The organism is Hyphomicrobium sp. CS1BSMeth3 (assembly GCF_900117415.1).
In the GTDB taxonomy this organism is placed as follows: Bacteria; Pseudomonadota; Alphaproteobacteria; order Rhizobiales; family Hyphomicrobiaceae.
Window position 1 is genome coordinate 1864915 of sequence record NZ_FPEI01000006.1, and the last position, 57671, is coordinate 1922585.

Here is a 57671-nt window from a genome sequence, read left to right on the forward strand (position 1 = left end):
CGACCCCGCCGCGGTCGACCACCGCCGCGGTGTTCGAGCGCAAGATCCGGTTGAGCCGCTGGGCCCAGCTGTTCGAGCGGCTTTGGCCGCGAACCTGGGCGCTGCTGGCCGTCGCCGCCCTCTTCGTCATCGTTTCGCTGGCGGGTCTCTGGCCGCGCCTTCCCGAGGCCGCCCACTACACCCTTCTCGGCGCCTTCGGCCTTGCGGCCCTCGCAGCCCTCCTCTGGATGGCCCGCACACCCTTTCCGACCCGCGAGGAAGCCCTTCGCCGCCTCGAGCAGCGCTCGGCCATGCCGCACCGGCCAGCCTCCTCCTATGAGGACACACTTTCCGCGCCCGGCGTAGGCGGCGCCACCCAGGCCCTCTGGGAAGCGCACCGCGCGCGCCTCGCCGCGACCCTCGCCAAGCTCCGCGTCGGCACGCCCTCGCCGCGCGCCGATCGCGCCGATCCCTGGGCGCTCCGCGCCGTGCTGCTCATCGGCGTCGGCGTGCTCGCGGCGGCAGCCGGCGACGGCTTCATGGACCGCCTTTCGCAGGCCTTCCGCTTTGGCACGCCCGCGACCACCGTCAGCACCGCCCGCCTCGATGCCTGGGTGACGCCGCCGGCCTATACGGCGCGGCCGCCGCTCATGCTCGTCGATGGCTCGCGTGCGAGCGCACCGTCCGTGCTCGGCGAGGCCAGCCCCTCGTTCGAGGTGCCGGTCAAAAGCGCGCTCGTCGTGCGCGCCAGCGGCGAGCGTGCCTCGGGCCTGACGCTCGAAGTCACGGACGACGCCGGCAAGGTCGAGATCCTCTCGCCGAAGAAACCGGACCTCCCGCCGGGCCTCACCATGACGAGCGAGGTCGCCGAGATCCGCATGGAGCTCATGCGCCCCGTCACGGTGCGCGCCCGCGGTGTCGCCGGCGAGCCTCATTGGGCCTTCCGCATCATCCCCGACCACCCGCCGAAGATCGCCCTCTCCAAGGATCCCGAGCGCATGCCGCGCGGCTCCTTGAAGCTGACGTACAAGGTCGAGGACGACTACGGCATCGCGAGCGCCGAGGCGCGCATCACCCGCATTAGGCCCAAGCCCGGCGATCCGGCAACGAGCTGGGCGCGGCCGAAGAAAAAGGGCGCGCGTCCCCCGCTCGAGAAGCCGCCTGTGCTGACGCTGCGTCTCCCCCGCGCAAATGCCAAGCAGGCCGAGGGCACGAGCTATCACGAGCTCTCCGGCCACCCGTGGGCCGGCATGCGCGTGCGCATGATCCTCTCGGCCAAGGATCAGGCTGGTCAGGTCGGCAAGAGCGAGCCCGTCGAGTTCATCCTCCCGCAGCGCCGCTTCGAAAATCCGATCGCGCGCGCCGTCGTCGAGCAGCGCCGCAACCTCATCGAGGATCCGCGCAACCGCGATCAGGTAGTCATCGCCCTCGATGCGATCGCCACCGAGCCCGAAGGCTTCTTCCCGGACTACAGCGCCTACATCAACCTGCGCGCCGCCTACTGGCGCCTCATGCGCGACAGGTCACGCGAGGGCATGAAGAACGTCGTCGACCAGCTCTGGCATGTCGCCATCCGGCTCGAGGACGGCAATCTCTCCGAGGCCGAGCGTCGCCTGCGCCAGGCCCAGGAGGACCTCGCCAAGGCGCTCCAGGAAGGCGCGAGCGACGAAGAGATCCAGCGCCTCATGAACGAGCTGCGCCAGGCGCTCAACCAGTTCATGGAGCAGCTTGCGCGCCAGGCCGAAGGCCAGCAGCCACAGCCCATGCCGCAAGGCCAGCAGAACCAGATGCTGAGCCAGCGCGATCTCGAGCGCATGATGCGCGACATCGAGAACATGGCGCGCCAGGGCTCACGCGAGAACGCGCAGCAAATGCTGAGCCAGCTCCGCGATCTGCTGGAGCGGCTTCAGTCTGGTCGCATGGCCCGTCAGCAAGGCCAGCAGAACCAGCAAATGATGCAGATGATGGACCAGTTCGGGGACATGATCCGCCAGCAGCAGCAGCTTCTCGACGATACCTTCAGCGAGCAGCGCCAGGCTGGTGAGGATGGCCAGGACGGTCAGCAGGGCCAACAGGGTCAGCAAGGTCAGCGCGGCCAGCAGGGACAAGGCCAACAGGGCCAACGCGGGCAGCGTGGCCAGAGAGGCCAACAGGGTCAGGGTCAACAAGGGCAGCAGGGACAGCAGGGCCGTGGCTATGGCGATCTGAGCCGCCGCCAGGGCGAGCTGCGCAACCGCCTCGGACAGCTCGGCCAGGGCCTCCAGCAGTTCGGCATGCAGCCTCCATCCCAGTTCGGCGGCGCCCAGCGCTCCATGGAGGAAGCCGAGCAGGCGCTGCGCGAGGGCAATCTCGATGGCGCCGCGCGCGCCGAGCAGCGCGCCCTCGAACAGCTCCGCCAGGGCGCCCAGCAGATGGCGCAGCAGATGCTGCGCCAGATGCCCGGCCAGTTCGGCCGCTCTGCGGATGTGCCGCTCGATCCCATGGGTCGCCCGCAGCGCACCGAAGGCCCGGATCTCGGCACTTCCGTCAAGGTGCCGGAAGAGATCGACATCCAGCGCGCCCGCGAGATCCTGGAAGAGCTGCGCCGCCGCCTCGGCGATCAGCAGCGCCCGCTCCTCGAGCTCGACTACATCGAGCGCCTGCTGCGGCGGTTCTGATCACGCTCCCCTCTCCCCGCTTGCGGGAGAGGGCCAGGGTGAGGGGCAGCGACAATCGCGACATCGGCGGCTTGCGTTCGCGCCTTCAGCGCGACGGGGCTTTAATGAGTCGCGCGCCGCTGGCGCGACCGCCCCTGGCCCCAATCGGGGAGACCCCGAACCCCCTCCTTTTTATGACTTGGCGTTCGCCGCGAGCGCACCATCATCCCCTCTCCCCGCCCTTGCGGGGAGAGGGGGAAGTGGGGCGCGTCATAGGCCGCGCTGTCGCTCTGGCCGCCGCGGGCATGGCACCACGATGGGAGGCGGCAGCACCCCTTCCCGGCAGCCCGCGGCACTAAAACAGACCACTGCCGCGAGCACAGCATGATCCACTCTCTCCGCTCGCGGGCGAAGAGACGCAATTGGCACAGGCGCGCGACCGTCATGAGCGCGCGACTGCGCGCCGGCCGGTAGGCCGTGCCAGGAAGCAGCCCGCGGCACTAAGAAAAATCTAAGAAGAACTCCCCGACCGCCCTGACGCGATCGCCTGATGCAGCGCCAGCACCGGCAGCAGTCCCACCAGCACGATCAGCAGCGAGCTGAGCCCCGCGCTCTCGAACAGCTCGAGCGAGGCGAGGCTGTAGACGTGCGTCGCCAGCGTCTCGAAATTGAAGGGCCGGAGCAGCAGCGCCGCCGGCAGCTCCTTCATGGCATCGACGAACACGAGCAGCCCCGCACTTCCGAGCGCCGGCAGCAGCAGCGGCAGATGCACGTGCACCATGGTCGCGAACGGCGTCGAGCCGAGCGTGCGCGCGGCCGCATCCAGGTTCGGCGACACGCGCTCCATGCCCGCTTCGATCGCGCCGAGCGACACCGCCAGGAAGCGGATCGCGAACGCCAGCACCAGCGCGAACAGCGTCCCCGTCATGAGCAGGCCGAGCGGCAGCCCGAACAACGCCCGCGAAAGCGCATCAATGCGATTGTCCAGGGACGCAAGCGGGATCAGCAGCCCGAGCGCCAGCACCGTACCGGGCAGCGCGTAGCCCACGCCCGCGAGCCGCACGGCAAACCGCATGAACGGCCCGCCCACAATGCGGCGCGCATAAGCGAGGATCACCGCAAGCACCACCGTCGCGGCCGCGGCCAGCACGGCGAGCAACATGCTGTTTCCGGCCGCGCGCCAGAGCGCCGTCCAACCCGCATCGTCCGTGAAATGGAGCGCGTTGTAGGCAAGCACCAGGCACGGCAGCACGAACCCGACGACGACCGGAATGAGGCACGCAATGATCGCGCCCACTGCCCACCAGCCGGACAGCTCGGAGAAGGGGATCGAGCGATAGCGCCCCGTCGTATGATGGAACTGCTTCCGCCCGCGCGCGTGCCGCTCGATGGCGAAAAGGATCAGCACGACCGCCAGCGCGGCAAGCGCAATCTGCGCCGCACCGCCGAGGCTCGATCGCTGCAGCCAGGTTGCATAGAGCGCCGCCGAAAGCGTCTCCACGCCGAGGTGCTGCACAGCCCCGAGATCATTGAGGCATTCCATGAGCACGAGCGCGACGCCTGCCGCCAGCGCAGGCCGGGCGAGCGGCAATGCGACGCTGATGAAGGTCCCCCAAGGCGTCCGCCCGAGCGTGCGCGCGACCTCGAGCACGCAGATGGACTGCTGCACGAAGCTCGCCCGCGCCGCCAGATACACATACGGGTAGAGCACGCTCGCCAGCAGAAAGATCGCGCCGGTCGTCGACCGGATGTCCGGGAACCAGTAGTCGCGCGGCGTGCGCCATTCGAAGAACGCCCTGAGCGCACCCTGTACGGGCCCAGCATAGCCCAGAAGATCGACGTAGCAGTACGCGGCAATATAGGTCGGCACCGCGAGCGGGATCACCAGCAGCCGGTCGAGCAGGCCCCGTCCCGGGAAGCGATACATGGTGATGATCCAGGCCGTGCCCGCGCCCACCACCAGCGTGATCGTGGCGACGCCCGCCATCACCATCAGCGTCGTCGCCAGCGCGCCCGGCAGGATCGTGCGCAAGAGATGCGGCCAGGTCTCGAAGCCGGCCGAGAGCGCCAGCACGGTGATCGCCGCGACCGGCAGGGCCACGAGCCCCGCAATGATCCCGACGGCGATCGCCCAGCCCGGCGAAACCCGGCGTCGCGCGCGCCAGGAACCTCGGCCATGGGCCGGAAAGCGCCCCGTTCGCCCGGATGTCGAGAGATCGCTGCTCTGCATGGGATGCCGGATGCTCCGCCGCCCAACGGAAGAAGAAGGTTTACGCGCGGCCGCCCAGACGGCTGCAGATGGCTCCTCATAGCCCTTCCCGACCGCCGTGGTCGAGTATCTTGACTGCCCCTTGAAGGAAAGGCCTCTTTTGGCAGCGCACAAAACCGGTTCGCGCACGCTGTCAATGCGTTGACCGAACATAGTCAACGGACTGGTCAGCTTGGCCCCTGTCGGCTAGTAGTCATGCGGAGCGCTTACATCACAATCAGCGCCGAGACGGATGATGAGCAGGGAGGTTGCATGGCCGCCACAAGCCACACAGGAAACGGCCAGTTCCCGGACGCCGGCACGCCGGTTCAATTCACGCGCGACGAGGAGCTGACCGCCTATCGCGAGATGCTGCTGATCCGCCGCTTCGAGGAGAAGGCGGGCCAGCTCTACGGCATGGGCTTCATCGGCGGCTTCTGCCATCTCTACATCGGGCAGGAGGCGGTCGTCGTCGGCATGCAGATGGCGATCAAGCCCGGTGACCAGGTGATCACGACCTACCGCGATCACGGCCACATGCTGGCGACCGGCATGGACGCGAAGGGCGTCATGGCCGAGCTGACCGGCCGCAGTGGGGGCTACTCCCGCGGCAAGGGCGGCTCCATGCATATGTTCTCCAAGGAGAAGAATTTCTACGGCGGCCACGGCATCGTCGGCGCCAACGTGCCGCTCGGCGCGGGCCTCGCCTTTGCCAACAAATATCGCGGCAACGACAATGTCTGCCTCACGTACTTCGGCGACGGCGCCGCGAACCAGGGGCAGGTCTACGAAGCCTTCAACATGGCGAAGCTCTGGCATCTGCCGGTGATCTTCATCATCGAGAACAACCGCTATGCCATGGGTACGGCCATCGAGCGCGCAGCCGCGACGACGGACTTCTCGCGCCGCGGTGCCTCCTTCGACATCCCCGGCGAGCAGGTCGACGGCATGGACGTGCGTGCTGTGCGCGCGGCCGGCGAGCGAGCCGTCAAGCGCGCCCGTGCCGGCGAGGGCCCGTGCATTCTCGAGATGCTCACGTACCGCTATCGCGGTCACTCGATGTCGGATCCCGCCAAGTACCGCACGCGTGAGGAAGTCGAGCGCGTGCGCGAGGAGCGCGATCCGATCGAGCGCGTGCGCCGGCGGATGCTCGAAGCCGGCATGATCAAGGAGGACGAGCTGAAGAAGATCGACGGCGAGATCCGTTCGATCGTCAACGCCGCCGCCGAGTTCGCCCAGAACGATCCCGAGCCCGATGCGTCCGAGCTTTGGACGGACGTGCTGCTGCCGGCGTGAGGGGGGCATGAAGAAAGAGGACCTGGAGCACATCGTCGTTGAAGCGCTCAATGAAGCCGGCGGATCAGCTTCTCTTGTCGAAGTCGCTAAGTACATCTGGCGTACTAGAGAGCAGGAGCTGCGAGAGAGCGGCGACCTCTTTTATACGTGGCAATACGACATGCGCTGGGCAGCTCAGAGACTGCGGGACAGAGGAGTGCTGCAATCTGCTTCCCCAGCCGAACGCAACTGGGCGCTTGCCTAAACCTAGCAGAGCAAAGAGCGTAGAAATGCCCACCCTGGTATTCACGCCCGCCCTGCACCCGACCATCGAGGAGGGCGGGCGATGAACGAAATAGTGCGACAGCCCAATCTCGATGCGGCTTTTGGGCAGCTTTCCGAATTCTGGTCGCCGCGTGTCGTCGCGGCGGCGAACGGGCAGTACGTGAAGGTGGCAAAGGTCAAAGGCGAGTTCGTCTGGCACGCGCACGCCGATGAGGATGAATTCTTCCTCGTCCATCGCGGCGAGTTGACGATCCGCTATCGCGACCGCCCGGACGTGGTGCTGCGCGAAGGCGATTTCCACGTCGTGCCGAAGGGCGTCGAGCATAATCCATGTGCCGCTGACGAGTGCTGGGTCGTGCTCGTCGAGCCGGCTCAGACCAAGCATACCGGAGAGACGATCTCCGACATGACGAAGCCGATCGAACAACAAGCAGCGCCACTCGGCTGATACTCGCGCCGACGGAAGCATCAGGGACGAACCGACCACCATGCCCACCCAGATTCTCATGCCGGCACTCTCTCCGACCATGGAGGAGGGCAAACTCGCCAAGTGGCTCGTGAAAAGCGGTACGCACATAAAACCCGGCGATATCATCGCCGAGATCGAGACCGACAAGGCGACCATGGAGGTCGAGGCCGTCGACGAGGGCACCGTCTCGGAGCTGCTGATCGCCGAAGGCACCGAGGGCGTGAAGGTCAATACGCCGATCGCCGTGGTCGTCGGTGATGGTGAGGGCAGCGGTACCGCCACCCCGAGCGCACCACCGCGGGCCCCGCCGCCTCAGGCAGCGCCCGCAACGCCGGTGAATGCCGTGCCCGCCGCCCCGCAGCCGCCGCCGGCACCGGCGATCATCGACACGAGCATCGCGCCCGGCACCGAGATGGTCACGCAGACCATGCGCGAAGCCCTCCGCGATGCCATGGCCGAGGAAATGCGCCGCGACCCGGACGTGTTCCTCATGGGCGAGGAAGTGGCGCAGTACCAGGGCGCCTACAAGGTCAGCCAGGGCCTTCTCGACGAGTTCGGCGCGCGCCGCGTGATCGACACCCCCATCACCGAGCAGGGGTTTGCCGGCATCGGCGTGGGCGCCGCCATGGCAGGCCTCAAACCCATCGTCGAGTTCATGACCTGGAACTTCGCCATGCAGGCGATCGACCAGATCATCAACTCCGCGGCCAAGACGCTTTACATGTCGGGCGGCCAGATGGGCTGCCCGATGGTGTTTAGAGGCCCGAACGGCGCCGCCGCCCGCGTCGCGGCCCAGCACTCGCAGTGCTACTCGTCGTGGTATGCGCACGTCCCCGGCCTCAAGGTGGTCGTGCCGTCCAATCCGGCCGACGCCAAGGGCCTCCTGAAGAGCGCCATCCGCGATCCCAACCCCGTGCTCGTGCTCGAGAACGAGATCCTCTACGGCATGCATGGACCGGTGCCGAAGGTCGAGGACTGGCTCGTGCCCATCGGCAAGGCGCGCATCGCCCGCGAGGGCACCGACGTCACGATCGTCTCGTTCGCGCGCGGGATGCAGTATGCGCTCGCTGCCGCCGAGAAGCTCGCGGAAGAGGGCATCAGCGCCGAGGTGATCGACCTGCGCTCGCTGCGCCCCATCGACTGGGACACGATCCTGACGTCGATCAGGAAGACGAGCCGCATCGTCACGGTCGAGGAAGCTTGGCCTGTCTGCTCGATCGGCTCGGAGATCTGCGCGCAGGCTGCGATCCAGGCCTTCGACTATCTCGACGCGCCGCCGGCCAAGGTATCGGGCGCCGACGTGCCCATGCCCTATGCCGCAAACCTCGAGAAGCTTGCGCTGCCGAGCGCCGACCAAGTCGTCGCGGCCGTGAAGTCGGTGATGGCGTAAACGAAAAGCGAGCCATGGCACGATCCGCCACACACTCCGTTACGATCAAGAAGCGCGCCGAGGCGGCTCCCATCGAGCTGCGCGCGGGCGAGACAACGCTCGGCGCGCTGCGCAACGTGGCGGGCGCGGCCGGTGACAGCGCCACCATGAGCGGGCTTTTCACGCACGCACCGGCCTATGCCGACTTCACCGATCGCTTTCTCGCCCTCGCCTCTGCACTCAAGGCCGACGATGCAGCAACGGCCGCCGCGATGCAGACCGAGATCGAGGCCGCGGGCGTGCACGTCTATCATCTTCAGCACGACATGCGTATCGACCGGCCCGCAAGCGTGCAGATCATCGGCGGCGAAGTGCGCTTCTCGCCGAACGACGCCTACCTGATGATGCGCACAGGGGGCCTCTAACGCGGAACCGGCCATGCCGAGACCGAGGTGGACGGCGCACCACCTTCTGGTCGAGAATGGCGCGAACGACGAAAATCGAGCGACAAGCAGGAAACGACCATGCCGACGGAAATCCTGATGCCCGCCCTCTCCCCGACGATGGAGGAAGGCAAGCTCGCCAAGTGGCTTGTGAAGGAAGGGCAGAAGGTGCGCTCCGGCGACATCATCGCCGAGATCGAGACCGACAAGGCAACCATGGAAGTCGAGGCCGTGGACGAGGGCACGGTCGGCTCGCTGCTGATCGCCGAAGGCACGGACAAGGTGAAGGTCAACACGCCGATCGCCGTCCTGCTCGGTGAGGGCGAGAGCGCCAGCTCTGCCAAGACCGCAGCGCCGGCTCCAAAGCCCGCAGCGGCACCTGCTCCTGCACCAGCCGCTGCCGCGCCGAAGCCGCAGGCAGCCCCGGCAGCCGCCGCGCCATCTCCTGCGCCCGCGCCTGCAGCGCCCGCAGCCGAGCCCGCCACCAACGGTCACGCTGCCGGCGAGCGGATCTTCGTTTCGCCGCTCGCGCGCCGTCTCGCCAAGGAAGCGGGCCTCGATCTCGCCCGCATCGCCGGCACAGGCCCGCACGGCCGCATTGTGCGCCGTGACATCGAGGCTGCTGCCAAGGGTGGCACCGCCAAAGCCGCTCCGGCGCCGAGCACGGCGCTCGCCCCAGCGGCCGCTACGTCCGCCATGGCTGCGCCCATGGCCGACTCCAAGATCCTCGCGCTCTACGAGCAGGGTAGCTACGAGGTCGTGCCGCATGACGGCATGCGCCGCGTCATCGCCGAGCGCTTGACGCAGTCCAAGCAGACCATCCCGCACTTCTATCTCTCGCTCGACTGTCGCCTCGATGCCCTCCTCGCCGCCCGCGAGCGCATCAACGCCGCCGCGCCCAAGGAAGGCCCGCGCGCGTTCAAGCTCTCGGTCAACGACTTCGTCATCAAGGCGCTCGCACTCGCGCTCCAGCATGTGCCTGCCGCCAATGCGACATGGACCGCCGAGGGCATGCTGCGCCACCGCCACTCCGATGTCGGCGTTGCCGTGGCCATCGAAGGCGGGCTCTTCACACCCATCATCCGTCACGCTGAGCTGAAGACGCTCGGCGAGATCTCGAACGAGATGAAGGACCTCGCGAGCCGCGCCCGTAAGCGCCGCCTCGCGCCGCACGAGTACCAGGGCGGCACGACCTCGATCTCGAACCTCGGCATGTACGGCATCAAGAGCTTCGACGCCGTGATCAACCCGCCGCACGCCACCATCCTGGCCGTCGGCGCGGGCGAGAAGCGCGCCGTCGTCGTCGGCGACCGCATCGAGGCCGCCACCATCATGAGCTGCACGCTCTCCTGCGACCACCGCGTCGTCGATGGTGCCATCGGGGCCGAATTGCTGAACGCCTTCCGGGCCTTGATCGAAGATCCCGTCAAGATGCTGGTCTGAGGCGAGTCCGAGGCCAATCTGAGGTTCTGGTGCCTCTCCTGCCAAACGGCTGTCGGCAGAACCGGCATTGCGACGGATTGTTGCGCTTGGGAGCGCCTTATTGGCGTGCTAAGCCACGCCGAACCAACGACAGCAAGGATCCCAGCCGATGACCGTGAGCAACGGCCGCCAGTTCCTGTCCATTCCCGGTCCCACGAACATCCCCGACGAGGTCCTGCAGGCCATGAACCGGCCGGCCATCGACCTCTATTCGGGCAGTATGCTGGGCATCACCTACAGCCTGATCGAAGACCTGCCGAAGCTCTTCAAGACCGCCGGGCGCGTCTACATGTACGCGGCCAACGGGCACGGCGGCTGGGAAGCTGCCTACACGAACGTGCTCTCGCGCGGTGATCACGTGCTCGTCCTCGAAAGCGGCCGCTTCGCCATTGGCTGGGGCGAGATGGCGCGCCTCATGGGCGCCGAGATCGAGGTATTGCCGCAGAGCGGCCGCAAGGCCGTCGATCCTGCTGCTGTCGAAGCCCGCCTCAAGGCCGACACCAAGCATTCGATCAAAGCGATCTTCGTCGTGCAGATCGACACGGCGACGAGCGTCGTCAACGACCTGCCCGCCATTCGCAAGGCGATCGACGCGGCCGGCCACCCGGCCCTGCTCATGGTCGACACCGTCGCCTCGCTCGGCTGCATGCCCTACGAGATGGACGCCTGGGGTATCGACGTGACCATGTGCGGCTCGCAGAAGGGCCTCATGACCCCACCGGGCCTCGCGCTCGTCGCCGCCGGGCCGCGCGCCATGGAGGCGCACAAGACCGCCAACATGCGCACGATGTATTGGGACTGGACCTTCCGCGACGGCCCCGAGCATTACCAGAAGTACTGCGGCACACCGCCCGAGCACACGATCTTTGCACTCAGGAAAGCCGTCGATCTCCTGTTCGCGGAAGGCCTCGAGAATGCGCACCGCCGCCACGCCCTGCTCGCGGAAGCGACACGGCGCGCCGTCGCGAAATGGGCCGAGGGGCAGGTGCTCTCGTTCAACATCACCGATCCGGCCCAGCGCGCGAACTCGGTGACGAACGTCCTCGTCAACGGCTTCAATCCGCAGATCATCCTCGACTACTGCCGCGAGAAGTGCGGCGTCGTGCTCGGCGTCGGCATCGGCGATCTGACCGGCAAGGCCTTCCGCATTGCCCACATGGGGCACACGAACGCGCCCATGGTGCTCGGCACGCTCGCTGCTGTCGAAATGGCGCTGAAAGCGCTGAAAATCCCGCACGGCTCAGGCGGCGTGCAGGCCGCCATCGAGTATCTCGGCAGCGAAGTAGCGCCCTGATCGGGCGCTACTCGATATCCTCGACATCGACCGCGCCGCCCTTGACGCGCTGCGCCAGGGCGGCCTCGATGAAGGGGTCGATATCGCCGTCCATCACGGCCGAGACATCGCTCGTCTGCACGCCCGTGCGCAGATCCTTCACCATCTGATAGGGCTGAAACACGTACGAGCGGATCTGGTGGCCCCAGCCGATGTCGGTCTTGGACGCCGCCTCGGCCTGCGCCTTCTGCTCGCGCTTCTGCAGCTCGAGCTCATAAAGGCGCGCCTTGAGGCGCTTCATGCCGGCATCGCGGTTCTGATGCTGCGAGCGCCCTTCCTGCGAGAAGATCACGATGCCCGACGGCTTGTGCACGATGCGCACGGCCGATTCAGTACGGTTCACGTGCTGGCCGCCCGCGCCGCTCGATCGCGTGAAGGACACATCGATATCGTCCGGCCTGATCTCGATCTCGATGTTGTCATCGACGATCGGATAGACCCACACACTCGAGAAGGACGTGTGCCGGCGCGCATTCGAGTCGAACGGCGAGATGCGCACGAGACGATGCACGCCCGACTCCGTCTTCAGCCAGCCATAGGCGTTCTCGCCTTTGATCTCGAGCGTCGCCGACTTGATGCCCGCTTCTTCGCCGGGACTCTCGTCGATGAGCGTTACCTTGTAGCCGCGTCCCTCGGCCCAGCGCATGTACATGCGCAGAAGCATCTGCGCCCAGTCCTGGCTTTCCGTGCCGCCGGCGCCGGCGTGGACTTCGAGATAGGTGTCCAGGGTGTCGGCCTCGCCCGAGAGCAGCGCCTCGACCTCGAGCCGCTTCACCTTTGCAAGAAGGTTCTTGAGGCCCGCTCCACCTTCCTCGACGGTCGCGCTATCATCCTCGGCCTCGCCGAGCTCGACGAGCGTCACGACGTCGTCGAGCTCCTGCTCGATCTTCTTGTAGCCGTTGACCGCGCTTTCCAGCGACTGGCGCTGGCGCATTACCTTCTGTGCGCGCGCCGGATCATTCCAGAGCGAGGGATCCTCCGCCTGGCGATTGAGATCGCCGAGGCGCATATCGGCTGTATCCCAGTCAAAGAGACCTCCGGAGCAGGGCCATGGACTCCTTGATCTCGGAAACGAGAGCTGTGTGCTCGGCGCGCATTTTTGGCCTCCTCAGGCGAATTCAGGTGCTCGGCGCGGCTTATAGGTGGCCGGCGCCGGGTTGTAAACGCGCGGGCGGCCTCCACGGGCCTACAGTACAAGCGCGCGGCCCCTTGGGGCGTGCGGCTACTCCCCGATTATGGTACGCGGAGCGCGTAGTTTCCTGGCCCAAAATGAGCGAAGGAGATGCCCCGTGGTCAAGGTCGTCACACTCAAGAACATCCCGATCATGCCGGCCGAGGGGGCCGCCGAGCAAACCGCAGGATGGACCGGACCGGTTCACCGGACCCGCCAGACCATCATCGAACCTGGCGACTCCAAGGAATTCACCTGCTCCGTGGTCAACTTCAGCCAAGGCTGCAACACGGGATGGCATGTCCACGATTGCGATCAAATCCTGATCGTGACTTCCGGCTCCGGGATCGTGGCGACGGAGAATGAGGAGCACGAGATCAACGTCGGCGATGTTGCGCACATCACGGCCGGTGAGCGCCACTGGCACGGCGCCAAGGCGGATTCGACCATGGGGCACATCACCATCATGCTCGTCGGCGCCAAGTCCACCTGGGGATAGTCCCACCTGGGATAGTCGGGCCGATGTTCGATGGCGGCGCGATCACGATTGCGCCGCCTCGAAACGTCGCCGAGCGGATTTTTCAATCTTACGCCGATTTCGCGGCAGCCATCAGCTTCTGGTCGATGGCCATGGCGCGCTGGCGCGCCGGCCGCTCGTTCAGGCGCGCCACATAGCGCTTGAAGGTCTCACGCTCAGGCAGAAGCTTGAACTGCAGGCCCCAGGCAATGGCCGATCCCACATAGACATCAGCCGCCGAATAGCGCTCGCCCAGGAACCACGGCCCCTTCTCGATGGCCTTCTCGAGCGTATCGACCGTCGTTTCGTACGTGCCGTACGGCATCATACCACGCCGCCCCGGCTCGCGCTTCAGCACGTGATCGATGATCGCGGGCTCCAGGCAGCTCCCCTGGAAGAACATCCAGCGGAAATAAGCGCCGCGTAGCGGATCGCCGGGCGGCGGCGCCAGATTTGCCGCAGGAAATGCATCGGCCAGGTAGGCGCAGATGGCGCCGGCCTCGGTAATGACCTGCCCTTCATGCTCGATGGCCGGCACCTTGCCCATGGGATTGATGGCCAGATACTCGGGCCGATACTGCTCCTCCTTCTGAAGGTCCAGCACATCGAGCTCGTAGGGCGCGCCGATCTCCTCGATCATGAAGAGCGCAGTCGATGAGCGGCTCGGCGCCGCGTGGTGAAGAATGATCTTGCCGCTCATGACAGCCTCCGTCCGGTGTGTTCAGTATCCGCGGACGCGATCCACCACATTCTGCAACGGCGCGCCGCGCTCATAGGCTTCGATCTGCGCAACCACGTAGTCGGACACCGCCTCGGGATCGCTATCGGCGGCATTGTGAGGCGTGATCGTGGCCTTGGGGTGGCTCCACAGCGGATGCTCGGCCGGCAGCGGCTCGGTATTGAACACGTCGAGCGTAACTGCTCCGAGCGTACCGTCGTTCAATGCCGCAACGATGTCATCCTCGACTTGCAATCCGCCACGCCCGGCGTTGATCAGCACCGGCGCGCCGAGCACGCCGTCGCGCGCGAGCATCCTGAACAAAGACGCATTGAGAATGCCTTTGGTTTCCGGTGTCAGCGGCACGAGCACGACAAGAATGTCGGTCCGCGCGAGGAATGCCGGAAGCTGATCCATGCCGGCATAGCATTCGATGCCCGGCACTTCCCGCTTCGAGCGGCTCCACCCCGCTACCTGGAATCCGAGCCGCGCGAGCACCTCCGCACTGTCACGCCCGAGCTCGCCGAGGCCCATGATGCCGACCCGGACGGCCGACGCCGCCCGCTGATCCGGCGTGTCCCACTGCTTCTCGCGCTGCGCGGCATCGAGGCGGCGCTGCTGGCGATGGTGCATGAGGACGTGCAGCACCACGTACTCCGTCATGCGCTTGGTGAGATCGCTCACCGCCACTCGGACCAGCGGCACGTTTGGGAGAGTTGCATCCGCGACGAGGGCATCGACGCCCGCACCCAGATTGAAGATCACTTCGAGGTTCGGGAACGTCTCGAGCAGACCGGGCGGCGGCTTCCACACGGCGACGAAGCGCACGCTCTCGGGCGCCGGCGTATCCTTCGGCCAGAGCGCGACCGGCATGGACTTGAGGCGCGCTGCGAAGCGCTGCCGCCACGGCTCGGCAGACCAGTTCTCGCCCGCCCCCTGCACGACAATGAGGAGTGTCATCTATTTTTTCCGGCACTCGGTTGATGCTGCTAGCCAGAAGGCCGCTCGGGAGCGCGACGTCAAGTGCAAAGGCCCCGGCCGTGCTATAGAGGAAGCCCTCGCCACGGGCCTGCTCTCATCGGATAGCCCCGACTTTCACCGCCATATGTCCTCTGACGTCATATCCAGGATCAAAGCCCCTTTCAGCCGGGTGGCCGCATTTCTTTGCCGGAAACTGCGCCCGGCCGCGGCACCGTCCGAGGACGGCTCGAGTGCCGATGCGCATAAGGAGATCCGCAGCACCATCGAGCTGCAGGCGACCGAAGGCGCCGTTACGCCGCACGATGCCGAGATGCTCGGCGGCGTCCTCGACCTGAGCGAGCTTCAGGTCCTCGACATCATGGTCCACCGCACGAAGATGGCGACCATCGACATCGGCGAGCCGGTGGACAGGATCATCGATGCCGTGCTCGCGAGCCAGTACTCGCGAATGCCCGTCTGGCGCGAGGCGCCGGACAATTTCGTCGGCGTCCTGCACAGCAAGGACCTGCTGAAAGCATTGCGCGATGCCGGCTGGTCACCCGATCGCGTCGATCTGGGAACCCTCCTCAGCCCGCCCTGGTTCGTGCCCGACACCACCGGCGTCAACGAACAGTTGAGCCAGTTCCTCAAGCGCAAATCACAGCTCGCCCTCGTCGTCGACGAGTACGGCGAGGTCCGCGGCCTCGTCACACTCGAGGATATCCTCGAAGAGATCGTTGGTCAGATCGCGGACGAGCACGACATCGGCGAGGTGCACGTCCGCACGCAAGTCGACGGATCGGTGCTGGTCGAGGGAACGCTGCCCATACGCGATCTCAACCGCGAAACCGGCTGGAGCCTCCCGGACGACGCCGCCACCACAGTTGCCGGCCTCGTCATGCACGAAGCCCAGACCATCCCCGAGGCCGGGCAGGTGTTCACCTTTCACGGCTTCCGCTTCGAGATCGCCCGCAAGGTCCGCAACCGCATCACGGCCGTCCGCATTCGTCCGACCCTGCCGCCGGTCCCGCCAGCCCCATGAGACCTGCCGCCTCCGCCATTTGCAGGCGGGATGGCTGCCTGCATGGAATGGCCAACAGCCGGCCCTGTTGGTATGCTTGTCTGGATTTTGGCCGCAAAACGGCCTGATGCCTGCACCCCCATTCCGGGCGCGCGGCCAATGGCCTGCGCGCCGCCCGAGAGGAGGCCCGCTTTGTCGACGAACCACATCATCGACCTCTATAGCGACACTCAGACCCGGCCCTCGGCCGGCATGCGCAAGGCGATGGCCGACGCCGAGGTCGGCGACGAGCAACGCGGCGAGGACCCCTCGACCAACCTGCTGCAGGAGCGCGTTGCAGATCTCCTCGGCAAGGAAGCCGCGCTGTTCCTTCCCTCCGGCACCATGTGCAATCAGATTGCCATGCTCGTGCACTGCCGCCAGGGTGACGAGATCATCGGCGCGGAGGTGACGCACCTCTTCACGTCGGAGGCTGGCGGCGCCTCGGCACTCGCGGGCGCCCAGACCTGGCCCATTCGCTGCGAGCGCGGCATTTTCACCGGCGCCGATGTTACCGCCGCCGTGCGCGCGCCGGGCCGCCACAACCCCATCTCGCGCGTCGTCGTCATCGAGCAGACGGTGAACCGTGGCGGCGGCGCCATCTGGTCGGTCGACGAGATCGCCGATGTCGCCAAGGCCACGCACCAGCACGGTCTCATCCTGCACATGGACGGTGCGCGCCTGATGAACGCCGCGGTCTCGTCCGGCATTCCGGCAAAGGATATGACGGCGCATGTCGACACCGCCTGGACAGACTTGTCGAAGGGTCTCGGCTGCCCGGTCGGCGGCGTGCTCGTCGGCTCGCGCGCCTTCATCGACGAGGCTTGGCGCTGGAAGCACCGGCTCGGCGGCGCCCTGCGCCAGTCGGGCATTCTCGCGGCAGCCGGCCTCTATGCGCTCGACCACAACATTCAGGAACTCGCCAAGGACCACGAGAACGCCGTCGCGCTCGGTGAGGCGGTGGCGGCCGTGGAAGGGCTCAAGCTCTTCTCGCCGCGCATCGAGAGCAACATGGTGTTCTTCGAGTCGACATTGCCCGAGATCAGCTCCCGCCAGATCTTCGAGACGCTGCTCGCACGCGGCGTGCGCATGGGCATGACCTACGGCAACATGATCCGCGCCGTAACCCACCTCGACGTCTCGCGCGACGACATCACGCGAGCCGGCGAGATCCTCGGCCAGGTCGTCGCGGATCTCAAGGCTGGCCTGCGCAAGGCTTCGTGACTACGGGGAGGTCTCGACCTCCCTCATCGCCCTTAACTTCTCAATAAAAACAGGAAACTGCCCATGCCCTTCGAGCCTGCGAGCGACGTGCTCTCGCAATACACCGTCCTTGACCTCACGCGCGTCCGCTCGGGCCCGACGTGCGTGCGCCAGCTCGCCGACTGGGGCGCGAATGTCATCAAGATCGAGGATCCGGAATCCGACAAGATCGGTCTCGGCGGCGCGCGCTCGGGCTCAGACTTCCAGAACCTGCATCGCAACAAGCGCTCGATGACGCTGAACCTCAAGACCAAGGAGGGCATCGCGATCTTCATGGCGCTCGCCAAGAAGGCCGATGTGATCGTCGAGAACTACCGCCCTGACGTGAAGCGCCGCCTCGGCATCGACTACGACGCGATCTCCAAGATCAACCCACGCATCGTCTATGCCTCGATCTCGGGCTTCGGGCAGGATGGCCCGCTCGCCAACCGGCCGGGCTTTGACCAGATCGCGCAGGGCATGGGTGGCCTCATGTCCATCACCGGCGAGCCGGGCAAAGGTCCCATGCGCGTCGGCATCCCGATTGCCGACCTGACTGCCGGCATTTTCTGCTCGCAGGGCATCCTGCTGGCGCTCATGGAGCGCGAGCGTTCGGGCAAGGGCCAGTGGGTGCAGACCTCGCTCCTGCAGGCCCAGGTCTTCATGCTCGACTTCCAGGCCTCGCGCTGGCTCATGGACCAGGAGATCCCGCCCCAGGCCGGCAACGATCACCCGACCTCGATCCCGACCGGCGTGTTCAAGACCTCCGATGGCTACATCAACATCGCCGTCGCCGGCCAGAAGATGTGGGAGAAGTTCAAGTCGCTGTTCAACGATCCGGCCTTCGACAGCCCCGACTATGCCGAGGCCAAAGGACGCTCCAAGAACCGCAAGGCCCTCAACGCGCTGATCGAGAACCACACGTCCAAGAAGACCGCCGCGGAATGGATCGCCATCTTCAATGAGGCCGGCGCACCGGCCGGCGAGATCAACGACATCAAGCAGGTCTTCGATCTCGAGCAGGTCCGCCACCTCGGCCTCGCGCAGCCCATGAACAGCCAGGAGCGCGGCGCCACCGAGGTCGTCGGCCAGCCGATCCTCATGAGCCGCTCGAAGGCTTCCGTTCGCCGGCCGCCGCCGACGCTCGGCCAGCATACGGGCGAAATCCTTGCCGACATCGGCTATGGCCCCGAGGACGTGAAGAAGCTCGCCAAAGACGGCGTGATCTGACACCCGACACGACACAACGAGGAAAAGAACATGAGCAAGCCCGCAGCGGCCGAGGTCCCGGACGAAGAGAAGATGCTCGGCCTGAAGAATGGACCCGTCGCCGAGATCGTGTTCAACAATCCAGCCCGCCACAATGCCGTCTCCCTCGATATGTGGGAGCGCATGACGAAGCTGCTCGCGGAGTTTGCGGCCGATCCGGCCATCCGTGCGCTCGTCGTCAGCGGTGCGGGCGGCAAGGCCTTCGTCTCGGGGGCTGACATCTCGAAGTTCGAGAGCCAGCGCTCCACCGCCGAGGGCGTCGCGCACTACAACGCCACGAGCGCGAAGGCCTACGAGACGCTCTATAAATTCCCGAAACCGACGATCGCCAAGATCCAGGGCTACTGCATCGGCGGCGGCATGAACGTCGCCGTCTGCTGCGATGTGCGCATTGCCACGGACAACTCGAAGTTCGGCATTCCGGCCGCCAAGCTCGGCCTCGGCTACGGCTATGGCGGCGTCAAGCGCCTCTCCGAGATCGTCGGGCTCTCCAAGGCCATGGAGCTCTTCTACACTGCACGTCAGTTCACGGCGGCAGAGGCCGAGGCCATGGGCTTCCTCAATCAAGTTGTATCCGCTGAGCATCTCGATGCAGCCGTGGACACCATGACCGACCAGATCGCCGAGAACGCGCCGCTGACGATCGCGACCATCAAGGCCGTCGCGCGCGAGATCGGCCGCCCCTCGTCCGAGCGCGATCTCGCCAAGCTCGACCGCATGGTCGCCGACTGCTTCGCCTCGGAAGACTACATCGAGGGCCGCCGCGCCTTCATGGAGAAGCGTAAACCACAGTTCAAAGGGCGCTGAAAGGCGCCCTCACTCGCCACCTTCTTGAGTTCGCCACACTATTGTTCAAGTACTGGATAACTCGGCTATTCCATCGTAAGACCAAGGCCTTGAGCTTCCAGGACCGTGCGGGGAGATGCGTAACACCATTGCCATCATGAACACCAAGGGCGGGGTCGGAAAATCGACCATCGTCCTTGCGGTAGCCGAGACCCTCTCGGTCTACCATGGCAAGAACGTGCTCGTGATCGATTCCGACGCACAGGCCAGCATCAGCACCATGCTGATGGCGACCGACAGTCTGCGGAAGCTGCAGAACGAAGGCCGCACCATCGTCGACTATCTGGTGTCTCAGGTTCTCAAAGGAACACCCGTCGAATGGACGGAGTTCGTCGTCGGGGGCGTCTCGGACGTCGACGACGCGCGCTCGGTTTATCTCATGCCGAGCGACATGCAGCTCACGCTGCTCGAGCGCGAGGTCTCCAAGGAGAGCCAGCACGCGCGCCTGCGCACGGCCATCGGCGGACTGCTCAGCCGCGCGCGCATCGTCTTCGATATCGTGTTGATCGATTGCCCGCCGGGCCTCTCGGTGCTGACCGAGAGCTGGCTTCGCGAAGCGGACTTCCACGTCTCGCCGACCAAGCCCGACTACGTGTCCGTATGCGGCCTCGATGTCTTCCGCCGTTTCCGCGATCTGAACCCCGAAATGGGCTTTGCCGAAAACCTCGGCGTCGTCGTGAACATGAAGGACCAGGGCGCCGCGCTCGAGGAGGAATATCACCGCTGGCTCGCGGCTGACGCGAACAACCGCTGTTTCAAGCACGCTCTGCCGCGCATCCACGCCATGCAGCAGGCCGGCCATTTCCAGCCGAGCGAGCGTTCCTACATCGCGAAGTATCCAGGCGACGTCGGCGTGGCCGTGCGCGGCCTCACGGACGAAATCCTCGCACGCGTCACGGCCAGCTCCGAGGCCCCACAGGCACAAGCTGCAGGAAGGCGCGCCTAAATCTCAATGCGCCCGTGCAATGCAGAAGGCGACGGCCTCCGCCAGCGCTGACCGCGGCGTGCTTTCCGGGAAGATGGCCAGCGCATCCGACGCAATCGCACCGTAATGGCGCGCACGCTCCAGCGTTGCCTCGATGGCCTTGTGGCGGCGCATCAGCCCGATGGCATGCTCGAGATCGCCATCGCGGATGTCACCACCCGAGAGCGTACGCTGCCAGAACTCGCGCTCGGCATCGTTGCCGCGCCGATAGCACAGGATGACCGGCAGCGTGATCTTCCCCTCGCGGAAGTCGTCACCCACGGACTTGCCGAGGCGCGCGCTGTCACCCGCATAGTCGAGCGCATCATCGACGAGCTGGAAGGCCACGCCGAGGTTGCGCCCGTACGAGCGCAACGCTGCCTGCTCGGCCGCCGGCCGGTTGGCAATCGCGGGACCGACTTCCGCCGCTGCCGCGAACAGCGCCGCAGTCTTGGCATTGATGATGGCGAGGTACTCGTCCTCGGTCGTGCCCATGTTCTTGGCGGCCGAGAGCTGCATGACCTCGCCTTCGGCGATCACCGCCGCGGCATTCGACAGAATGCGCAGCGCCGACAGCGAGCCGACATCGACCATCATGCGGAAGGCCTGCCCAAGCAGGAAATCGCCGACGAGCACACTCGCCTGATTGCCCCACAGGCGCCGCGCCGAGGCCTTGCCCCGCCGTACGTCGCTCTCATCGACGACGTCGTCATGGAGCAGGGTCGCCGTGTGCATGAACTCGACGGCGGCCGCGAGCCGCACGTGTCCCTCGCCCCCATAGCCGGACAGCTTGGCGGCCGCGATGGTCAGCATGGGGCGAAGCCTCTTGCCGCCCGAGTCGATCAGATGGTGGGCGAGCTCGGGAATGAGCTCGACGTCGGACACCGCCTTGTCGAGGATGATCCGGTTTACCCCCGCCATCTCGGCGCTCACGAGATCGAGCAGCGGCTTCAGGCTCGCAGCAGGATCGCGCGCGCCATCAATGGAGACCACAACACCCAATGTGCTCATTCCTCATTCTGTGTCCGCCACATCAAAGGTCATAGTCCGTTCATGTAGCAGCCCGGTCAAGCGGCTTTCGCTCCGTGCCTCCGCATACGTCCCATCGCCCGCGCGCCTTGACGGCCGGCGGTCGGGCAGGCACGAAAGGGATAACCGCCCCGCCCTCTGTCGAGGGTCAGAGGTCGCCTGTCAAGATGACGAGGGACGCTCCATGAACGACCGTTACTTGCGCACCGGGGTCTTCCTGGCCCCCTTCCACGCGCTCGGCGAGAACCCGACACTTGCGCTCGACCGCGACATGGACCTCGTGGTCCATCTCGACCGGTTGAACTATCACGAAGCCTGGATCGGCGAGCATCACTCGGGCGGCTTCGAGATCATCGCCTGCCCGGAGATGTTCATCGCCGCTGCCGCGCGCGAGACGCGCCATATCCGCCTCGGCACGGGCGTCGTGTCGCTGCCTTATCACCATCCCTTCACGCTCGCGAGCCGCATGATGCAGCTCGACCATATGACGCGCGGACGCGCCATGTTCGGCGTCGGCCCCGGCTCGCTCATCTATGACGCCGAGAAGATCGGCCTCAAGGCCGCCGACCAGCGCCGGCGCATGGACGAAGCGCTCGACTGCCTCATGCCGCTCATGCAGGGCGAGATGGTCACACGCAAGACCGACTGGTTCACGCTGCAGGAGGCCAAGCTCCAGCTCGTGCCGTACTCGCGCCCGCACATCGAGATGGCGGTCGCTTCCTCCCGCTCGCCGGTCGGCGCCGTCGCCTCCGGCAAGCACGGCATTGGCATGCTCTCGATCGGCGGCACCTCGGACGAAGCTCTCGCCGCCCATGCCAAGAACTGGGCCATCCACGAGGACGCGGCCCGCGAGGCCGGCAAGACCACGGACCGCTCGCGCTGGCGCATCGTCACCTTCGCCCACGTCGCCGAGACGCGCGAGAAGGCACGCGCCGACATGGCCTATGGCCTCGCGGACTTCAATCGCTACTTCAATGATGTCGCGACCTTCCCGATCGTGCCGACAGGCATCGAGGACCCACTGAACTATCTGACCGAGAGCGGCCTCGCCTGCATCGGCACGCCGGACGACTGCATCCGCCACTTCGAGCGGCTGTGGAAGGGCTCCAATGGCGGCTTCGGCGCCGTTCTTCTACTCGCGCACAACTGGGCCGACTGGGAGGCGACGAAGCGCAGCTACGAGCTCATGGCGCGCTATGTCCATCCGCATTTCCAGCGCGGCGCCAACAGCCTCCGCCAGTGGAGCTACGACGACGCCAAGACCAAGCGCGCGACTGCCGGCATCGAGAACCAGGCCGCCATTCAGGCCGAGATCGACAAATACAAGGCGCGCAAAGGCGGCTGAAGGCCGTCCGCAAGCGCGCTTATGAGCCAAGAAACCAGGAAACCAAATGACTGCTGATGTTGAAACGGTTGTCGTCGGCGCCGGCGTCGTCGGCCTCGCCATTGCACGCGCGCTCGCCATGGCGGGGCGCGAGGTGATGGTCCTCGAGCAGCACGACATCATCGGCTCCGAGACCAGCTCGCGCAACAGCGAGGTCATTCATGCGGGCATCTACTATCCGCCGGGCTCGCTGCGCGCCAAGCTGTGCGTCGATGGCAAGGCGCAGCTCTACAAGTTCTGCGACGAGAACGGCGTCGCCCACCAGCGCATCACCAAGCTCCTCGTTGCAACGAATGAAGCACAGGTTCCGAAGCTCAAGGCCATCCAGGAGACCGCGATCCGCAATGGCGTGACGGACCTTCAGCCGCTCATGGGGAACGAGGCGCGCGCCATCGAGCCCGAAGTCTCCTGCGTTGCAGCTCTGCTCTCACCCTCCACCGGCACGATCGATACGCACGCCTATATGCTCGCGCTCGAAGGCCATGTCGAAGCGCACGGCGGCAACGTCGTTCTGAATACACCCGTCGAGCGCGTCTCGCGCCGCGCCGATGGACTCTTCGAGGTCGTCACCGCGGGCGAGGCACCGGCGACCATAACGGCCAAGGAGCTGGTTCTCTCTCCGGGCCTGCACGCCACCAAGCTCGCCCGCACGATGAGCTTTCCATCGGGCTACACGCCGCCCGAGACCTACTACGCCATCGGCCAGTACTACGCCTACACGGGCCGCTCGCCGTTCAGTCGCCACATCTATCCCATGCCGGACGGCGCCTGGCTCGGCCTGCATGTGACGGTGGATCTCGGCGGGCGCTGCAAGTTCGGCCCCGACATCGAGTGGATCCCCGAGATCGACTACACCTTCAAGCCGGAGAAGCTCGAAAAGTTCCTGGGCTTCATCCGCACGTACTACCCGGCCCTCGATCCCGACCGCCTGCACCCGGACTACACCGGCATCCGCCCCAAGCTCTATCGCGAGGGCGAGCCCGTGCCGGACTTCGTCTTCCACGGGCCGAAGCAGCACGGCGTCGACGGCCTCGTCATGCTCTTCGGCATCGAAAGCCCGGGCCTCACCTCATCTCTCGCCATCGGCGATCTCGTGCGCGACCTGCTGTAGTCGCGCCTTCAGGTTGGCGCCAGCCGCGAGCACATCACAATCCCCTCTCCCCGCTCTTGCGGGGAGAGGGTTAGGGTGAGGGGCGGCGGCATACGCCGACGTCGCATGTGTCGCCGCCCCTCATCCCGGCCTTCTCCCCGTGAGAACGGGGAGAAGGAGCAGCAAACCTCCGCGCAAAGCGGCTTGATCCGCGGCCGCCCGCGCGGGCATGATGGCGCTCACGGCATACTGGCCCCAGACCATCCGAGGATGAACATGACGCAGAACACGTTCAAGCGGCTTGGCCTCGCTGCGGTCCTTCTGATGGCTGGCATCAGCTCGGCGGCGGCACATCACGCCATGGGCGGCACGACACCGACCACGTTCATGGATGGATTCCTGTCCGGCATCGGCCACCCGGTGATCGGCATCGACCATCTCGCCTTCATCGTTGCCATCGGCATCGCCGCGGCCTTCGTCAGCGGCGGCTTCGGCATCATCGCCGGCTTCATCGCGGCCTCCTCGATCGGCGTGCTCGCGCATGTCATCGAGCTGAACGTACCGCTCGTCGAGCTCCTCGTGGCCGCCAGCGTGATCGTGGCTGGTGCCGCCCTGGCCATCGGCCTCACGGGCGCGCGCGGTGGCTGGTTGATGCTCGCGATCATCGCCGGCCTCTTCCACGGCTATGCCTTCGGCGAGACGGTCGTCGGTGCCGAGCGTAATGTGATCGGCGGCTACCTGATCGGCCTCGCGATCATCCAGGCCGTCATTGCCACGCTCGCCATGCTGGCATCTCGTCGTTTCCTCGTATCGGCGGAGCAGAGCCCAATGGGTCTGCGCGCCGCCGGTGGCGCACTCACGGCGCTCGGGCTTTTCCTGCTCGTCATCAGTCTGGTGGAGACCTGAGCCGTGACGGCAGAGGCGAACACGGATCGCGTGATCGGGCTCTTCGAGCGTTTGCCGGCCCTCGTCGAGGCCAACGCGGATCTCGTCAAACGCGGCCGCTTTCTCACCACCGACTTCGCACTCGTCGTCGGCGCAACGCCGCTGCTCGTGCGCGTCGAGGCGGGCCGTGTGACTTCGGTCGCGCGCGGCCCCTTCCTGCTCAGGCCCTGGACGTTCTCGATCACGGCCGCGCCCGAGACCTGGCTCAAGCTGCTGAAGCCCGTGCCCGATCCTGGCACGCACGACCTCATGGCGCTCTCGAAAGTCGGCCTCGCGCGCATCGAGGGCAACCTGCAGCCCTTCATGGCCAACCTTCAGGTCATCAAAGACATCGTCACTGCGCCGCGCGCGCTGATGTGAGGAGGCGCGGTCCATGAAATCATCCCAGAAGGCCACCTTCGAGCCGATCAGCGGCCGCTACGCTCACCTCACGCTCTCCGGCCGCCCACATCGCCTCTACATCGAGGAGGCAGGCAGCGGCATCCCGCTCGTCTGCCTGCACACGGCCGGCGCCGATGGCCGCCAGTTCCGTCACATCCTCAATGACGCGACGATCACACGCGACTACCGCGTCATCGTCTTCGACATGCCCTGGCATGGAAAGTCGCTGCCGCCCACGGGCTTCGAGACCGAGGAGTACCAGCTCACGACCGCGAGCTACACGCAGATGGTGCTCGACGTGTGCGATGCGCTGGAGCTTGAGCGCCCCGTGGTCATGGGCTGCTCGATTGGCGGGCGTCTCGTGCTCAATCTCGCCGCCGATCATCCCGAGCGCTTCCGCGCGCTCATCGGCCTCGAGTCCGCCGCCCATCAGCAGCCCTGGTACGATACGGAATGGCTCCACCGGCCCGACGTGCACGGCGGCGAAGTCTGTGCCGCGCTCGTCTCGGGCATGATGGCACCGCAGAGCCCGGCCGAAAGCCGCCACGAGACGCTCTGGATGTACAAATGCGGCGGACCGGGCATCTTCAAGGGCGATCTCTACTTCTACCGCGTCGACGGCGATCTGCGCGAGAAGATCGCCCGCATCGATACGGCGCGCTGCCCGCTCTACATGCTCACGGGCGAGTATGATTTCTCCTGCACGCCCGAGGACACGCAGCGCACGGCCGCGCAGATCAAAGGTGCCGACGTCACGATCATGAAGGAGCTCGGCCACTTCCCCATGAGCGAGAACCCGGCCCAGTTCCGCCGCTACATCCTGCCTGTGCTCGAGAAGATCAAGGCGGCGACTTAGAGGCCCAACCGAGTCGGAGCAGCCATGGCGCGCCGCATTGTCGATCTCTCCGTTGCGCTCGAAGCCGACATCGCCTCCGATCCTCCCGGCAACGAGCCGAAGATCACCTACATCGCGCACAAGGATCCGGCCGCGCTCTCGCGCATGCTGCCGCACTTTCCCGGGCTCACGGCTGAAGAGCTGCCGGGCGGCGAGGCCTGGGCCGTCGAGCAGCTCGTCGTCTCGACGCACAACGGCACGCATCTCGACGCGCCCTATCACTTCCACTCGACCATGGACGGGGGAAAACGCGCCTGGACCATCGACGAAGTGCCGCTCGAGTGGTGCATGGGCCGCGGTGTGAAGCTCGACTTCCGCCATCTGCCGGACGGCTACGTCGCAACGCCCGGCGATGTCGAGGCCGAGCTCGAGCGCGCGGGCGTCACGCTCCAGCCCTTCGACATCGTGCTCGTGAACACCGCCGCCGGCGCCCGCTACGGCGAACCCGACTACGTCTCACGCGGATGCGGCATGGGCCGCGCCGCAACGCTTTGGCTCACCGAGCGCGGCGTGAAGATCACCGGCACGGATGCCTGGAGCTGGGACGCCCCTTTTGTTCATACTGCGAAAAAGTACGCCACCACGCGCGATGCTTCCCTCATCTGGGAAGGACACCGCGCCGGTATCGAGCGCGCCTACTGCCACATAGAAAAGCTCGCGAACCTCGAGCAGCTTCCCGCGACCGGCTACACGGTCTGCTGCTTCCCCTTCAAGATCAAGCGCGCCTCGGCCGGCTTCACGCGCGTCGTCGCGATCTTCGAAACGTAAGCCGGCGCATGAATCTGTGGCGCTCTGGCATCATTCTAAAAGAAACCCGCAGGCAACCGCCCTTCGGCCCCCTGGAATTTGAGCTGGCGCAAGCAGCCGCCGCAATCGGCGCCTGAGAGTTGGCTATACTGCACGTCGATTCGGGATGGGCACTTCCCGCATCGCATCGGTTGCAGATGTTTCACTTGCAGGGAGCAGAGTGACATGAACAGGACGACGATGGGTCTTGCGGCAGGCCTTTTCGGCATCGGTATTGCAGCGGGCTTCGCGAGCGCGCCCTCGACGACCGCGCACGCGCAGGCAGCAAGATCGCTCATCGGCACGCTGACCTGCAAGGGCGGCGCGCACGTCGGCATGATCGTCGGCTCGCAGCAGACACTGGATTGCTCCTATCAGCCAGTCGGCAACAGCCGCCCGCGCGGCTACACCGCGACCATCACCAAGGTCGGCGTCGACATCGGCTTCAAGAACGAGACCACGCTAATCTGGCAGGTGATCGGCTCGACCGACATGCGCAAGGGCCCGCTGCTGGTCGGTGACTACGGCGGCGTCTCGGCGGAAGCCTCGGTCGCGCTTGGCGTCGGCGCCAATGCGCTCGTCGGCGGCAGCAACAAGTCGGTTGTGCTTCAGCCGATCAGCGTGCAGGGCCAGACAGGCCTCAATGTTGCGCTCGCCGTGACCAGCATGACGCTCCGCCGCTAACACGAATTCGAGGGCGTTGGAAACAGAGCGGCCGGCACCCAAGGTGCCGGCCGTTTCTGCTCGTGGCGTCGATCAGGTCGAGTAGTTCGTGAAGGCCGTCGTCGTCGCGCGCGCGTTATGATCGGTGACGACGCAGACGAGCGCGGGCTTGCCGGACTTCACCGCCTTCATGGCGCGTTCGAGCGCGGGGCGAATGTCGTCCGGCTTGTCGACCCACTCACCGTGACCACCGAAGGCTTCGGCGAACTTGTCGAGGCGCGGATAGCCGAGATCGCGGCCCGGCTTCTCCTTGTTGGGATCGCCCGTCCAGCCACCGTTCTGGCTGATGATCGTCAGGATCGGCAGGCCATGACGCACGGCCGTGTCGAACTCCATGGCGTTCATGCCGAACGAGCCGTCACCGTGCAACACGATCACCTGCTTGTCGGGGCAGGCGACCTTGGCGCCGATGCCGAACGGCATGCCAACGCCCATGGTGCCGAAGGCGCCCGAGTTGATGCGATGGCGCGCCGTGTATTGCGGAATGGCCTGGCGGCCATAGTTCAGGATCTCCTGCCCGTCCACGCAGAGCACGCAGTCGCGATCCATGAAGTCGCGTACTTCCTTGCACAAGCGCAGCGGGTGGATCGGCGTTGCTGGATTGGAGAGCGTCTGCTCGGCCTCAGCCGTCTTCTGCACATTGCGCGCGCGCAGGCGCTCGCGCCACGTCTCGTAGGTCGCGGGCGTCACCTTGCCGGCAATCGCGGCCGTGAGCTGCTGGAAGGCGGCCCGCGCATCCGCGATCACGCCGACGGCCAGATTGCGCGGCGAGGATGCGATCTCGATCGGATCGATGTCCACGCGCACGATCTTCGCGTTGGCATTCCAGCGCGGTGGCGCGGCGTGGCCGATGATGTAGTTCATGCGCGTGCCGACGACGAGAATGAGATCGGCATCGCGGAAGGCGGCCGCGCGCGAGGTCAGGTAGCAGTATTTGTGGTCCTCCGGGATCACGCCACGGCCCTGCGGCGTCGTATAGAAGGGCACGCCCGCCGCCTCGACGAAGGCCAGCATCTCGCGCTCGGCCTCGGACCACTGCACGCCCGAACCGGTAATCAGCACGGGGTTCTTGGCCTTCGAGAGCAACTCGACGATAGCCGAGAGATCGTTCGCGCTGACTGCAGGCCGCGGCCGCTTCGCATGATCATAAGGATCCGGGTACTCGATCTTGGACTCGTCCACCTCGGCATAGAGGATGTCGCCGGGGCAATCGAGATAGACGGGGCCGGGCTTCCCGCTCATGGCGTGTTTGACCGCGAGATTGATCAGCTCGGGAATACGCTTCGTGTGGTGAATGCGGTCCGACCATTTCGTGCACGGCTTGAACATCGAGAGCTGGTCGATGTCCTGGAAAGCGCCGTGATGCCACGTCACGACCGGCGCGGCACCGCCGAGCGCGATGACCGGTGTGCAGTCGGCCCAAGCGTGCGCAATGCCCGTAATGAGGTTCGTCACCGCCGGGCCCGAAGCCGCCATGCAGAACGCGGGCTTATTCAGCAGGCGCGCATAGGCGAAGCCGGCCATGGCAGCAGCTTGCTCATGACGCACGTCGACGCCGCGCAGCCCGAGCTTCATCGCCGATTTCTCGACGGCCATCATGGGGGCGCCCATGATGTAGAAGAAATCGCTTACGCCTTCGTTCTTCATCGCCTTCGCGATGATATCCGAGCCAATTGCCATCGGGTGTTCCTCTCCAATCGAATTCAGTTTCAGCAGGCAGGTGCGGTGCTAAATGACCTGCTCTTTCTTGAGCGCGTCGAGATCGCCCTTCGACAAGCCGAGCCATTCGCCATAGACGTCGGCATTGTCGGCGCCGAGAATGGGCGAGGACTTCACCGGCACATAGCTGTCGGAAAGCTTCACCGGCCAGCCCGGAATGACCACCTTGCCACGCGCCGGGTGATCCACCTCGACGAAGATCTCGCGCTCGCGCATGCTCGGCTCGTTCATCAGCTCGTCCGTATCGAGCACGGCGCCGCACGGCACCCCCTGCTCGCCGAGGATCTGCATGGCCTCGTGCTTGGTGTAGTCCTTGGTCCAGGCCTGGATGTAGCCGTTGATCTCGTCGACGATCTTGACGCGAAGCTGAGGCGTCGCGAAGCGCTCGTCCGACTTCAGATCCTCACGACCAATCACCTTCAGCAGACGCTCCCACTGAATGTTATTGGCGCGGCTCGTATAGATATAGACGTAGTCATTGGGCCCGCCCGGCTTGCACTTGAAGACATCCGACGGCGCATTCGTGCCGAGCACGACCTGATTGCCCATGCGCGGGCAGGGCTTTTTGTGCAGGAGCTGCGAGGCGTAGGCGATGCGGCAGTAGTTGACCATCGCATCCTGCATCGCGACCTCGACCTTCTGGCCGCGGCCCGTGGCCGTGCGCTGGTAGAGCGCAGCGAGCACACCTATGCAAGCGTGCAGTCCCGTGCCGGTATCGCCGAGCGTGACGCCGGGCTTAATCGGCTTGCCGTCACCCTCGCCGGTGATGCTCATCACGCCGCCGGCCGCCTGCGCGATCATGTCGAAGGCCAGATGCTTCTCGTATGGGCTCCCCTTTCCGAAGCCCTTGACCGTCGCATAGATGATGCGCGGATTGATGCGCGAAACCTCTTCGTATGAAAAGCCGAGCTTCTCGATCACGCCGGGCGCGAAGTTCTCGGCGAAGATGTCCGCCTTCGCGATCAGCTTGCGCAGCATGTCCTTGCCGCGCGCGTCCTTGAGATTGAGTGTGACCGAGCGCTTGTTGGCGTTGAGCAGCATGAAGTAGTAGCTGTCGACGCCCTTGATATCGGTCGACGCGCCGCGGCCCTGCTCGCCGCCAACCGGATTTTCGATCTTGATGACGTCGGCGCCGAGCCACGCGAGCGTCTCGGTGATCGACGTACCGGCCTCGAACTGCGTGAGATCGACGACCTTGATACCAGCAAGCGCAGTGCGCCCGGCTTCTTCCCTGCCTGGGGACGACATGGCTCCTCCCGGAAGCTCGTTGTTTTGGCTATCCGGGAGTTTGCTTCGTGCGCGGAGCGTGCGCAAGACCGCAACGCCCCGTGCATGACAGGTAGACGATCGACCGCACGCCGTGGGGCATCAAGCGCGCCGCTGCGGTCCCCAATCGACGATCCATACCGAGAATGCAGTTGCGGCGCCGTAGACCGCCATGGCGACGCCAACGAGCGCAAACAATTGCCACGCCGGCGCATTCGCGCTGACCAGCCATATTCCGCCGATGAGCACGACGAGAAGGCGCGCCGTTCCCGCGAGCACGGGCCCGAGGATTTTGCCCGAGCCCTGCGAAGCAAAATACAGACAAAGGCCGAGGCCGAACAGGCCATAGAACGGGCCGGCCCAGCGCAGGTACGTGCTCGCAGATGCGAGAATGGCTGGATCGCTCGTGAACAGGCCGGCCCAGAGCAACGGATAGAGCGCGACGATGAGGCCGATGAGCGTGAGCCCCGCGGTCGCGACCGCGCCCGCCATCCAGGCAACGCGCCGCGCCCGTGCGACATCTCCGGCGCCGACCGCCATACCGACCATCGGCACGCTGGCCACCCCGATCGCGAAGGTGATCGGGATCAGCAGGAACTCGAGCCGCGCGCCAATGCCATAGCCGGCGAGCGCGTCCGTACCGAGTGCCGAGACGAGGCGCGTGATGATGAGGATCGACAGAATTGTCTGCACCGGCGAGATGCACGCGACCGCACCGACCTTGAGAATATCGCGCAGGATATCCCAGGAGACGGAGATACTGGACAACCGCAGCGTGATGCGCGCGCGCCCGGAAGCCAGGTGCCAATAGAGATAGAACGCCCCCGCGGAAAAGGCGATGACCTGACCGAGTGCGACACCGGCCATGCCGAGGCGCGGTACAGGCCCGAGGCCTAGTCCGAGCGTACCTCCGAGCACGATCTGTGCGCCCGCAACGGCAAGGAGCGCGACCGACGGCACCACCATGTTCCCCGTGCCCCGCAGGATGGATGCGAACGTATTCGCGAGCCAGATGGCCGGCGCGCCGAAGAACACGACATTCGAATAGGCAAGCGCCTCGGCAAGCACACCGTCGCGTCCCCCGAGAAGTGAATAGATCGGCGAACCAGCAAGCTGGAAGACGACGAAGAAGAAGATGCCGGCTGAGCTTCCGATCAGGAAGGCGTGCTGAGCGATCGCAGCCGCACGGTCCACATTGCCGGCCCCGAGCGCGCGGCTGACCGCCGAGGATATGCCGCCGCCCATGGCCCCGGCCGACATGGTCTGCTGGAGCATGACCATGGGAAAGACGAGCGCGAGGCCGGCGAGCGGCAACTTGCCGAGCAGGCCGACATAGGCGGTCTCGGCAATGGCGACGAGCGCGGTCGCCACCATCGCGATGCTCGTCGGCAGCGCGAGGCGCAGGAGCGTCGGCAGGATCGCTCCGGCAAGCAGCGGGTGGGGCGCTGCACCGCCTGCTGGCGGTGGCGCGATCGTCGTCGTGGTCATGTCAGCTCTCTCAGGCTCTGCTGGTGGCGCTCGCTGCTGCAGCGACACGCGGGACCGGACGTTCGGCAATCGGCCAGTGCAGCAGGGCCGAGATCACGCCGAGGGCAACCGAGAGCCACCACATGGCGTCATAGGATTTCGTGAGATCGAACAGACGTCCGCCGAGCCAGACACCGGCGAACGCGCCGACCTGATGCGAGAGGAAGACGAAGCCGAACAGCATCGACATCCACTGCGTGCCGAAGAACGTCGCAACGAGACCGCTCGTCGGCGGGATCGTCGACAGCCAGAAGATGCCGAGCAGCCCACACAGCGTGATGACCGTCACCGGGGTCATCGGCAGGAAGAGAAAGCCGAGGAACAGCACCGCGCGCGCGAAGTAGATGAGGCTCAGAAGTCGGCGCTTCTCGATGTACCGGCCCGATTGCCCGGCGAGGAAGGTGCCGACAATGTTGGCAATGCCGACGACCGAGAGCGCGACCGGCCCCACCCAGCCCGGCAAGCCTTGATCCACGGTGAAAGCCGGCAGGTGCACCATGATGAACGACACATGGAAACCGCAGACGAAGAAGCCTGCCGTCAGCAGCCAGTAGCTCGGATGCCTGAAGGCTTCGGCAAGTGCCTCCCGCACGGACTGGTCGCGCGCGGGGCCATCGACGCGGACGGGCTTGCCGCCGATCGGCCACGCAATCGGAATCAGCAGCGCCGTAATGACCATCAGCCAGACGAGGCTCTGCTGCCAGCCGACGAACTCGATGAGAAAGTGCATGACCGGCAGCGCGACGAAGCCGCCGATGCCGGCCGCCATGCCGATCGAGGCGATCGCAGAAAGGCGTTTGTCCGGCGGTGCGAGGCGGCCAATGGTGCCGACGAGCGACGTCACGCCCGTACCGCTGACGCCAATACCCATGAGCATACCGCTGATCACGAGATCAGACGGCGACGTGGCGGCGTACATGAAATAGAGCCCCGCAATCGTCGCGAGCACGCACGCGACAACGACGCGCCCGGCGCCGAAGCTGTCGATCAGGGCGCCGGAAAAGGGGGCGCCGAGGCCCATCATGAGCTGCGTGAGAGCCATGGCGAGTGCGAACGGCTCACGGCCGATGCCAAGGGCAGCTGTAACGGGCTGGAGGTAGAGGCCCATGGATTGCGAGCGGCCCATGGAAATGCCGACGATCGTGCCGACGATCAGAATGAGCAGCCAGAGCGGCATAAGGGATTGGGAGGAGGAAGAGCGCATATGCTGACCTCGAGCAAAGGAATGATGCAGCAGTTCGCTTGCGAGTGAGCGTCAGCCCGCGGGGATCGGCATGACGAGGCACGTCGTGGTGCCGTGGGCATAGAGCTTGCCTTCGGCATCGACGAGGCGCGCTTCCGCAGTTGCAATGCGCCCGCCGACGTGGATCACCTTCGCCTCGCACCTCAACTTGCCGCTGCTCTGGTGCACGGCGCGCACGAAGCTGACGGCAAGATCGACCGTCGTGAAGCCTTGGCCCGCCTTGAGCGTCGAATGCACGGCGCAGCCCAAGGCCGAGTCGAGAACGGTCGACATCCAGCCGCCGTGCACCGTGCCGAGCGGGTTGCGGAAGCGGTCGGAGGGCAGGCCCTCGAATATGACGCGGCCGTGCTCGGCTTCGACGAGAATGAAGTCGAGGACCTCGCAGATCGGCGGCGCAGGAAACGTGCCGCTGATCATTGCGTGCAGAAACTCGAGGCCGGACATCGAGGTCGCCGTCTTGAAATCGGACACGCCGAACGTCACCGGTCGTCCGGCGAGACGCTCGATTGGGCTCATTTCCTTGCTCATGATCGTCGCTCCATTTCCTGCATATGCAGATATAGGGGCCGGTTTTGCTCTCTATTCGGCGAAGCGCTCCAGCACATAGTCGAGCGTGTCGTGCAGTGCGGCTGTTTCATCATCGCCGATCAGCTTGCGGACATGGTTCTGCGCCTCGCGCCATGCGGGGCGCGCATTCTCGAAAGTCTGGCGCCCGGCATCGGACAGGCTGACCCAGCGCACGCGGCGATCGCGCCGATCCGGCTCGATCACCACGAGGCCCTTGCGGTGCAGCGGTTGCAGATTGCGCGTGAGCGTCGTCGGATCCATCAGGAGTTGCTCGGCGAGCCCGCCGATCGCGACGCGTCCGGCCACCAAGAGATTGGCGAGAACACCATATTGCGTGATCGTCAGGCCCGTCGCCTCGAGATGACGATCATAGATCTGGGTAACGCGCCGCGCCGCCTTCCTCAGGCGCATGGCCGTGCACCCTCGTGCGCGCCGCGGCTGTTCTGAAGTCTTTGCTTCCATGATGCCCATATATCTGCATATGCAGGCATTGGCAAGCTGCGCGCGCGTGATTGGGCACCCCGCCAGACGCAAAGCGGTGCACCCCGCTACGCGCCGGCAGCGGGGCCAGCCGCGGCTTCATCAGTGACAACAAGAAGATAGCCGCCCTCTGCGCCGACAACGCGGACCCAGGTGCCGACAGCACAATCCGGCCCCCGGGCGCGCCAGACCGAGTCGCCGACGCGGACTTTCCCCTCGCCGCCGGAAATGGGCTCCACGACGCGCACGACGCGGCCGATGGTCTGCGCCTCGCGCCGATTGAGGAGCGGCTCTTCGCTGCGCCCGCGCGCTCGCCGGGCCCAAAAAAGGTCGATCAGAAAATCGAGTGCCAGAAGTCCGGCTGCAGCAACGATCAGCCACCACCCGCTCGCACTTCCCTTGATTGCCGTGAACACGCCGTAGACGCCGAGCGGCACCGCGATCCACGGCAGCATCATGCCCAGCAGGCCCGTGAGCCAGGCAATCCCACCGGGTTCGTTCTCAGGCCGAGACACGCTCCACCATTAGCACGGCATCATGGACGTCTTTTACCCGAACGCGCGTACCTGCGGGCACATCCTCGCCTTCGGCCTGCCAGAGCGTGTCGCCGACCCGCACACGCCCGCGACCGCCCTTGATGGCTTCAGCGACGACGAACTCGCGCCCGACATACTGATGGCTGCGCACATTCAGATCGGGGACATCGGTGATGTTCACGTGAGAACGCGCATACTTCCGTACGGCAAATGCCGTGGCGACGGAGATCGCCGCGAAGATGACGAGCTGCCACGGCCAGGAAATATCCGTCGCGAAGACGATACCGCCGACGACGAGCGCCGCCGTCCCGAACCAGACCATATTGACGCCCGGCACGACGGCCTCGAGCGCGTAGAGAACCAATGCAAGAATGAGCCAGTTCCAGGGCCCGAGACCGGAGAGAAAGGACATCAATGACATGGCGCAAACCCAGCTTGCCTGCCTGAGCGCACGGACGTGCAGCGGCGGCGACCGCACGCGCAGAATACAGGGGAGACAGCCCGTCAGGTAAGAGCCCGGCAGTCACGCCGGGCTCAAATCGTCATCACGCGCCGGCGCGCGGCACGCTACCTGAATTGGGCCGCCCGCCCGTCGGCCGCGGCGGAGCCCCCTCCCGGTTGCCGAACGCCGCGCCGGCAATCTCGGCGATGCCCGCAATGGAGCCGATCACCGAGGCTGCCTCGAGCGGCATCATCAGCACCTTCTGATTGGGCGAGCGCGCGATCTGCTCCAGCGCCTTCATATAGTTGTTCGCAACGAAGTAGTTGATGGCCTGAACGTCACCGGCCGCAATGGCCTGCGAGACCATGCGGGTTGCCTCGGCTTCGGCCTGGGCCGCGCGCTCGCGCGCCTCGGCTTCGCGGAAGGCTGCTTCCTTCTTGCCTTCTGCTGCGAGAACCACCGCCTGCTTCTCGCCCTCGGCCTTGAGGATATCGGCCTGGCGTTCACCCTGCGCCTTGAGGATCGCGGCCTCGCGCAGGCCTTCGGACTCGAGGATCTGAGCGCGCTTCTCGCGCTCGGCCTTCATCTGGCGGGCCATGGAGTCGACGAGATCACGCGGCGGCGCGATGTCCTTGATCTCGATGCGCGTCACCTTCACGCCCCAGGCCTCGGTCGCGTGATCGACGACGTCGAGCAGCTTCGCGTTGATCGTATCGCGATTGGAGAGCAGCTCGTCGAGGTCCATCGAGCCCATGACCGTGCGGATGTTGGTCATGGTCAGATTGATGATCGCCGCTTCGAGGCCCTCGACCTCGTAGGCCGCCTTGGCGGCGTTGAGCACCTGGAAGTAGGTCACGCCGTCGACGCGGACCATGGCGTTGTCGCGCGTGATGACATCCTGGCTCGGGATCTCCATCACCTGCTCTTTCATGTTCATCTTGTAGCCGACGCGTTCCATGACCGGGATCAGGATGTGCAGGCCCGGCGTCAGCGTCCGCGTGTAGCGGCCGAAGTTCTCGATCGTCCAGTTATAGCCTTGCGGGACGATCTTCACGGTCGACCATAGCGCCACCGCCGCAAGGACGATCAGCAACAGGCCGAATATCTCGAAGCCACCAAAGGGTTGCATTGTTCCAGTCCTTCCTAGAGCGCCGCACTGTCGAAACACGCACGAATCTTCGTGCTTCTCCTGTCTGAAACAGTCAAAACAAGGTAAATGAACAGTAAACTAATTTTTTGAAGAAAGTCGGACATTGCGAAACGGCAGCAGCAAGATCCATAAAATGCACCTGCAAATCGCATTTTATCACGCGCTGAATTGACGGCCGAACGGCCGGCACATGTTCCTCAGATCCAGCCCTGCAGCTCGCGCCGCACGACGGTCTCGATCACAGAAATGCCCTCGGGATCGTCATTGAGGGCCGTGAGATAGGCGAATTTCTCGCCGCCATTTTCCATGAAGTAGTGGCGGTTTTCGACGTCGAGCTCCTCGAGCGTCTCAAGACAGTCGGCGGTGAAGCCGGGGGCTACCAGCGCGAGCCGGCGCACGCCTTCGCGGGCAAGACGCTTGACGGTCTCGTCCGTATACGGCTGCAGCCAGATGTCGTTGCCGAAACGCGATTGGAATGTCGTGAGCCAGCGCCCTTCGTCCCAACCGAACGCGGCGCGCAGAAGGCGCGATGTTTTCTGGCACTGACAATAATAGGGATCGCCCTGATGGAGATACTTTTCGGGCATTCCGTGAAAGGTCACGATAATCCGCTCGGGCTCGAAATCCAGTTTTGCCAATTGCCGGCGCATCGATGCCGCCAGCGCCTCGATATAAGCCGGATCATCGTGCCACGCCGGGGCAACGCGAATGGCCGGTTGCCAGCGCATGTCCATGAGCGCGCGGAAGGCCTGATCGCACGCCGTCGCGGTCGTCGCAGCCGCATACTGCGGATAGAGCGGCACGATCAGAATGCGCTCGCACCCCTGCGACATGAGCCATTCGAGCCGGCTCGCCGTGGCCGGGCTCGCATAGCGCATGGCCCAGTCGACGACGATACCCGGCTTGTCCTGCAGGGCTGCGGCGAGCTTCTCCGCCTGCGATCGCGTGATCGTTTTCAGCGGGCCTTCGTCGCGCTCCTTGTTCCAGATGGAGTCGTAATCGCGCCCTTTGGGACCCGGCCGCACCGTCAGGATGATGAAATTGAGGATCGGCCACCACTTCCAGCGCGGCTCCTCGATGACGCGCCTATCGGACAGGAACTCCTTGAGATAGCGGCGCATGGACCAGTAGTCGGTCGCATCGGGCGTGCCGAGGTTGAGGAGCAGCACGCCGACCTTGCCGTGCGCCACCTTTGGGTGCGCGGCCGGGAGCGTCGACGATGAAGTCTCGCGTTGCATAGGGCTCACTTTGATGCCGCTCGGTGCGCTCTGCGACTCCGCTAGTGTGATGATCGAGAAATTCGCCAGATCGTTCGGCACGGTAGGGAGCGAATTTCTCGATCTGAATCACACTTGCAAGTCTATGATTCTAGTGTCCCTTTTGATTCCGAAGTTCGCTCGGGACGCCAGCATCGAGGTCAAGCGAACTTCGGAATCGGGACACTAGGAAGCGCGCTGCTCCGACCCGACGCCCAGTGCGCGCAGCTTGCGGTGCAGCGCCGAGCGCTCCATGCCGACGAACTCCGCCGTGCGCGAGATATTGCCGCCAAAGCGGTTGATCTGCGCGAGCAGATACTCACGCTCGAAGATCTCGCGCGCCTCGCGGAGCGGCAGCGACATCAGGTGCTCGGCACCGCCGTTCACCGGCAGCGGCACGTTCGAGCCGATCTCCTCGGGCAGCATGTCGGCCGTGATCACCGTGCCGGGATCACCGCCCGCAAGGATCATCAGGCGCTCGATGTTGTTCCTGAGCTCGCGCACATTGCCCGGCCAGTCGTGCGCCTGGAGAACGGCGACGGCATCGTCGCCGATGCGGCGCGGCGAAAGACCCGAGGCGGTCGCCACCTGCTGGACAAAGTACTCGATGAGCGACGGAATATCATCGCGCCGCTCGGCTAGGCTCGGCACCCGCAGCGGCACCACATTGAGGCGGTGATAGAGGTCGTTGCGGAAACGCTCCTCCTGCATTTCCCGCTCGAGATCGCGGCTCGTCGAGGAAATGATCCTCACGTCCACGGCCACCTTGGGTCCGCCGCCAATGCGCTGGAACTTCTGCTCGACGAGAACGCGGAGCACCTTGCCCTGCGTCTCGAGCGGCATGTCCGCCACCTCGTCAATATAGAGCGTGCCGCCGTGCGCCTCCTCGAGCGCACCAACCTTGCGCGGACCCGAGCGGTCCTCCGTGCCGAAGAGCTCTTCCTCGACGCGATCCGGCGCCATGGCGGCGGCATTGAGCACGACGAAGGGGCCATCAGCGCGGCTCGACTTCGCGTGGATCACACGCGCGGCCAGCTCCTTGCCGGAGCCCGAAGCACCGCGGATGAGTATGCGGCTGTTGGTCGGCGCGACGCGCTCGATCTGATTGCGGAGCTGGTTGATCGCGGCCGACTTGCCGACCATCTCCGAGCTCTGCACGGAGCGCTCGCGCAGCGTCTTGACCTCGCGACGGAGCTGCGAGGCTTCGAGCGCGCGCAGCGTGACGAGAACGAGCCTGTCAGCCTTGAACGGCTTCTCGATATAGTCGTAGGCGCCGCGCCGGATGGCCGTCACCGCGGTTTCGATATTGCCGTGCCCCGAGATGATGACAACGGGCAGGTCGGGATGCTGCTTCTTGATGGCCGAGAGCATCTCGAGACCGTCGAGGCGGCTTCCCTGCAGCCAGATGTCCAGAATGATGAGATGGGGGCGGCGCTCCTCGATGGCCTTCAGTCCCTCGTCGGCATCGCGCGCCATGCGGGTACTGTGGCCCTCGTCCTCCAGGATGCCCGAGACGAGCTCACGGATATCCGCCTCGTCATCGACGATCAGAATGTCGGCTGCCATCGGTTCTTCCCTCGAACTCAGTTGGTCATGCGGTTTGGCGCTGGCGCAGCTCTTTGGGCTGCTCCGTCGCCGCGGTCTGATGGTCTGTACCGGCCGTCGGCCGGCCGAGTGGTAGCGTGATGGAGATGCGCGCGCCACCCTGCACGCCGTCGGGCGCGGCAGGTGCGTCATCGAGGACGAGCGCGCCCCCGTGCTGCTCCACGATCTTCTGCACGATCGCGAGACCGAGGCCCGTGCCCTTTCGGCCTTTGGTCGTCACGTAGGGCTCGAGCAGTCGCGAACGGTTCTGCTTCGGCAAGCCGGGGCCGTTGTCGATGACTTCAATGGTCACGCGCTCGTCATTTTTGCTCACGATGGCGCGCACGCGACCGCGGAAACCTTCCGGTGCATCAGGCGCCTCGGCGCGCGTCTGCACAGCCTCGGTTGCATTCTTGACGAGGTTGGTCAGCGCCTGCGCGAGCAGCCGCCCGTCGCACGGGATGACGACCGCCTCGGACGGCAGGTCCATCTCGTAGGCGATGCCGGGATGGGACTCGCGATACTGGATCATCGGCTCCTGCACGACCTCGCGAATGTCCTGGGGCGCGAACGTGGGCTGCGGCACGCGCGCGAACGCGGCGAACTCGTCGACCATCGTCTTGATGTCCCCGACCTGGCGGACAATCGTGTCCGTCAGCTTGTCGAAGGTCTCGCGATCCTCGTGAATGACGCGGCCATACTTGCGGCGAATGCGCTCGGCCGAAAGCTGGATCGGCGTCAGCGGATTCTTGATCTCGTGGGCAATGCGGCGAGCGACATCGCCCCAGGCGGACGTGCGCTGCGCGGCAATGAGCTCGGTGATGTCGTCGAACGTCACGACACTGCCCTGGTCGCTGCCCTCGGCCTGCGCCTTCTCCTTGGTCATCTGGACGGCGAAGACGCGCTCCTCATCGCCGACCATCATGGAGACTTGGCCGTGCGCACGCCCCTTGCTGTGCGCCTGCTCGGCCGCCTCCGTGCAGTGCGATCCAAGGGCCGGGATCGCCTCGGCGATCGGACGGCCAAGAAGGTCGTCGGCCTTGATGCCGAGAAGACGCTCGGCAGAAGGGTTGGCAATGCGGATTATTCCCGCCGCATCGAGACCGATCACGCCTGCACTGACGCCCGAGAGCATGGCCTCCATGAAGCGGCGGCGCTCGTCGAGAGCACTACGCTGACGATGAAGCTCACGCGTCATCAGGTTGAAGTCGTTCGAGAGGCGCCGCAGATCGCCTTCGCCGCGATAGAGCGGCAGCTCCACGCTCAGATCACCCGTCGCGACCTGCTGCGCGGCGCGGATCAGGCGGCGGATCGGCGCCACGAGTTGGCTCGCAAACCAGAGGCCCACCCAGATCGCCGCCAGGACGCCGGTCAGCGACAGCATGAAGTACATGAGGCCGTGCACGAGCTTGAGACCGCCGCGCGCCTGCAGCAGCCGCTCGTACTCGGCAACGCCGGCCTCCGTGCGCGTGAGATGCCCGACGACGCGCGGATTTACGCGGCGGGCAACATAGAGATAGTGGCCGGGATAACGTGTAAGCTTGGCAACGGCGGCAATGCGATAGCTGTCCCTCGGCAGCAGCAGCGGGACGTGACCAGCCTCGGCCTGCGTGATGACATCCGATCCTGGCGGCTCGTAGGCGATGCCACCGTTCATGGCCGTCGAGAAGACCACGTTCCCCTTGGCATCGATCACGGAGACGAGCGTCAGGTCGCGCAAGCCCGCCTGAGCCAGCACGAGATTGCGCCAGGCCTGATCATTACCGGGATCCGTCGTGCCGGGCGGGGTCGCATCGTCGAGGTCCTTCGCCATGTTGACGATGTCGGTCCGAATGACCTGGCCATGCTCGGCGACGTAGGCGTGGGCGACGTCCAGCGAGTTGGCGACGATCGTCCGCGTGCGCGAGGCAAACCAGTTGTCCAGCGAGCGCGAGAAGGTGGTCGTCGCAGCAAGCGCCAGCAGCAGCGCCGGCAGCGCCGAGATCAGCGTGAACAGCAAGACGATCCGGATGTGCACCCGCGCGCCCGGGAGCCGCGAGCGCCAGGCGCGCCACAGGCCATAAGCCTGAGCGCCGATCACGGCCAGCATGGCGATGATCAGCACCACGTTGACCATCAGCACCAGCAGCACGACGTCATTGCGCGGGGCGATGGGCGTCAGCCCGGTCAGGATGAGGTAGGTCGCGAAACCCGAGACGAGCGAGAGGACGACGATCGCGAGGCCAAACCAGAAGGCGCGCGGGCTCGATCCCGGCAAACCCGATTCGGGTACGCCGGAAAGCAACGAACGTCGGTTGGTTGTGTCCTGTGTGCCCATACTCACTTCACTTCCGGCCGGCGCCGCGGATCGTCATAAGGACGTGTGTCCGCCTCGAGCGGCGGCGCGGCAACGGCTTCCGGAGCGATCCTCCGCAGGCCCCGATTGCGTCTCGAAAGCCCTCAATTATCTTCCGACTTCAGGCAGTTGGATCGGGTTAGCAGCTGCAGCGTGATATCCGTTCCCGCGCAGATGATGCCGCCCGAGCACCTTCGCTCGATGTCGCGCCAGCCAATATGACACAAACTGTGTCTTTCTGGCGACAAGGCCGGTCACACCTTTATGTGACCGGCCGCACTGCCCGTTTCTGTGGATAGGAGGTGGACGGCGCCGCACGCCTGAAGCAGGGGCGTGCTGCAACGTCGGATCGACGATCAGGCCTGGGGTCCCTTGAAGACCTGGATGTCGAGGCTCTGGATCTTCTCGCGCAGCGTATTGCGATTGAGACCGAGGAGTTCCGCGGCCCTGATCTGGTTGCCGCGCGTCGCTGCAAGGGCGGCCGTGATCAGCGGCATCTCGACTTGGCGCAAAATGCGCCGATAGAGCCCCGGAGGCGGGAGGTCCTTCCCGAAGCCGGCGAAATGGCGGGCCAGATAGCCCTCGACCAACTCGGAAAGAGCGCGCGACGTATCCGACGCCGCATCGGGCTCGTGCGCCGCCGGCGACAGCTCGGCAAGCTCGCCATCGACGATCTCCGCGCTGATGGTGTCCTGCGAGTAGAGCGCAGCCAGGCGGCGGACGAGGTTCTCGAGCTCGCGCACGTTCCCCGGCCAGGAATGCTTGCGCAGTCGATCGAGGGCGCCGGGCGCCAGCGTTTTTTGGCCAAGACCTTCGCGTGCTGCAATGCGCAGGAAGTGGCGCGCAAGATCGCCGATGTCCTCGGCCCGCTCGCGCAAGGGCGGCAGACGAACAGGCACGACATTGAGGCGGTAGTAGAGATCCTCGCGGAAAGCGCCCTGCTGGATCTGCTGACGGAGGTCGCGGTGCGTCGCTGCAATGATCCGCACGTTGGTCTTGATCGGCGTGCGCCCGCCAACCGTCGTGTACTCACCCTCCTGGAGCACGCGCAGCAATCGCGTCTGCGCCTCGAGCGGCATGTCGCCGATCTCGTCGAGGAAGAGCGTGCCGCCTTCGGCCTGCTCGAAGCGGCCCTGCGTGCGCACCTGCGCGCCCGTGAAGGCTCCCTTCTCGTGACCGAAGAGCTCGCTCTCGATGAGCTCGCGCGGGATCGCCGCCATGTTGATCGCAACGAACGGCCCAGCGCGGCGCTTGGAAAAGTCGTGGAGCACGCGCGCGACGAGCTCCTTGCCCGTGCCGGACTCGCCGGTGATCATCACCGTGAGATCGGTCTGCGTGAGACGCGCAATGACCCGGTAGATCTCCTGCATGGCGGCCGAGCGACCGATGAGCGGGAGCTCCTCGTTGTCGCCGTCCGTGCTGCGCTCGCGCTTTCGGCCGGGCTCGGAGAGCGCACGCCCTACGACGCCGACGAGCTCGGAGAGATCGAATGGCTTCGGCAGATACTCGTAGGCGCCCTTCTCGGCCGCAGTGATCGCCGTCATCAGCGTGTTCTGCGCGCTCATGACGATGACCGGCAGCTCGGGCCGCGCCTTCTTGATCCGTGGGATGAGGTCGAAGGCGCTCTCATCGGGCATGATCACGTCGGTGATGACGACATCGCCCTCGCCCTGCGAGACCCAGCGCCACAGCGTCGCCGCGTTGCCGGTTGCGCGTGGCGAGTAGCCGGCCCGCGCCAGTGCCTGATTGAGCACCGTGCGAATGGCCGCATCGTCGTCAGCAATGAGGATGGTTCCGCGTGCCATCATAAGCCTCTCTTGGTCGGGTCGCCCGCGCGTTCCTGCATGGGCAGGAGTACGCGGAAGACAGTCTTGCGGGGCTCGCTGTCGCACTCGATGATGCCGCCGTGATCGCCGACGATCTTGGCGACCAGCGCGAGGCCGAGACCGGTGCCGGTCCGCTTGGTAGTGACGAAGGGATCGAAGAGATGCGAGCGGACGGCCTCGGCGATGCCAGGGCCGTTGTCCTCGATCTCGATCATGAGCGGCAGCGCGACGCGCGCCTGCGAGCCCGGGACCGAGAGGCGCACGCCAGGCCGGAAGGCCGTGGTGAGGATGATGCGCCCGCCGTCGCGAGTCTCGCCAAGCGCTTCGGCAGCGTTCTTGACGAGATTGAGGAAGGCCTGGACGAGCTTGTCGCGATTGCCGGGAATGGGCGGCAGCGAGGGATCGTACTGCTCCTGAATGCGGATGCCACGGGCAAAGCCGCTCTCGGCGATGCGCTTCACGTGATCCAGCACGTCGTGGATGTTGACCGGCTCGGTCGCGAGCGGCCGCTCGTCGCCGAACACCTCCATGCGATCGACGAGATTGCGGATGCGATCGGTCTCGGAGCAGATGAGGCGTGCGAGCGCGCGGTCCTCATCAGACAGCGAGGGCTCGAGGAGCTGGGCCGCGCCGCGAATGCCGGAAAGCGGGTTCTTGATCTCGTGCGCGAGCACCGCGGCGAGACCCGACACCGAGCGCGCCGCCGCGCGATGCGTGAGCTGACGCTCGATCATCTGCGCCATCGAGCGCTGCTGGAGCATCAGCAGGACGAGGTCGGGCGCGTCGGGAAGCGGGCCGCCATAGATGTCGACGAGACGGGGCGCCTGCACCTTCGGCGTCGAGATCAGAACGCCGTATTCGTTGACCGTCGAGCCGGTGCGCGCGACCTGGCGCGCGAGGGAGATGAGGGGGCAGTCGTCGCTGACGATCGAGCCGATCTGCTGGCGCTTCAGGACGGCCTGGCTCGACTGGAAGAACGTCTCGGCCGCGACATTGGCGTAGATGACGCGTTCGTCGGCTGCGAGCACGATGATCGGGTGGGGAAGGGCGCCAACGAGCACATCGTGCTCGATATGGCGTCGTGTCGTAATTGGCGGCAACGGCGGCACCCGATCGGCCGTGCTCTCCGTGCTCATGCTGCGGCCCCCTCGAGTTGCGGAACCGACGCATAGAAATGCGCCAGTCCCGCGAGCAGTCGTGCGGGATCGGTCTCCGTGCACAGGCGTTGGCGGTTCGCCTTGACGACGGCGGGCGGTGCACCGCTCGTCTCGAGGTACCAGCCAATATGCTTGCGAGCGTTCCTCAGCCCGAGGAACGCGCCGTAATGGCTGAGCATCGCCTCGACGTGACCGAGGGCGATCGCGCACTGCGCCGCGAGCGCCGGCGGCCCCGGGTCGTTGCCGGTTGTGAGGAAGGTGTTGACGCGCGCAGGCAGCCACGGTGCGCCATAAGCGCCGCGCCCGATCATCACGCCATCGGCCCCCGAAGCAGCAAGCGCAGCCTGGGCATCCTCCGGCGTGCAGATGTCGCCGTTCACGATAACTGGGATCCCCACCGCCTCCTTCACGCGGCGGACGAAGTGCCAGTCGGCGTTGTCCTTGAAGAACTGGCAGCGCGTGCGGCCATGCACCGTGACGAGCGCAATGCCCGCTGCTTCGGCGCGCCGCGCGAGCTCGGGGGCATTGAGGTTCGCATGATCCCAGCCCATGCGCATCTTCAAGGTCACGGGAACGCGGACAGCACCGATCGTTTCATCGATCAATCCAATGGCGTGATCAAGATCACGCATCAACGCGCTGCCGGAGAGCTTGCCGGTCACCTCACGTGCGGGGCAGCCCATGTTGAGGTCGATGATGTCGGCGCCCAGGCCCTCGGCAATGCGCGCGCCCTCAGCCATCCAGCGCGCCTCGCGTCCGGCAAGCTGCATGACGAATGGGCGCTCGCCGGCAAACGCTGTTCGCCGCAGAACGTCGGGGCGCTCGCGTACGAGCTCCTCGCTCGCGACCATCTCCGAGACGACATACTCCGCGCCACAATGTTGCGCGGCCTGCCGGAAGGGCAGATCGGACACCCCCGACATCGGCGCGAGGAGAACGCGTCCGGCAACAATGGTCGAGCCAATTGCCAATTCAGGCGTGCGTCCAGACGAAGGGGCGCTCCCCCCGCCTGCCTGCCCGCCCCGATTGCTGTCCGGCCTTCCGTTCATCACCTGCCCTATTTTTGAGCAACGTTACACCGTGCCCAATAATTATTCAAACTAGAGAAGGACGACGGCCTTCGCAAGTGCGAAATTGCAGTGCAGCGTGTGGCCCTTGCGCAGGACCTGGGCTGGTCCTATGAGCATTTGCACGAGAGCGTCGGACCTCGAATCCGACCTGCAGTTCGGGTTGGGCCCAAGTCGCATCCGAGGTCCAAAGACGCTTTAGATTTAATGGGTTCTAAAGCAGCGGGGACTTGAAATTCGCTCCCCGCCCGGCATCAAGGTGAGGCGAATTTCAAGTCCGTTGCTTTCGCATTGGATTTGGTTACTTTTTGCCGGCGCGCGCATTTTCATCGACGCTCGCCCGCTTCCCGGGGGCAGGGGCCGTGTCAACCATAGCCATTATCGTCGCCGCCGGACGCGGCAGCCGGGCCGGCTCGGCCACCATCCCGAAGCAGTACGCGGACCTCGGCGGCGTGCCGATGCTCACGCGGACGCTCGAGGCCTTTGCCGGCCATCCGAGCATCGATCACGTGATGGCGGTCATCCACCCCAATGACATGCTTCGTTATCAGGCCGCCGCACAGCGCGTCTCCGGCAAGCTGCTGCCCCCGGCAATCGGCGGCGCGAGCCGGCAGATTTCCGTCCACAATGGCCTCGAAGCGCTGCTCAGCCACAATCCGTCGCGCGTGCTGATCCACGATGCGGCACGGCCATTCGTTACGCCCGCGCTGATCGACCGCGTGATCGCGGCGCTCGCGACCTCACCGGGCGCGCTGCCGGCGCTTCCTGTTCCCGATACCCTCAAGCGCGCCGATGCAGCAGGAAATGTCGCCGGCACTGTCGACCGGAACGGCCTCTGGCGCGCCGAGACTCCCCAGGGCTTCCGCTATCCTGAAATCCTGGCCGCCCACAGGGCGGCGGAGGCGTCAGGACGCAATGAATTCACCGACGATTCGAGTCTCGCGGAATGGCACGGCGTGACTTGCGCCCTGGTCAATGGCGAGGCACGCAACATCAAGATCACGAGCGCGGAGGATCTCGCCTTGGCCCAGCAGTCGTTCGGCCGCGCCGCCCCGAGCATCACGGACGTGCGCCACGGCACCGGCTTCGATGTGCACCGCTTCGGTGCCGGCGATCATGTCTGGCTCTGCGGGGTATCGATCCCGCACACGCACGCGCTCGACGGCCACTCGGATGCCGACGTCGGCCTTCACGCACTCACCGATGCCCTCTTCGGCGCCATCGGCGACGGCGACATCGGCCAGCACTTCCCGCCGAGCGACATGCGCTGGAAGGGCGCGCGCTCGGAGATCTTTCTCGCAGAAGCCGTGCGTCGCGTGACGGCCGCCGGCTATACGATCGGCAACGTCGATGTGACGATCATCTGCGAAGCGCCACGCGTCGGGCCGCACCGTGATGCCATGCGCCGCGAGATTGCGCGCATTATCGGCATCGACGTTGGCCGCGTCGGCGTGAAAGCGACCACCACGGAAACGCTTGGCTTCACAGGGCGGCGCGAAGGCATTGCCGCAATGGCAAGCGCAACGCTCATCCGGCGCGGATGACACGAGTTCGCGCCCGCTGCGCGAGCAGAGCCGCAATCGACAGCGCTAAAGCGTCCTTGGACTTGAAATTCGCCTCACCTCGATGCGGGGCGGGAGCGAATTTCAAGTTCGTTGCTTCAGTTGAACCTGTAGCCGACGCGCACGCCGGCGCTGGTGATGCCGCTGTTGTGGTCGCAGAGGTTCGCGTTCGACATGTGGGCGATCATGCCATAGACCGTCCAGGCGTCATTGAGCGCATATCCGACCGAGAACGACTCGCGGAAGTTCACCGAGCAACCGTAAAGGTCCGGCGCGGCGCCGTGGGTCGGCCCGTCGTGCCAAGCGCCGCCAAAGGACGCTTCGAGCGAAATTCTTTGAGTGATCTTCAGATCCCAGGTCAGCCCAACGTAGATTTGGCTGGTGTCTCCGATCGTGTTGATCGCGGCGCCAGCATGCACGCGGGGCCTGAGGAAGAAATTCGCCAAGGCATCACGATAGGAGATGCTCGGCCGGCGGAAGAGCACTTCCACGTTGATGTCCGCGCCGCCTTCTGACTGACCACTTTCGATGCTATGGGCAAGAACGCCCAGCCGCACTTCATCGAGCAGTGATTGAGCTTTCGCGTCAGACGTAACCACAGAAATGCCGACCGCTGCTGCGGCAGCAATCGCAAGCTTCCTGGTCAAATGCCCGGCCCGCCTCATAGCGCGCATCCCGCATCATCTGTGTGTTTATCATTACACTGTTCGATTGCGAACGCACGACACTTGACGAATCGGACACGAAACTAGCACGGCGTGTTGCATCGCGATCACGCTCGTGGACGAGTTGTACGCAGCTTTGCTTCACTTCACGGATGCGTCTGCCGTTTTCTCGGCCGCCTGATGCATCGGCAGCTCGATAATGAACGTCGCTCCAATGCCCGGCTGGCCGTCGGCATCGATCGACCCGCCATGACGCTCGACGATCTTGCGAACCGTGGCGAGGCCCACGCCAGTGCCTTCGTATTCGAGGCGTCCGTGCAGGCGCTGGAAGATCGTGAAGATCTGCTCCTTGTATTTATTGTCGAAGCCGATGCCGTTGTCCCGGATTTCGATGCGCAAGTGCGGAGAGCGGTGGCCGGGACCTGAGCGGTCGGCGTCAGTCGAGCACGTGATATCGATCTCGGGCTTCACATCGGCTTTGCGGAACTTGAGCGCGTTCGCGAGCACGTTCTGAAGCAACTGGCGCATCTGCGTTGCATCCGCGTCGACCGCAGGCAGCACCTCCGACTTGATAACGGCGCCGGTCTCCTCGATGCGGATCTGGAGGTCGGAGAGCACGCCGCTCAACACCTCGCCGAGCTCCACTCGCGTGAACGGTTTTGCCTTCGTGGTCACGCGTGAGTAGTCGAGCAGGTCGTTGATGAGGCGCCGCATCCTGCCGGCAGCATTCTGCATCCGGTCGAGGAACATCCTTCCGTCATCGGGGAGATCCTTGCCGAAGCGCGTGACGAGGCGGTCGCCGAAAGCCTCGATCTTGCGCAGCGGCTCCTGCAGATCGTGCGACGCCACGTAGGCGAAATCCTGAAGCTCGCGGTTCGATCGCTCGAGCTTCTGCGTATAGTCGCGCATCTGCTCGGCGTGCCGCTCGCTGTCGGACACGTCCATGCAGGTGGCGATCGTCCCGCCGTCCGGCATCGGCTCGCTGACGACCGCGATCACGCGCCCATCGCGCAAATGCTGCTTGAAGGTGCGGCGCGTCTTCTGATGGCGGGTCTCGTGCCGCTCCTTCAGAACGCGGTGCGCCTCTTCCTCAGTGTAGTTGCCGACGCTGGCGCTGTGCATCATGACATCGCCCAGCGCGACGCCCGGCTTCACCACGTCCGGCGACAGGCAGTACATTTCGAGATAGCGGCGATTGCAGATGATCAAGCGCTGCTCCGCATCGTACATGGCGACACCCTGCACCATGTTGTGCATGACGGCGTCGAGCTGCATGTGCTGGGCGGCGAAGCGCGCATTCAGCTTCTCGCGTTGCGTGATGTCTTCATGCGTGCTGACGAGGCTGCCGTCCGGCATGGGGAGCCGCAGGACGGCAATGGAGCGCCCATCGGCCAATCTCAGGACCGTAGAAACTTTCTCCCTGAAGGTGGCGACGCCATCCTCCACGAATCGCTGACCATCGATGCTTCCGTAAACGCCGGTTGCGACGCGGGCCTCCAGAATAGCCTTCAAGCTGGTGCCGGGCTTGATGTGCTCCGGCGCCAGGCCATAGATCTCTGCGTAGCGGCGATTGGCGAAAACGACATTCTGGTCGGCATCGAACAGGCACAGACCCTGGGACATGTTGTCCAGGAGAATGTCGAACATCTTGTTCCGCGAATGCAGTTCGCGAGTGACACGGACGAGGTCGGCCTCGCGCTGCTTGAGATGCGTGATATCGGAGCGCGTCTGCACGTTCTCGCCACGAGAGGTGCGCATCTCGTTGACCAGGTGCCAGCGGCCGTCGGCAAGGCGGACCTCGGTGGGAATGCCAAGCCTACGATGGTGCTTGAGGGCAGCGGCGAGATAGGTCTCGGCCGTGTGGCCCCTCATGTCAAAGCCGCCGCGGCGAATCTCCTCCGCGAGCAGAGCCTCGTAGGACGCACCGCGCACGATGAGCTCGCCGATGAGCGACCGGCACTCCACGTACTTGCGATTGAAGACGACGAGCTTCTCGTCGGCATCGAAGAGCGCGAAGCCCTCCGCCATGACGTCGAGCGCGTGGGTCATGCGCTGGCGCGCGTTCGCGGCAATCTGGGCAAACTGCACGTTGAGGTCCGTCACGGTCGCCGACGGCTCCACTTCGCGGACGGTCTCGATGAGCGTGCCGCTTTCGAGGCACGAGCGGTGCACCTCGACGAGCTTGGCATTCGGGGCGACGTAGCGCAGCGCGTCGTGCGAACCCGGGGCAATGCCGTCCATGACGGCCTTCATGCGGTCCGCGATCTGCTCGTCCGAGAGTTCCTGCCGCTCGAGGACGCGGCGCACGAGATCGACGAATCGGGCACCGATCACGACCTCCTCCGGCGTATGGCCGCGGAGCACGCGATAGGTATCATTGCAGGCGATGAGGCGCAGTTCCTTGTCGAACATCGCAAGGCCAACGCTCGCGCCCGCGAGCAGCGCTCCAGTGCCCTCTACGGGCCCGGCGCCAGCGACACCGTGATCATGGCTCGGCACTTCCACCCCTGACAGTGCCAAAGCGCCAGACAGAACGGTCATCCCACGTTCCTCGATTTACCCCCGGAGATCCTGAGGCCGATCAATGGCACATGGCCATTTAAGAACTGCTAAGCGAACTTGCCGGGGGAGCCATCATCGGCTGGCCATCACGCAACACGCCCGTAACATCATGATTTTAAATAATAAATATCCGAGCGCCGCGACCGACAGATTGGCTTTGCGGCAGACCGACGATCAGACCGGTGATGTCGGAAAGGCCGGGCAGGCGACGCCGAACCTCTGGCCTCAGACAAGTCCGAGACTGCGTGCCGTCCTCCCGCGCCAGCCTTCGGCCTCGAAGCTCGCGACGAGCACCTGGGGGTCATAGACGGCGTCCAGCCACTCCCCGAACGGGATCGGCGTTCGGGCATGGTGCTCGAGGTACGTCTCGAAGAGGTGATCGAGGATGCCGGTCTTGGTGAGGCTCACATGGCCGTAACGCAGGGATAGTTGGTGCCGCGCCTCATCGACGGGCACGCCCTCGCGAAAAATGAGATAGAGCGCGCAGAAGAGGCCTGTGCGGTCGGATCCGGACTTGCAGTGAATGAGCGTCGGGCCGTCGATCTCCGCAATCAAGGTCCGCATGGTGGCAATGTCATTGCGCGTCGGGGCCGCACGCGACCTCAGGCGGAGGTTGATCAGATCGAGCCCCAGCCGCGCGCAGGTCTCCTGCTCGAGCCAAAACCCGCCGTGCTCTTCCTCGCCGCGCAGATTGATGACCTTGCGAACACCGCGCCCTGCCGCCGCCCGCAAATGGCGCGGCGCCGGCTGTGCCGAACGCCAAATACCCTCGGCGACCTGGTGAACGTTGCAATAGACTTCGCGGACCACGCCGTAGTCGATCAGCCAGAGATCGAGATGGTGCACCGCCGGACCGAACCGGTTCACCAGCCACCGTGGCAGGGTGGCAGCCGTCTGGGCCTGCCACGCACGCGCGGCTTTGCGAAGGCGCCGCCGTTGTTGTCCCGCCAGCTTTCCCATAGGGCGATCGTGACCAGTTCTATTGCCATGCACCGGGGGCAAAGGCGCGCCACTCGAAACCCAGGCACGCGCCAGCTTTTCCGCAACCCGGCTTCCCCCACCCCTTGGCGAACGTCATTATCGCCTGTATCGATGACAAGCAAATGCGGTTGCGGTCGCACGGCTGTCGGCGCCGCACGAGGCTAACCGCGGGGACCGCCGAGCGCGGCGATATGGCACCGGACGGGCGCGCCAATTTAGGTCTAAAGGGACCAACTGCGTCAGAACGACGCCCCGTCCACGGCGTTGCCGGAGCGGTGGCGTCTGGTCTGCAGCACGATCGATCTGCGCCAGCCGGAAACGTGTTTGGCTGCACCTCGTACTTGGAGAGTCTCGTTTGCAGGCCGAAGTTCCAACCGGAACACAGAGCGGACTTCCACATGCGGGCACGCTCATCGTCCATGTCGTCGCGCGTCTCGCATTCTTGGCGGTGCTAGGGAGCGTGGCGGCATGAGCAGCCGGGCCGCAATCAGCGAACGTCATTCCCTCCCCTTGGGCCTGCACGCCTATCGCGCCGTGATGTCGCTCGCCCGGCCGGCACTCTGGCTGCTCCTGCGCCGCCGGGCCGAACGCGGCAAGGAGGATCAGGCGCGTCGAGCCGAGCGTTACGGGATCGCCGGCCTTGCGCGCCCCGACGGCGATCTCCTTTGGCTGCACGCGGCGAGCGTCGGCGAGACCAATGCCGTACTTCCCCTGATCGAGCGCCTGCTCGCCGCCCGCAAGAGCCTCACCATTCTTCTCACCACCGGCACGGTGACCTCTGCCGGTCTCGCGGCGAAGCGTTTGCCGGCACGCGCACTGCACCAATATCTCCCCCTCGACTCCGTGCCGTACGTGCGGCGGTTTCTCGATCACTGGCGGCCGACGGTCGCCGTGCTGACCGAGCAGGAGATCTGGCCGAACCTCATTCTCGAAGCTCACGCGCGCGGCATACGCCTCGCCCTCATCAACGCCCGCATGTCCGGGCGCAGCCTTGCGCGCTGGCAGGGCAAGCCGAATGTCGCCAAGGCCCTCTTCGGCCGTCTCGATGCCGTCCTCGCCCAGAATGAGCAGCTCGCCGGTGCGCTGGCCTCGCTCGGTGCCATGAATGCGGCGGCTGTCGGCAATCTCAAGCTCGACGCCCCGCTCCTCCCCGTCGACGCGGCAGCGGCAAAGGCGCTCAGCGAGGGCCTCGCAGGCAGGCCACGCTTTCTTGCCGCCAGCACACACCCCGGCGAAGAGGCCGTCATCGCCGACGCCCACCGCATTATGCGGTCGACCTTGCCCGATCTCTGCACGATCATCGCACCACGCCATCCGCACCGCGGCCCTCAGATCGCCGCCGATCTCTCCGCCGCCGGTCATGTGGTTTCTGTTCGCTCGCGCGGCGAGCTGCCTCGATCCGATGTCGGCATCTACATCGCCGATACGATCGGCGAGCTCGGCACGCTTTATTCCGTCGCTCGCACTGCATTCATCGGCGGCTCGCTCGTGGAGCGGGGTGGCCAGAACCCGATTGAAGCTGCGCGTCTCGGCGCGAGCGTGCTCGTCGGCCCCTCGCGTTCGAGCTTCCTCGACATCTACGAGCCGCTGCTCGCGGCCGGCGGCGCAGTCGAAGTCGGCAACAGCGAGGACGTCGCGCACCAAGTGCTCGCATGGATCAAGGATCCGGCGAGCCGCGATGCCGTCGCGGCCACCGCGACGTCGACTCTCGATCGTCTCTCGGGCGGCCTCGAGCGAACCACCCAGGCCATCATCGCCATGCTGAATCAACGGACTTGAAATTCGCCTCACCTTGAGGCGGGGCCGGGAGCGAATTTCAAGTCCGTTGCTCTAGAGCCATTGCGTCTAAAGCGTCTTCGGACCTCGAATGCGACTTCGAGCCCGACCCGAACCGCGGGTTGCATTCGAGGTTCGATGCTTTAGCGAAACCGCGGGTTACCTGGGCAGCACACACGCCGCCCGAGCGCGCTTCACCTGTCAGAGGAATCGCGCAGCAGCTCCGTCCGACACGGTGACGCTCTAGGCGTGTCCGGCCTCGCTATGGAGATGAGAGAGCTCGATGCCGATCTTGGAAAGCGCACGGACATACTTGAGCTCGAGGTCCGTATCGAAAATCAAATCGCGGTCGGCTGGACAGTGCAGCCACCCGTTGGCGCCGATCTCGGCCTCGAGCTGACCAGCCCCCCACCCCGCGTAGCCGAGCGCCAGCACCGAGCGGCGCGGGCCTTGCCCGGAAGCCATGGCTTTCAAGATCTCGATCGTCGCCGTCAGGCAGATGCCATCGCTGATGGCGAGCGTGGCCTCCTCGGCAAAGTAGTCATTGGTGTGGAGGACGAAGCCGCGCTCCGTCGAGACCGGACCGCCGTTCAGCACGCTCTGCTCCAGGAACGCCTCGGCCCCGCCCTCGCCGATCCCGAGCTGCTCGACGAGATCGCCGAGCGATACATCCGACGAGCGCTGATTGACGATGAGCCCCATCGCCCCCTCGGACGAATGCGAGCACATGTAAATCACGGACCGGCGAAACCGGCGGTCGCCCATCGTCGGCATGGCGACGAGAAGCTGCCCGCTGAGATAGCTCGGCCCCGAGACGCGACGTTTGCGTGCCTGATCCATCATCCGACATTAACGCTTGCCGCCACCTGCTGTGAAGTCGTGTTTTGCGTTGCAACGTCGCCATGGTGTTGCCATAGCGTTGAAAGTGCGTTGTGACATTGTACGCACTTAAACTTGATCTGCCGCGAGCGGAACGTCACTTCACTTCACGAGGCGCCACGCTACGATCCGCGCCGAGGAGGCCAACGTGCACCGTTTCCTGACGACCTTTATCGCCGGAGCTCTGCTCTTCGCGACCGCGCAAGTCAGCGTCGCCGAGCCTGCAGCTCTCGCTTCTGCGTGGACTGGCGAAAATCATACGCGCGCCCGTCTCATTGCGGGCGGCCCCGCAGCGGACAGCCCCCGTGGCACAATAGCCGTCGGCGTCGAGATTGAGCTGGCGGACGGCTGGAAGACCTACTGGCGCAATCCAGGCTCGTCCGGCGTGCCGCCGCAGATCGACTGGGCAGCCTCATCGAACCTGGCCTCGGCAGAGCTGCGCTATCCTGCCCCCACGCGCTACACGGAGCGCGAGGGCGATATCATCGGCTACAAGAAGCGACTGATCTTTCCGGTCGCCGTTCGGCCCGCTGATCCGACGCGCGACGTCAAGCTCGTCCTCGCGATCGAGTACGGCGTCTGCAAGGACATCTGCATACCTGTGCAGACGCGCCTCGAGATCGCTCTTCCACCCGGGGCTGCCGAGCAGTCGATGGGCAGCCAGCTCGCCAAGGCTTTCGACCGGGTACCGCGGCCACGCGACGCACGTCGCCCGAACGATCCGGAGCTGCGCAAAGCCAAGATCGAGCTCGATGGGCCTCAGCCCATGATTCGCCTTGATGTCGCTTTCCCGGGAGGCACCGAAGGCGCCGACGTGTTCGTCGAGGTCCCCGACGGCATGTGGATCCCGATGGCGAAGCCGGCAGGGGCGCCGCAGGGCGATACGGCGAGCTTCGTGGTCAACCTGGCGGACGGCGCCGATGTCAGCAGTCTCAAGGGCAAGAGCGTGCGTGTCACGCTGGTCTCGCCCCGTGGCCAATCCGAGGCCTCTCTGAAGCTCGACTGAGTGGAATTTCTCTGCGCAGGCACGCTTGCACTCCTGGGGGACGCACTATATGGTCCGCCCGCCGCTAGATCCGGGCCTCCTGCAGGTTTCGGGCGCGGTTCCGGAGAGGTGGCAGAGTGGTCGATCGCGCCGCACTCGAAATGCGGAGTACGGGCAACCGTACCGGGGGTTCGAATCCCTCCCTCTCCGCCAGAAAAATTTCATACGCGCTTGATAATACTGGATAATTATTGGAAATTCTATATTTGATCCAGCGTCGGCCCCAGCGTTGGTTATAGGTATCCTGCTACGTGTCTCCCGCCGACCGCTGTCGCTCGCGTTCCGCATGCCACCGCTCCAGAGCCGGCATCCCGAACGTAGCGATAGGACCAAGACGCCTCTGTAGCGAACAGAGCGGCGGGATATCGGTAGGATCTCCGCCTCGTGCGCGCGTCTCCTCGCCATCGGCCCAGATCTCTACAAGTTGCTTGCACGTGGGCTCGTCCGCCTCAATGCTTAGTCGGCGCGCCTTGGCCTCCCTTAGGTTTTCTGGCGTGGGCTTCCATCTCTCGATTTCTTCCGCCAAGTTCGTGAAGCGCCTGCACAAATCGTCGTACTGCGCGGCGACCTTCTCTGTCTTCACAAAGTAGTCCGCCGTTGAGGCGAGCGCGACAAGTGCGCTTAAGGCCGCCGCAGCTCCAGGCCACCACCACATCGCACTAGCGAAAGCCACCGATGAGAATACGATATTGCCAAGCAAGATGAACTGATGCGTGCTCCTATAAAAGTCGCGCATCTTCGCGTGATAGCGACGGCTCTTATGAACACCGAACGAGGTCTCATAGTACGGGCTTTCGTCCCAGCTCATCCGCGGCCTCCGTGGCCCGCTTGCTCCGTCCTATGGGCGCTTCGGACGTGGCTTCCTCCAATCGGGAACTTTGGCAGTTTTCTTAGCCGCCTTCTTGGCGCCACGCACTCTCTTGGAAGCGGCCTTATTGATGCGCTTCCCGGATTTGCCAGCGGACTTGTTTTTCGCCATGGCAGGCTGCGTTAGATCACTTTGATTTGCCAGCCGGCTTCGACACAGGAGGCTTCGGCGGTGGTGCCGGCTTTCTCCAGTCCATAGTATTTTGTCGTATTGGCTTGCTCGCGGGGCGTCGAGCGTCAGGTGCTTTTGCCATTGAAATCTCTCCTGCAGCAGTCAACGGACATGAACAGTCCCATACCGCGGACGCGCTTCGGTCACTCGCGCGGCTTGGGTTTGGCCGGCGGTTTCGGCTTGCGCCAATCCGATGTTGCATCCCCTGGGGGTTTGTCCATCGGTTTGATCACTCTGTCGTCGCCAGAGCCTCTTGCCATTGAACCCTCCTTCGGTCGATTTTGCTTGCGGCAATATGAATCTTCTCCAGTGATTCGGCCCCATACGCAAAGGCCCCGCCAGCATCGCCAGCGGGGCCGATCTCGTCGAACGTTAGTTTACGTCAAGCGGCTCGCGCTCGATCTCCGAGTGAGTAGATCGGATTCCGCACCGCGAGCAGCTTGCGAATGGCCTCCTGAGCGGTCCAGCTCACGGCCATCGTCTGCTCGTTGTGCTCACCCCACTCATGCGGATTGGACATTGCCATGTCGATCGTGCGCAGCAGGAACACTGCCTCGTCGAGCTGATCGACGATATCGACAGCATTGTCTCGGCCGACATCGAAGCCGGCGGAGATCTTCGGCGTCTCCAGCGAGCTACGACGCGGATCGCGCTGACCAAGAGCCGCGCGTGTGCTAGGTTTCTGCGCCATCTTTCGGGCCGGCTTCCGCGCAGGTTGCTTGTTCGATTTCTTGGCCATCGTAGCTACCTCAGCGTCCGTGTTTGATGCTGCCCCCAGACCAACGTTCCCAGATCAGGGTGCGTGACGATCAGCTCCTGGCCGGACCACATCGCCTGCAAATTATTGGTTTGCCGCCGCTCGGACGCAATGGCCTGCGCGACCACCTGACGGACGAGATGCCGGCGTGCGGGCGCATCCTCACCGAGGCCGACACATATCATATCAGCCGGAAGCCCGGCCGCATCCCAAGCGTACTGACACACGTTCTCGGGCTTCGAGAGCTCAACGTCGTCCAGCATCTCACGCTCTCCCTTCGCCTGAAGCGCACAGATAGGCCCAGCGCCAAGCCGGGCTCGCGTGCCGATCGATGGGTTCCCCAATCAGGCCGGCGCGCCAGCCTGACAGTATGTCGGGAATCTCGTCCGAACGAAGATTTGGAGGTGGAGGCGGTACGGCCGGCGCGTTGCAAGACGCGCGCGAACGCGCTACTGCCGAAGCAGTCGTCATCATGGGTCACTCCATGGTTGCGATCAGCCCTCGGTCGGCGCTTCCAACACCGGCCGGGGGCGCCCGCTCGATCGAGCAGGCCCGCAAATCACGAACTGATCCGGTTACTAAAGTCTTAATGGCCTGCGGGCGGGCGACCGACGCGGCAGCTCAGCCATCGGCTTGCCTCTGCGACAACCAGTGAGGGAGTTCCTTGTGCGCCGCTTCCTGCTGCGTGTCGAGCCATTCTGCGAGATGAGTGATGGCCACGTACTTCGCGGTCTTCTGACTGTTCGGATCA

At 65.1% G+C, this 57671-nt stretch carries 51 protein-coding genes, 1 tRNA gene and 1 pseudogene (2 of these 53 only partly in view); 25 read left to right on the forward strand and 28 right to left on the reverse strand.

The features are described from left to right. On the forward strand, positions 1–2636 hold the 3' portion of the coding sequence (locus CS1BSM3_RS23745) for a TIGR02302 family protein (RefSeq protein WP_072391800.1). It extends 13 nt beyond the left edge of the window; the window shows 2636 of its 2649 coding nt (coding positions 14–2649); the start codon falls outside the window, past its left edge; the stop codon is at positions 2634–2636. A gap of 490 nt (positions 2637–3126) precedes the next feature. Here the strand turns inward: CS1BSM3_RS23745 and CS1BSM3_RS23750 are convergent, their stop codons facing one another. Further along, positions 3127–4845, reverse strand: coding sequence for an ABC transporter permease (locus CS1BSM3_RS23750; RefSeq protein WP_083528845.1), 1719 nt, complete (start codon positions 4843–4845; stop codon positions 3127–3129). 291 nt (positions 4846–5136) lie between these two features. Here CS1BSM3_RS23750 and pdhA point away from each other — a divergent pair, with 291 nt between their 5' ends. The 7 genes from pdhA (at position 5137) to CS1BSM3_RS23785 (ending at position 11480) form a co-directional block, all read left to right on the forward strand. Next, the gene (gene pdhA, locus CS1BSM3_RS23755; RefSeq protein WP_072391803.1) at positions 5137–6159 is read left to right on the forward strand and encodes a pyruvate dehydrogenase (acetyl-transferring) E1 component subunit alpha; all 1023 of its coding nucleotides are present in this window, start codon (positions 5137–5139) and stop codon (positions 6157–6159) included. A 7-nt stretch (positions 6160–6166) separates the two neighbouring features. Beyond that, complete coding sequence (locus CS1BSM3_RS23760) at positions 6167–6403, forward strand: hypothetical protein (RefSeq protein WP_072391806.1); 237 nt, start codon at positions 6167–6169, stop codon at positions 6401–6403. Positions 6404–6484: 81 nt separating this feature from the next. Then, positions 6485–6871, forward strand: coding sequence for a cupin domain-containing protein (locus tag CS1BSM3_RS23765; protein ID WP_072391809.1), 387 nt, complete (start codon positions 6485–6487; stop codon positions 6869–6871). Between the two features lie 40 nt (positions 6872–6911). Next, a complete protein-coding gene (locus CS1BSM3_RS23770) occupies positions 6912–8282 on the forward strand; it encodes a pyruvate dehydrogenase complex E1 component subunit beta (protein ID WP_072391812.1) in 1371 nt (456 codons plus the stop codon). A gap of 14 nt (positions 8283–8296) precedes the next feature. Continuing rightward, positions 8297–8686: a hypothetical protein gene (locus tag CS1BSM3_RS23775; RefSeq protein ID WP_072391815.1), complete on the forward strand. Its 390-nt coding sequence runs from the start codon at positions 8297–8299 to the stop codon at positions 8684–8686. A gap of 99 nt (positions 8687–8785) precedes the next feature. Then, on the forward strand, positions 8786–10147 hold the full coding sequence (locus CS1BSM3_RS23780) for a pyruvate dehydrogenase complex dihydrolipoamide acetyltransferase (RefSeq protein ID WP_072391818.1): 1362 nt from the start codon (positions 8786–8788) through the stop codon (positions 10145–10147). Positions 10148–10295: 148 nt separating this feature from the next. Continuing rightward, positions 10296–11480, forward strand: a complete 1185-nt coding sequence (locus tag CS1BSM3_RS23785; RefSeq protein WP_072391821.1) for a pyridoxal-phosphate-dependent aminotransferase family protein — start codon at positions 10296–10298, stop codon at positions 11478–11480. 7 nt (positions 11481–11487) lie between these two features. On the opposite strand, the gene prfB is transcribed toward CS1BSM3_RS23785, so the two are convergent. Beyond that, a protein-coding gene (prfB, locus tag CS1BSM3_RS23790; protein ID WP_143149330.1) for a peptide chain release factor 2 occupies positions 11488–12616 on the reverse strand; the annotation gives its coding sequence in 2 pieces (ribosomal slippage) (positions 11488–12546 and positions 12548–12616; 1128 coding nt in all). Between the two features lie 192 nt (positions 12617–12808). Between prfB and CS1BSM3_RS23800 the strand changes: the two genes are divergently transcribed. After that, a complete protein-coding gene (locus tag CS1BSM3_RS23800; RefSeq protein WP_174263767.1) occupies positions 12809–13189 on the forward strand; it encodes a cupin domain-containing protein in 381 nt (126 codons plus the stop codon). Between the two features lie 88 nt (positions 13190–13277). On the opposite strand, the gene CS1BSM3_RS23805 is transcribed toward CS1BSM3_RS23800, so the two are convergent. After that, a complete protein-coding gene (locus CS1BSM3_RS23805; protein ID WP_072391827.1) occupies positions 13278–13907 on the reverse strand; it encodes a glutathione S-transferase family protein in 630 nt (209 codons plus the stop codon). Between the two features lie 21 nt (positions 13908–13928). After that, the gene (locus CS1BSM3_RS23810) at positions 13929–14885 is read right to left on the reverse strand and encodes a 2-hydroxyacid dehydrogenase (RefSeq protein WP_072391830.1); all 957 of its coding nucleotides are present in this window, start codon (positions 14883–14885) and stop codon (positions 13929–13931) included. A 319-nt stretch (positions 14886–15204) separates the two neighbouring features. Here CS1BSM3_RS23810 and CS1BSM3_RS23815 point away from each other — a divergent pair. From CS1BSM3_RS23815 to CS1BSM3_RS23835, 5 genes and pseudogenes are all read left to right on the forward strand, one after another. After that, positions 15205–15927, forward strand: a pseudogene (locus tag CS1BSM3_RS23815) (transporter associated domain-containing protein); the annotation flags it as partial. 171 nt (positions 15928–16098) lie between these two features. Continuing rightward, positions 16099–17169: a threonine aldolase family protein gene (locus CS1BSM3_RS23820; RefSeq protein WP_280174772.1), complete on the forward strand. Its 1071-nt coding sequence runs from the start codon at positions 16099–16101 to the stop codon at positions 17167–17169. Between the two features lie 63 nt (positions 17170–17232). Beyond that, on the forward strand, positions 17233–18417 hold the full coding sequence (locus CS1BSM3_RS23825; RefSeq protein WP_072391836.1) for a CaiB/BaiF CoA transferase family protein: 1185 nt from the start codon (positions 17233–17235) through the stop codon (positions 18415–18417). A 30-nt stretch (positions 18418–18447) separates the two neighbouring features. Beyond that, the gene (locus CS1BSM3_RS23830; RefSeq protein ID WP_072391839.1) at positions 18448–19263 is read left to right on the forward strand and encodes an enoyl-CoA hydratase; all 816 of its coding nucleotides are present in this window, start codon (positions 18448–18450) and stop codon (positions 19261–19263) included. Between the two features lie 115 nt (positions 19264–19378). Continuing rightward, positions 19379–20248: a ParA family protein gene (locus CS1BSM3_RS23835; RefSeq protein ID WP_072391841.1), complete on the forward strand. Its 870-nt coding sequence runs from the start codon at positions 19379–19381 to the stop codon at positions 20246–20248. 3 nt (positions 20249–20251) lie between these two features. Here CS1BSM3_RS23835 and CS1BSM3_RS23840 read toward each other — a convergent pair whose 3' ends face one another. After that, on the reverse strand, positions 20252–21277 hold the full coding sequence (locus tag CS1BSM3_RS23840; protein WP_143149331.1) for a polyprenyl synthetase family protein: 1026 nt from the start codon (positions 21275–21277) through the stop codon (positions 20252–20254). 202 nt (positions 21278–21479) lie between these two features. Here CS1BSM3_RS23840 and CS1BSM3_RS23845 point away from each other — a divergent pair, with 202 nt between their 5' ends. From CS1BSM3_RS23845 to CS1BSM3_RS23875, 7 genes are all read left to right on the forward strand, one after another. Next, positions 21480–22640, forward strand: coding sequence for an LLM class flavin-dependent oxidoreductase (locus CS1BSM3_RS23845; protein ID WP_072391844.1), 1161 nt, complete (start codon positions 21480–21482; stop codon positions 22638–22640). A 46-nt stretch (positions 22641–22686) separates the two neighbouring features. Continuing rightward, positions 22687–23790 carry an NAD(P)/FAD-dependent oxidoreductase gene (locus tag CS1BSM3_RS23850; RefSeq protein ID WP_072391847.1) on the forward strand — a complete coding sequence of 368 codons (1104 nt, stop codon included), beginning with the start codon at positions 22687–22689 and terminating at the stop codon, positions 23788–23790. Positions 23791–24045: 255 nt separating this feature from the next. Then, entirely contained in the window at positions 24046–24675 is a 630-nt protein-coding gene (locus tag CS1BSM3_RS23855) for a HupE/UreJ family protein (protein ID WP_174263768.1), read from the forward strand. A gap of 3 nt (positions 24676–24678) precedes the next feature. Then, on the forward strand, positions 24679–25074 hold the full coding sequence (locus CS1BSM3_RS23860; protein WP_072391853.1) for a hypothetical protein: 396 nt from the start codon (positions 24679–24681) through the stop codon (positions 25072–25074). A 13-nt stretch (positions 25075–25087) separates the two neighbouring features. After that, on the forward strand, positions 25088–25951 hold the full coding sequence (locus CS1BSM3_RS23865; protein WP_072391856.1) for an alpha/beta fold hydrolase: 864 nt from the start codon (positions 25088–25090) through the stop codon (positions 25949–25951). A gap of 24 nt (positions 25952–25975) precedes the next feature. Beyond that, positions 25976–26758 carry a cyclase family protein gene (locus CS1BSM3_RS23870; RefSeq protein ID WP_072391859.1) on the forward strand — a complete coding sequence of 261 codons (783 nt, stop codon included), beginning with the start codon at positions 25976–25978 and terminating at the stop codon, positions 26756–26758. Between the two features lie 204 nt (positions 26759–26962). Beyond that, the gene (locus tag CS1BSM3_RS23875) at positions 26963–27460 is read left to right on the forward strand and encodes a DUF992 domain-containing protein (protein WP_072391862.1); all 498 of its coding nucleotides are present in this window, start codon (positions 26963–26965) and stop codon (positions 27458–27460) included. Positions 27461–27532: 72 nt separating this feature from the next. On the opposite strand, the gene CS1BSM3_RS23880 is transcribed toward CS1BSM3_RS23875, so the two are convergent. From CS1BSM3_RS23880 to dusB, 15 genes are all read right to left on the reverse strand, one after another. Then, complete coding sequence (locus CS1BSM3_RS23880; protein ID WP_072391863.1) at positions 27533–29179, reverse strand: thiamine pyrophosphate-binding protein; 1647 nt, start codon at positions 29177–29179, stop codon at positions 27533–27535. Positions 29180–29227: 48 nt separating this feature from the next. Further along, a complete protein-coding gene (locus tag CS1BSM3_RS23885) occupies positions 29228–30466 on the reverse strand; it encodes a CoA transferase (RefSeq protein ID WP_072391865.1) in 1239 nt (412 codons plus the stop codon). A 120-nt stretch (positions 30467–30586) separates the two neighbouring features. Next, positions 30587–31972 carry an MATE family efflux transporter gene (locus CS1BSM3_RS23890; protein ID WP_072391867.1) on the reverse strand — a complete coding sequence of 462 codons (1386 nt, stop codon included), beginning with the start codon at positions 31970–31972 and terminating at the stop codon, positions 30587–30589. 10 nt (positions 31973–31982) lie between these two features. Then, positions 31983–33215 (reverse strand): MFS transporter, encoded by a 1233-nt coding sequence (locus CS1BSM3_RS23895; protein WP_072391869.1) that lies wholly within the window; start codon positions 33213–33215, stop codon positions 31983–31985. A 51-nt stretch (positions 33216–33266) separates the two neighbouring features. Then, positions 33267–33782, reverse strand: coding sequence for a PaaI family thioesterase (locus CS1BSM3_RS23900; protein WP_072391872.1), 516 nt, complete (start codon positions 33780–33782; stop codon positions 33267–33269). 51 nt (positions 33783–33833) lie between these two features. Next, positions 33834–34232, reverse strand: coding sequence for a MarR family winged helix-turn-helix transcriptional regulator (locus CS1BSM3_RS23905; protein ID WP_174263769.1), 399 nt, complete (start codon positions 34230–34232; stop codon positions 33834–33836). Between the two features lie 137 nt (positions 34233–34369). Beyond that, positions 34370–34816: an NfeD family protein gene (locus tag CS1BSM3_RS23910; RefSeq protein WP_210188826.1), complete on the reverse strand. Its 447-nt coding sequence runs from the start codon at positions 34814–34816 to the stop codon at positions 34370–34372. Continuing rightward, positions 34803–35258, reverse strand: a complete 456-nt coding sequence (locus tag CS1BSM3_RS23915) for an NfeD family protein (protein ID WP_083528850.1) — start codon at positions 35256–35258, stop codon at positions 34803–34805. Before CS1BSM3_RS23915 ends, CS1BSM3_RS23910 begins: the two co-directional genes overlap by 14 nt. Before the next feature lie 124 nt (positions 35259–35382). Then, positions 35383–36408: an SPFH domain-containing protein gene (locus CS1BSM3_RS23920; protein WP_072391878.1), complete on the reverse strand. Its 1026-nt coding sequence runs from the start codon at positions 36406–36408 to the stop codon at positions 35383–35385. Between the two features lie 218 nt (positions 36409–36626). After that, positions 36627–37667 carry a ferrochelatase gene (gene hemH / locus CS1BSM3_RS23925; protein WP_072394472.1) on the reverse strand — a complete coding sequence of 347 codons (1041 nt, stop codon included), beginning with the start codon at positions 37665–37667 and terminating at the stop codon, positions 36627–36629. Between the two features lie 204 nt (positions 37668–37871). Beyond that, positions 37872–39251, reverse strand: coding sequence for a nitrogen assimilation response regulator NtrX (locus tag CS1BSM3_RS23930; RefSeq protein ID WP_072391880.1), 1380 nt, complete (start codon positions 39249–39251; stop codon positions 37872–37874). A gap of 25 nt (positions 39252–39276) precedes the next feature. Next, the gene (locus tag CS1BSM3_RS23935) at positions 39277–41586 is read right to left on the reverse strand and encodes a sensor histidine kinase NtrY-like (protein ID WP_072391883.1); all 2310 of its coding nucleotides are present in this window, start codon (positions 41584–41586) and stop codon (positions 39277–39279) included. 374 nt (positions 41587–41960) lie between these two features. Next, complete coding sequence (ntrC, locus tag CS1BSM3_RS23940) at positions 41961–43409, reverse strand: nitrogen regulation protein NR(I) (RefSeq protein WP_072391886.1); 1449 nt, start codon at positions 43407–43409, stop codon at positions 41961–41963. Further along, positions 43409–44566: a two-component system sensor histidine kinase NtrB gene (locus CS1BSM3_RS23945; protein WP_072391889.1), complete on the reverse strand. Its 1158-nt coding sequence runs from the start codon at positions 44564–44566 to the stop codon at positions 43409–43411. Before CS1BSM3_RS23945 ends, ntrC begins: the two co-directional genes overlap by 1 nt. Next, on the reverse strand, positions 44563–45552 hold the full coding sequence (gene dusB / locus CS1BSM3_RS23950) for a tRNA dihydrouridine synthase DusB (protein WP_280174781.1): 990 nt from the start codon (positions 45550–45552) through the stop codon (positions 44563–44565). Before dusB ends, CS1BSM3_RS23945 begins: the two co-directional genes overlap by 4 nt. Positions 45553–46016: 464 nt before the next feature. Between dusB and CS1BSM3_RS23955 the strand changes: the two genes are divergently transcribed. Then, positions 46017–47198, forward strand: coding sequence for a bifunctional 2-C-methyl-D-erythritol 4-phosphate cytidylyltransferase/2-C-methyl-D-erythritol 2,4-cyclodiphosphate synthase (locus CS1BSM3_RS23955; protein ID WP_072394475.1), 1182 nt, complete (start codon positions 46017–46019; stop codon positions 47196–47198). A 116-nt stretch (positions 47199–47314) separates the two neighbouring features. Here CS1BSM3_RS23955 and CS1BSM3_RS23960 read toward each other — a convergent pair whose 3' ends face one another. From CS1BSM3_RS23960 to CS1BSM3_RS23970, 3 genes are all read right to left on the reverse strand, one after another. Further along, the gene (locus CS1BSM3_RS23960) at positions 47315–47863 is read right to left on the reverse strand and encodes an acyloxyacyl hydrolase (protein ID WP_174263770.1); all 549 of its coding nucleotides are present in this window, start codon (positions 47861–47863) and stop codon (positions 47315–47317) included. A 159-nt stretch (positions 47864–48022) separates the two neighbouring features. After that, on the reverse strand, positions 48023–50422 hold the full coding sequence (locus CS1BSM3_RS23965) for a PAS-domain containing protein (RefSeq protein WP_083528852.1): 2400 nt from the start codon (positions 50420–50422) through the stop codon (positions 48023–48025). 246 nt (positions 50423–50668) lie between these two features. After that, positions 50669–51403, reverse strand: coding sequence for a fused DSP-PTPase phosphatase/NAD kinase-like protein (locus tag CS1BSM3_RS23970; RefSeq protein ID WP_072391900.1), 735 nt, complete (start codon positions 51401–51403; stop codon positions 50669–50671). A gap of 489 nt (positions 51404–51892) precedes the next feature. On the opposite strand from CS1BSM3_RS23970, the gene CS1BSM3_RS23975 reads away from it, so the two are divergent. Then, on the forward strand, positions 51893–53203 hold the full coding sequence (locus CS1BSM3_RS23975; protein WP_072391903.1) for a 3-deoxy-D-manno-octulosonic acid transferase: 1311 nt from the start codon (positions 51893–51895) through the stop codon (positions 53201–53203). Positions 53204–53443: 240 nt separating this feature from the next. On the opposite strand, the gene CS1BSM3_RS23980 is transcribed toward CS1BSM3_RS23975, so the two are convergent. Beyond that, positions 53444–54040 (reverse strand): YqgE/AlgH family protein, encoded by a 597-nt coding sequence (locus CS1BSM3_RS23980; RefSeq protein ID WP_072394478.1) that lies wholly within the window; start codon positions 54038–54040, stop codon positions 53444–53446. A gap of 187 nt (positions 54041–54227) precedes the next feature. Between CS1BSM3_RS23980 and CS1BSM3_RS23985 the strand changes: the two genes are divergently transcribed. Continuing rightward, a complete protein-coding gene (locus CS1BSM3_RS23985; protein ID WP_174263771.1) occupies positions 54228–55085 on the forward strand; it encodes a protein-disulfide reductase DsbD domain-containing protein in 858 nt (285 codons plus the stop codon). Positions 55086–55187: 102 nt separating this feature from the next. Further along, positions 55188–55277: transfer RNA gene (locus CS1BSM3_RS23990), tRNA-Ser, on the forward strand. Between the two features lie 94 nt (positions 55278–55371). Here the strand turns inward: CS1BSM3_RS23990 and CS1BSM3_RS23995 are convergent. From CS1BSM3_RS23995 to CS1BSM3_RS24010, 4 genes are all read right to left on the reverse strand, one after another. Continuing rightward, entirely contained in the window at positions 55372–55932 is a 561-nt protein-coding gene (locus CS1BSM3_RS23995; protein WP_072391909.1) for a hypothetical protein, read from the reverse strand. Positions 55933–56545: 613 nt separating this feature from the next. Next, the gene (locus CS1BSM3_RS24000; RefSeq protein ID WP_072391911.1) at positions 56546–56902 is read right to left on the reverse strand and encodes a hypothetical protein; all 357 of its coding nucleotides are present in this window, start codon (positions 56900–56902) and stop codon (positions 56546–56548) included. A gap of 5 nt (positions 56903–56907) precedes the next feature. Continuing rightward, positions 56908–57183 carry a hypothetical protein gene (locus CS1BSM3_RS24005; protein ID WP_072391914.1) on the reverse strand — a complete coding sequence of 92 codons (276 nt, stop codon included), beginning with the start codon at positions 57181–57183 and terminating at the stop codon, positions 56908–56910. Positions 57184–57541: 358 nt separating this feature from the next. Continuing rightward, positions 57542–57671, reverse strand: the end of a protein-coding gene (locus tag CS1BSM3_RS24010) for a pyocin activator PrtN family protein (RefSeq protein ID WP_072391917.1). It continues 167 nt past the right edge of the window; 130 of the gene's 297 nt are visible here — the last part of the coding sequence; its start codon lies off the right edge, out of view — the gene reads right to left on this strand; it ends in the stop codon at positions 57542–57544.

Coding starts and splice junctions, on each gene's coding strand:
- CS1BSM3_RS23850 (WP_072391847.1), top strand. CDS start 22,687: ATGACTGCTGATGTTGAAACGGTTGTCGTCGGCGCCGGCGTCGTCGGC.
- CS1BSM3_RS23760 (WP_072391806.1), top strand. CDS start 6,167: ATGAAGAAAGAGGACCTGGAGCACATCGTCGTTGAAGCGCTCAATGAA.
- CS1BSM3_RS23775 (WP_072391815.1), top strand. CDS start 8,297: ATGGCACGATCCGCCACACACTCCGTTACGATCAAGAAGCGCGCCGAG.
- CS1BSM3_RS23970 (WP_072391900.1), bottom strand. CDS start 51,403: ATGGGAAAGCTGGCGGGACAACAACGGCGGCGCCTTCGCAAAGCCGCG.
- pdhA (WP_072391803.1), top strand. CDS start 5,137: ATGGCCGCCACAAGCCACACAGGAAACGGCCAGTTCCCGGACGCCGGC.
- CS1BSM3_RS23810 (WP_072391830.1), bottom strand. CDS start 14,885: ATGACACTCCTCATTGTCGTGCAGGGGGCGGGCGAGAACTGGTCTGCC.
- CS1BSM3_RS23980 (WP_072394478.1), bottom strand. CDS start 54,040: ATGGATCAGGCACGCAAACGTCGCGTCTCGGGGCCGAGCTATCTCAGC.
- CS1BSM3_RS23935 (WP_072391883.1), bottom strand. CDS start 41,586: ATGGGCACACAGGACACAACCAACCGACGTTCGTTGCTTTCCGGCGTA.
- CS1BSM3_RS23905 (WP_174263769.1), bottom strand. CDS start 34,232: ATGCGCCTGAGGAAGGCGGCGCGGCGCGTTACCCAGATCTATGATCGT.
- CS1BSM3_RS23900 (WP_072391872.1), bottom strand. CDS start 33,782: ATGAGCAAGGAAATGAGCCCAATCGAGCGTCTCGCCGGACGACCGGTG.
- CS1BSM3_RS23780 (WP_072391818.1), top strand. CDS start 8,786: ATGCCGACGGAAATCCTGATGCCCGCCCTCTCCCCGACGATGGAGGAA.
- CS1BSM3_RS23965 (WP_083528852.1), bottom strand. CDS start 50,422: ATGACCGTTCTGTCTGGCGCTTTGGCACTGTCAGGGGTGGAAGTGCCG.
- CS1BSM3_RS23890 (WP_072391867.1), bottom strand. CDS start 31,972: ATGACCACGACGACGATCGCGCCACCGCCAGCAGGCGGTGCAGCGCCC.
- CS1BSM3_RS23830 (WP_072391839.1), top strand. CDS start 18,448: ATGAGCAAGCCCGCAGCGGCCGAGGTCCCGGACGAAGAGAAGATGCTC.
- CS1BSM3_RS23785 (WP_072391821.1), top strand. CDS start 10,296: ATGACCGTGAGCAACGGCCGCCAGTTCCTGTCCATTCCCGGTCCCACG.
- CS1BSM3_RS23880 (WP_072391863.1), bottom strand. CDS start 29,179: ATGGCAATTGGCTCGGATATCATCGCGAAGGCGATGAAGAACGAAGGC.
- ntrC (WP_072391886.1), bottom strand. CDS start 43,409: ATGGCACGCGGAACCATCCTCATTGCTGACGACGATGCGGCCATTCGC.
- CS1BSM3_RS23870 (WP_072391859.1), top strand. CDS start 25,976: ATGGCGCGCCGCATTGTCGATCTCTCCGTTGCGCTCGAAGCCGACATC.
- CS1BSM3_RS23845 (WP_072391844.1), top strand. CDS start 21,480: ATGAACGACCGTTACTTGCGCACCGGGGTCTTCCTGGCCCCCTTCCAC.
- CS1BSM3_RS23930 (WP_072391880.1), bottom strand. CDS start 39,251: ATGGCAGCCGACATTCTGATCGTCGATGACGAGGCGGATATCCGTGAG.
- hemH (WP_072394472.1), bottom strand. CDS start 37,667: ATGCAACGCGAGACTTCATCGTCGACGCTCCCGGCCGCGCACCCAAAG.
- CS1BSM3_RS23945 (WP_072391889.1), bottom strand. CDS start 44,566: ATGAGCACGGAGAGCACGGCCGATCGGGTGCCGCCGTTGCCGCCAATT.
- CS1BSM3_RS23975 (WP_072391903.1), top strand. CDS start 51,893: ATGAGCAGCCGGGCCGCAATCAGCGAACGTCATTCCCTCCCCTTGGGC.
- CS1BSM3_RS23875 (WP_072391862.1), top strand. CDS start 26,963: ATGAACAGGACGACGATGGGTCTTGCGGCAGGCCTTTTCGGCATCGGT.
- CS1BSM3_RS24000 (WP_072391911.1), bottom strand. CDS start 56,902: ATGGCCAAGAAATCGAACAAGCAACCTGCGCGGAAGCCGGCCCGAAAG.
- CS1BSM3_RS23805 (WP_072391827.1), bottom strand. CDS start 13,907: ATGAGCGGCAAGATCATTCTTCACCACGCGGCGCCGAGCCGCTCATCG.
- CS1BSM3_RS23920 (WP_072391878.1), bottom strand. CDS start 36,408: ATGCAACCCTTTGGTGGCTTCGAGATATTCGGCCTGTTGCTGATCGTC.
- CS1BSM3_RS23915 (WP_083528850.1), bottom strand. CDS start 35,258: ATGTCATTGATGTCCTTTCTCTCCGGTCTCGGGCCCTGGAACTGGCTC.
- CS1BSM3_RS23825 (WP_072391836.1), top strand. CDS start 17,233: ATGCCCTTCGAGCCTGCGAGCGACGTGCTCTCGCAATACACCGTCCTT.
- CS1BSM3_RS23765 (WP_072391809.1), top strand. CDS start 6,485: ATGAACGAAATAGTGCGACAGCCCAATCTCGATGCGGCTTTTGGGCAG.
- CS1BSM3_RS24005 (WP_072391914.1), bottom strand. CDS start 57,183: ATGCTGGACGACGTTGAGCTCTCGAAGCCCGAGAACGTGTGTCAGTAC.
- CS1BSM3_RS23835 (WP_072391841.1), top strand. CDS start 19,379: ATGCGTAACACCATTGCCATCATGAACACCAAGGGCGGGGTCGGAAAA.
- CS1BSM3_RS23995 (WP_072391909.1), bottom strand. CDS start 55,932: ATGAGCTGGGACGAAAGCCCGTACTATGAGACCTCGTTCGGTGTTCAT.
- CS1BSM3_RS23750 (WP_083528845.1), bottom strand. CDS start 4,845: ATGCAGAGCAGCGATCTCTCGACATCCGGGCGAACGGGGCGCTTTCCG.
- CS1BSM3_RS23855 (WP_174263768.1), top strand. CDS start 24,046: ATGACGCAGAACACGTTCAAGCGGCTTGGCCTCGCTGCGGTCCTTCTG.
- CS1BSM3_RS23895 (WP_072391869.1), bottom strand. CDS start 33,215: ATGCGCTCTTCCTCCTCCCAATCCCTTATGCCGCTCTGGCTGCTCATT.
- CS1BSM3_RS23865 (WP_072391856.1), top strand. CDS start 25,088: ATGAAATCATCCCAGAAGGCCACCTTCGAGCCGATCAGCGGCCGCTAC.
- CS1BSM3_RS23770 (WP_072391812.1), top strand. CDS start 6,912: ATGCCCACCCAGATTCTCATGCCGGCACTCTCTCCGACCATGGAGGAG.
- CS1BSM3_RS23840 (WP_143149331.1), bottom strand. CDS start 21,277: ATGAGCACATTGGGTGTTGTGGTCTCCATTGATGGCGCGCGCGATCCT.
- CS1BSM3_RS23885 (WP_072391865.1), bottom strand. CDS start 30,466: ATGTCGTCCCCAGGCAGGGAAGAAGCCGGGCGCACTGCGCTTGCTGGT.